Source organism: Wolbachia endosymbiont (group B) of Horisme vitalbata (genome assembly GCF_964028625.1).
Classification (GTDB): Bacteria; Pseudomonadota; Alphaproteobacteria; order Rickettsiales; family Anaplasmataceae; genus Wolbachia.
Map to the genome: position 1 here is coordinate 57672 of NZ_OZ034797.1, position 57671 is coordinate 115342.

General features: G+C 34.5%; 58 protein-coding genes, 7 tRNA genes and 1 pseudogene (2 of these 66 cut by a window edge). 26 read left to right on the top strand and 40 right to left on the bottom strand.

The window, feature by feature from the left end:
* From ABWU56_RS00320 to ABWU56_RS00350, 7 genes are all read right to left on the bottom strand, one after another.
* Positions 1-1177 carry the 5' portion of an MFS transporter gene (locus tag ABWU56_RS00320; protein WP_264376050.1) on the bottom strand. The gene continues 20 nt to the left of window position 1, outside the view, so the window shows 1177 of its 1197 coding nt (coding positions 1-1177); it begins with the start codon at positions 1175-1177; its stop codon lies off the left edge, out of view.
* 307 nt (positions 1178-1484) lie between these two features.
* On the bottom strand, positions 1485-3419 hold the full coding sequence (gene uvrB, locus ABWU56_RS00325; RefSeq protein WP_353281559.1) for an excinuclease ABC subunit UvrB: 1935 nt from the start codon (positions 3417-3419) through the stop codon (positions 1485-1487).
* 85 nt (positions 3420-3504) lie between these two features.
* Positions 3505-4266: a cytochrome c1 gene (locus ABWU56_RS00330; RefSeq protein WP_264376048.1), complete on the bottom strand. Its 762-nt coding sequence runs from the start codon at positions 4264-4266 to the stop codon at positions 3505-3507.
* On the bottom strand, positions 4266-5492 hold the full coding sequence (locus ABWU56_RS00335; RefSeq protein WP_264376047.1) for a cytochrome b: 1227 nt from the start codon (positions 5490-5492) through the stop codon (positions 4266-4268). Before ABWU56_RS00335 ends, ABWU56_RS00330 begins: the two co-directional genes overlap by 1 nt.
* Before the next feature lie 122 nt (positions 5493-5614).
* The gene (locus ABWU56_RS00340; protein ID WP_353281560.1) at positions 5615-6787 is read right to left on the bottom strand and encodes an ankyrin repeat domain-containing protein; all 1173 of its coding nucleotides are present in this window, start codon (positions 6785-6787) and stop codon (positions 5615-5617) included.
* A 269-nt stretch (positions 6788-7056) separates the two neighbouring features.
* Entirely contained in the window at positions 7057-8154 is a 1098-nt protein-coding gene (locus tag ABWU56_RS00345; RefSeq protein ID WP_353281562.1) for an ankyrin repeat domain-containing protein, read from the bottom strand.
* Between the two features lie 91 nt (positions 8155-8245).
* Complete coding sequence (locus ABWU56_RS00350) at positions 8246-8497, bottom strand: DnaJ domain-containing protein (RefSeq protein ID WP_236607909.1); 252 nt, start codon at positions 8495-8497, stop codon at positions 8246-8248.
* Between the two features lie 169 nt (positions 8498-8666).
* Here ABWU56_RS00350 and ABWU56_RS00355 point away from each other — a divergent pair, with 169 nt between their 5' ends.
* Together ABWU56_RS00355 and hisS are read left to right on the top strand one after the other, a co-directional pair.
* Positions 8667-9239 carry a NifU family protein gene (locus ABWU56_RS00355; protein WP_353281976.1) on the top strand — a complete coding sequence of 191 codons (573 nt, stop codon included), beginning with the start codon at positions 8667-8669 and terminating at the stop codon, positions 9237-9239.
* Entirely contained in the window at positions 9236-10459 is a 1224-nt protein-coding gene (gene hisS / locus ABWU56_RS00360; protein WP_064085321.1) for a histidine--tRNA ligase, read from the top strand. The genes ABWU56_RS00355 and hisS overlap by 4 nt, the downstream gene beginning before the upstream one ends.
* Here the strand turns inward: hisS and surE are convergent.
* Both surE and ABWU56_RS00370 read right to left on the bottom strand, forming a co-directional pair.
* Positions 10456-11226, bottom strand: a complete 771-nt coding sequence (gene surE / locus ABWU56_RS00365) for a 5'/3'-nucleotidase SurE (protein WP_264376043.1) — start codon at positions 11224-11226, stop codon at positions 10456-10458. The genes hisS and surE overlap by 4 nt on opposite strands.
* 202 nt (positions 11227-11428) lie before the next feature.
* Entirely contained in the window at positions 11429-12868 is a 1440-nt protein-coding gene (locus ABWU56_RS00370; RefSeq protein ID WP_353281565.1) for a hypothetical protein, read from the bottom strand.
* Between the two features lie 145 nt (positions 12869-13013).
* On the opposite strand from ABWU56_RS00370, the gene ABWU56_RS00375 reads away from it, so the two are divergent.
* Positions 13014-14288, top strand: a complete 1275-nt coding sequence (locus ABWU56_RS00375; RefSeq protein WP_353281567.1) for an APC family permease — start codon at positions 13014-13016, stop codon at positions 14286-14288.
* Positions 14289-14358: 70 nt separating this feature from the next.
* Complete coding sequence (locus ABWU56_RS00380) at positions 14359-15645, top strand: APC family permease (protein ID WP_264377489.1); 1287 nt, start codon at positions 14359-14361, stop codon at positions 15643-15645.
* 28 nt (positions 15646-15673) lie between these two features.
* Here the strand turns inward: ABWU56_RS00380 and ABWU56_RS00385 are convergent, their stop codons facing one another.
* A complete protein-coding gene (locus ABWU56_RS00385) occupies positions 15674-16090 on the bottom strand; it encodes a hypothetical protein (RefSeq protein ID WP_353281568.1) in 417 nt (138 codons plus the stop codon).
* Positions 16091-16228: 138 nt separating this feature from the next.
* On the opposite strand from ABWU56_RS00385, the gene ABWU56_RS00390 reads away from it, so the two are divergent.
* On the top strand, positions 16229-17251 hold the full coding sequence (locus tag ABWU56_RS00390; RefSeq protein WP_353281570.1) for an aspartate-semialdehyde dehydrogenase: 1023 nt from the start codon (positions 16229-16231) through the stop codon (positions 17249-17251).
* Position 17252: 1 nt separating this feature from the next.
* Here ABWU56_RS00390 and ABWU56_RS00395 read toward each other — a convergent pair whose 3' ends face one another.
* Entirely contained in the window at positions 17253-18329 is a 1077-nt protein-coding gene (locus ABWU56_RS00395; RefSeq protein WP_010402894.1) for a 5-(carboxyamino)imidazole ribonucleotide synthase, read from the bottom strand.
* A gap of 106 nt (positions 18330-18435) precedes the next feature.
* On the opposite strand from ABWU56_RS00395, the gene apaG reads away from it, so the two are divergent.
* Positions 18436-18840 carry a Co2+/Mg2+ efflux protein ApaG gene (gene apaG, locus ABWU56_RS00400; protein ID WP_010402892.1) on the top strand — a complete coding sequence of 135 codons (405 nt, stop codon included), beginning with the start codon at positions 18436-18438 and terminating at the stop codon, positions 18838-18840.
* 202 nt (positions 18841-19042) lie between these two features.
* Here apaG and ABWU56_RS00405 read toward each other — a convergent pair whose 3' ends face one another.
* Positions 19043-20641, bottom strand: coding sequence for an ABC transporter permease (locus ABWU56_RS00405; protein WP_254229389.1), 1599 nt, complete (start codon positions 20639-20641; stop codon positions 19043-19045).
* Positions 20642-20771: 130 nt separating this feature from the next.
* On the opposite strand from ABWU56_RS00405, the gene ABWU56_RS00410 reads away from it, so the two are divergent.
* Complete coding sequence (locus tag ABWU56_RS00410; RefSeq protein WP_353281572.1) at positions 20772-21617, top strand: rhodanese-related sulfurtransferase; 846 nt, start codon at positions 20772-20774, stop codon at positions 21615-21617.
* On the opposite strand, the gene ABWU56_RS00415 is transcribed toward ABWU56_RS00410, so the two are convergent.
* Positions 21614-22015 carry a hypothetical protein gene (locus ABWU56_RS00415; protein WP_353281574.1) on the bottom strand — a complete coding sequence of 134 codons (402 nt, stop codon included), beginning with the start codon at positions 22013-22015 and terminating at the stop codon, positions 21614-21616. The two genes, ABWU56_RS00410 and ABWU56_RS00415, sit on opposite strands and share 4 nt — an antisense overlap.
* Positions 22016-22153: 138 nt before the next feature.
* Between ABWU56_RS00415 and ABWU56_RS00420 the strand changes: the two genes are divergently transcribed.
* On the top strand, positions 22154-22312 hold the full coding sequence (locus ABWU56_RS00420; RefSeq protein ID WP_353281576.1) for a type II toxin-antitoxin system RelE family toxin: 159 nt from the start codon (positions 22154-22156) through the stop codon (positions 22310-22312).
* Positions 22313-22606: 294 nt separating this feature from the next.
* Here ABWU56_RS00420 and ABWU56_RS00425 read toward each other — a convergent pair whose 3' ends face one another.
* From ABWU56_RS00425 to ABWU56_RS00435, 3 genes are read right to left on the bottom strand one after another with little or no spacing between them, the layout of a single operon-like run.
* On the bottom strand, positions 22607-22717 hold the full coding sequence (locus ABWU56_RS00425) for a hypothetical protein (RefSeq protein WP_264375108.1): 111 nt from the start codon (positions 22715-22717) through the stop codon (positions 22607-22609).
* Positions 22718-22737: 20 nt separating this feature from the next.
* On the bottom strand, positions 22738-22899 hold the full coding sequence (locus ABWU56_RS00430) for a hypothetical protein (protein ID WP_246038728.1): 162 nt from the start codon (positions 22897-22899) through the stop codon (positions 22738-22740).
* Positions 22883-23116, bottom strand: a complete 234-nt coding sequence (locus ABWU56_RS00435) for a hypothetical protein (protein WP_353281578.1) — start codon at positions 23114-23116, stop codon at positions 22883-22885. The genes ABWU56_RS00430 and ABWU56_RS00435 overlap by 17 nt, the downstream gene beginning before the upstream one ends.
* A 213-nt stretch (positions 23117-23329) precedes the next feature.
* Here ABWU56_RS00435 and ABWU56_RS00440 point away from each other — a divergent pair, with 213 nt between their 5' ends.
* Positions 23330-23746 (top strand): hypothetical protein, encoded by a 417-nt coding sequence (locus ABWU56_RS00440; RefSeq protein ID WP_353281579.1) that lies wholly within the window; start codon positions 23330-23332, stop codon positions 23744-23746.
* Positions 23747-23855: 109 nt separating this feature from the next.
* Here the strand turns inward: ABWU56_RS00440 and ABWU56_RS00445 are convergent, their stop codons facing one another.
* Entirely contained in the window at positions 23856-24131 is a 276-nt protein-coding gene (locus ABWU56_RS00445) for a type II toxin-antitoxin system RelE family toxin (RefSeq protein WP_264682880.1), read from the bottom strand.
* Positions 24132-24493: 362 nt separating this feature from the next.
* Between ABWU56_RS00445 and ABWU56_RS00450 the strand changes: the two genes are divergently transcribed.
* Positions 24494-24658, top strand: a complete 165-nt coding sequence (locus ABWU56_RS00450; RefSeq protein WP_264376034.1) for a hypothetical protein — start codon at positions 24494-24496, stop codon at positions 24656-24658.
* Between the two features lie 341 nt (positions 24659-24999).
* Here the strand turns inward: ABWU56_RS00450 and ABWU56_RS00455 are convergent.
* The 5 genes from ABWU56_RS00455 to ABWU56_RS00475 form a co-directional block, all read right to left on the bottom strand.
* Positions 25000-25086 (bottom strand) — tRNA-Ser (locus ABWU56_RS00455).
* A 31-nt stretch (positions 25087-25117) separates the two neighbouring features.
* Positions 25118-25906: a DUF2163 domain-containing protein gene (locus ABWU56_RS00460; RefSeq protein WP_353281580.1), complete on the bottom strand. Its 789-nt coding sequence runs from the start codon at positions 25904-25906 to the stop codon at positions 25118-25120.
* A gap of 37 nt (positions 25907-25943) precedes the next feature.
* Positions 25944-26186 (bottom strand): type II toxin-antitoxin system RelE/ParE family toxin, encoded by a 243-nt coding sequence (locus tag ABWU56_RS00465; RefSeq protein WP_264682883.1) that lies wholly within the window; start codon positions 26184-26186, stop codon positions 25944-25946.
* 32 nt (positions 26187-26218) lie between these two features.
* Positions 26219-26443, bottom strand: a complete 225-nt coding sequence (locus ABWU56_RS00470) for a ParD-like family protein (protein WP_226079579.1) — start codon at positions 26441-26443, stop codon at positions 26219-26221.
* A 121-nt stretch (positions 26444-26564) separates the two neighbouring features.
* Positions 26565-28628 (bottom strand): hypothetical protein, encoded by a 2064-nt coding sequence (locus tag ABWU56_RS00475; RefSeq protein WP_353281581.1) that lies wholly within the window; start codon positions 28626-28628, stop codon positions 26565-26567.
* Positions 28629-28956: 328 nt separating this feature from the next.
* On the opposite strand from ABWU56_RS00475, the gene ABWU56_RS00480 reads away from it, so the two are divergent.
* Positions 28957-30261, top strand: coding sequence for a lipase family protein (locus tag ABWU56_RS00480; RefSeq protein WP_353281582.1), 1305 nt, complete (start codon positions 28957-28959; stop codon positions 30259-30261).
* Positions 30262-30304: 43 nt separating this feature from the next.
* On the opposite strand, the gene ABWU56_RS00485 is transcribed toward ABWU56_RS00480, so the two are convergent.
* The 4 genes from ABWU56_RS00485 to ABWU56_RS00500 all read right to left on the bottom strand — a co-directional run bounded on the left by ABWU56_RS00485 (position 30305) and on the right by ABWU56_RS00500 (position 32693).
* Positions 30305-31132, bottom strand: coding sequence for a 3'-5' exonuclease (locus ABWU56_RS00485; RefSeq protein ID WP_019236725.1), 828 nt, complete (start codon positions 31130-31132; stop codon positions 30305-30307).
* Entirely contained in the window at positions 31125-32009 is an 885-nt protein-coding gene (gene era, locus ABWU56_RS00490; protein WP_064085366.1) for a GTPase Era, read from the bottom strand. Before era ends, ABWU56_RS00485 begins: the two co-directional genes overlap by 8 nt.
* Before the next feature lie 41 nt (positions 32010-32050).
* Positions 32051-32521, bottom strand: coding sequence for a hypothetical protein (locus ABWU56_RS00495; RefSeq protein WP_353281583.1), 471 nt, complete (start codon positions 32519-32521; stop codon positions 32051-32053).
* 96 nt (positions 32522-32617) lie between these two features.
* A tRNA-Gly gene (locus ABWU56_RS00500) sits at positions 32618-32693 on the bottom strand.
* Positions 32694-32852: 159 nt separating this feature from the next.
* On the opposite strand from ABWU56_RS00500, the gene ABWU56_RS00505 reads away from it, so the two are divergent.
* The 4 genes from ABWU56_RS00505 (at position 32853) to ABWU56_RS00520 (ending at position 34920) form a co-directional block, all read left to right on the top strand.
* Positions 32853-33473, top strand: a complete 621-nt coding sequence (locus ABWU56_RS00505; RefSeq protein ID WP_007302121.1) for a ribonuclease D — start codon at positions 32853-32855, stop codon at positions 33471-33473.
* A gap of 79 nt (positions 33474-33552) precedes the next feature.
* Positions 33553-33879, top strand: a complete 327-nt coding sequence (trxA, locus tag ABWU56_RS00510; RefSeq protein ID WP_007302120.1) for a thioredoxin — start codon at positions 33553-33555, stop codon at positions 33877-33879.
* 39 nt (positions 33880-33918) lie between these two features.
* Positions 33919-33995 (top strand) — tRNA-Ile (locus ABWU56_RS00515).
* A gap of 679 nt (positions 33996-34674) precedes the next feature.
* The gene (locus ABWU56_RS00520) at positions 34675-34920 is read left to right on the top strand and encodes a hypothetical protein (protein WP_264704520.1); all 246 of its coding nucleotides are present in this window, start codon (positions 34675-34677) and stop codon (positions 34918-34920) included.
* Between the two features lie 15 nt (positions 34921-34935).
* On the opposite strand, the gene ABWU56_RS00525 is transcribed toward ABWU56_RS00520, so the two are convergent.
* Positions 34936-36069 (bottom strand): alpha/beta hydrolase, encoded by a 1134-nt coding sequence (locus tag ABWU56_RS00525; protein ID WP_353281584.1) that lies wholly within the window; start codon positions 36067-36069, stop codon positions 34936-34938.
* 180 nt (positions 36070-36249) lie between these two features.
* On the opposite strand from ABWU56_RS00525, the gene ABWU56_RS00530 reads away from it, so the two are divergent.
* Genes ABWU56_RS00530 through ABWU56_RS00545 form a run of 4 tightly spaced genes read left to right on the top strand, consistent with a single transcriptional unit; the run spans position 36250 to position 39044 of the window.
* Complete coding sequence (locus ABWU56_RS00530) at positions 36250-36909, top strand: CADD family putative folate metabolism protein (protein ID WP_353281585.1); 660 nt, start codon at positions 36250-36252, stop codon at positions 36907-36909.
* A gap of 22 nt (positions 36910-36931) precedes the next feature.
* Positions 36932-37318 (top strand): dihydroneopterin aldolase, encoded by a 387-nt coding sequence (locus ABWU56_RS00535; RefSeq protein ID WP_052264775.1) that lies wholly within the window; start codon positions 36932-36934, stop codon positions 37316-37318.
* Positions 37315-38568 carry a dihydropteroate synthase gene (gene folP / locus ABWU56_RS00540; protein WP_353281586.1) on the top strand — a complete coding sequence of 418 codons (1254 nt, stop codon included), beginning with the start codon at positions 37315-37317 and terminating at the stop codon, positions 38566-38568. The genes ABWU56_RS00535 and folP overlap by 4 nt, the downstream gene beginning before the upstream one ends.
* Positions 38565-39044 (top strand): dihydrofolate reductase, encoded by a 480-nt coding sequence (locus ABWU56_RS00545; protein ID WP_353281587.1) that lies wholly within the window; start codon positions 38565-38567, stop codon positions 39042-39044. Before folP ends, ABWU56_RS00545 begins: the two co-directional genes overlap by 4 nt.
* Before the next feature lie 459 nt (positions 39045-39503).
* Here ABWU56_RS00545 and purF read toward each other — a convergent pair whose 3' ends face one another.
* Positions 39504-40889, bottom strand: coding sequence for an amidophosphoribosyltransferase (gene purF / locus ABWU56_RS00550; protein WP_264375095.1), 1386 nt, complete (start codon positions 40887-40889; stop codon positions 39504-39506).
* Between the two features lie 249 nt (positions 40890-41138).
* On the opposite strand from purF, the gene ABWU56_RS00555 reads away from it, so the two are divergent.
* Entirely contained in the window at positions 41139-42371 is a 1233-nt protein-coding gene (locus tag ABWU56_RS00555) for a hypothetical protein (protein ID WP_064085594.1), read from the top strand.
* Between the two features lie 131 nt (positions 42372-42502).
* Here the strand turns inward: ABWU56_RS00555 and ABWU56_RS00560 are convergent, their stop codons facing one another.
* The 3 genes from ABWU56_RS00560 to def all read right to left on the bottom strand — a co-directional run bounded on the left by ABWU56_RS00560 (position 42503) and on the right by def (position 44779).
* Positions 42503-43030 (bottom strand): demethoxyubiquinone hydroxylase family protein, encoded by a 528-nt coding sequence (locus tag ABWU56_RS00560; RefSeq protein ID WP_007302313.1) that lies wholly within the window; start codon positions 43028-43030, stop codon positions 42503-42505.
* A gap of 446 nt (positions 43031-43476) precedes the next feature.
* Positions 43477-44250, bottom strand: a complete 774-nt coding sequence (locus ABWU56_RS00565) for a uracil-DNA glycosylase family protein (protein ID WP_010403847.1) — start codon at positions 44248-44250, stop codon at positions 43477-43479.
* A complete protein-coding gene (gene def, locus ABWU56_RS00570; RefSeq protein ID WP_010403849.1) occupies positions 44240-44779 on the bottom strand; it encodes a peptide deformylase in 540 nt (179 codons plus the stop codon). The genes ABWU56_RS00565 and def overlap by 11 nt, the downstream gene beginning before the upstream one ends.
* Before the next feature lie 137 nt (positions 44780-44916).
* On the opposite strand from def, the gene ftsA reads away from it, so the two are divergent.
* Positions 44917-46155 (top strand): cell division protein FtsA, encoded by a 1239-nt coding sequence (ftsA, locus tag ABWU56_RS00575; RefSeq protein ID WP_010403853.1) that lies wholly within the window; start codon positions 44917-44919, stop codon positions 46153-46155.
* A 296-nt stretch (positions 46156-46451) separates the two neighbouring features.
* Here the strand turns inward: ftsA and ABWU56_RS00580 are convergent.
* The 4 genes and pseudogenes from ABWU56_RS00580 to ABWU56_RS00595 form a co-directional block, all read right to left on the bottom strand.
* A pseudogene (locus ABWU56_RS00580) lies at positions 46452-47261 on the bottom strand (IS630 family transposase).
* 29 nt (positions 47262-47290) lie between these two features.
* Positions 47291-47599, bottom strand: coding sequence for a hypothetical protein (locus tag ABWU56_RS00585; protein WP_264704516.1), 309 nt, complete (start codon positions 47597-47599; stop codon positions 47291-47293).
* Between the two features lie 317 nt (positions 47600-47916).
* A tRNA-Val gene (locus ABWU56_RS00590) sits at positions 47917-47981 on the bottom strand.
* Positions 47982-47998: 17 nt separating this feature from the next.
* A tRNA-Ala gene (locus ABWU56_RS00595) sits at positions 47999-48074 on the bottom strand.
* Positions 48075-48373: 299 nt separating this feature from the next.
* On the opposite strand from ABWU56_RS00595, the gene ABWU56_RS00600 reads away from it, so the two are divergent.
* Positions 48374-48446 (top strand) — tRNA-Lys (locus tag ABWU56_RS00600).
* 17 nt (positions 48447-48463) lie between these two features.
* Entirely contained in the window at positions 48464-49717 is a 1254-nt protein-coding gene (gene nuoF, locus ABWU56_RS00605; protein ID WP_064085745.1) for an NADH-quinone oxidoreductase subunit NuoF, read from the top strand.
* Between the two features lie 22 nt (positions 49718-49739).
* Here nuoF and infC read toward each other — a convergent pair whose 3' ends face one another.
* The 3 genes from infC to nuoI all read right to left on the bottom strand — a co-directional run bounded on the left by infC (position 49740) and on the right by nuoI (position 52840).
* A complete protein-coding gene (gene infC, locus ABWU56_RS00610) occupies positions 49740-50258 on the bottom strand; it encodes a translation initiation factor IF-3 (RefSeq protein ID WP_341810923.1) in 519 nt (172 codons plus the stop codon).
* Positions 50259-50270: 12 nt separating this feature from the next.
* Positions 50271-52172, bottom strand: coding sequence for a threonine--tRNA ligase (gene thrS / locus ABWU56_RS00615; protein ID WP_353281588.1), 1902 nt, complete (start codon positions 52170-52172; stop codon positions 50271-50273).
* 185 nt (positions 52173-52357) lie between these two features.
* Complete coding sequence (gene nuoI, locus ABWU56_RS00620; protein ID WP_264376017.1) at positions 52358-52840, bottom strand: NADH-quinone oxidoreductase subunit NuoI; 483 nt, start codon at positions 52838-52840, stop codon at positions 52358-52360.
* 131 nt (positions 52841-52971) lie between these two features.
* Between nuoI and mnmE the strand changes: the two genes are divergently transcribed.
* From mnmE to ABWU56_RS00635, 3 genes are all read left to right on the top strand, one after another.
* Positions 52972-54300, top strand: coding sequence for a tRNA uridine-5-carboxymethylaminomethyl(34) synthesis GTPase MnmE (mnmE, locus tag ABWU56_RS00625; RefSeq protein ID WP_353281589.1), 1329 nt, complete (start codon positions 52972-52974; stop codon positions 54298-54300).
* A 47-nt stretch (positions 54301-54347) separates the two neighbouring features.
* Positions 54348-54432: transfer RNA gene (locus ABWU56_RS00630), tRNA-Ser, on the top strand.
* 170 nt (positions 54433-54602) lie between these two features.
* Positions 54603-55607, top strand: a complete 1005-nt coding sequence (locus ABWU56_RS00635) for an NAD(P)/FAD-dependent oxidoreductase (protein ID WP_353281590.1) — start codon at positions 54603-54605, stop codon at positions 55605-55607.
* A 795-nt stretch (positions 55608-56402) separates the two neighbouring features.
* On the opposite strand, the gene ABWU56_RS00640 is transcribed toward ABWU56_RS00635, so the two are convergent.
* Positions 56403-57362, bottom strand: a complete 960-nt coding sequence (locus tag ABWU56_RS00640) for an IS5 family transposase (protein WP_341815149.1) — start codon at positions 57360-57362, stop codon at positions 56403-56405.
* 100 nt (positions 57363-57462) lie between these two features.
* Positions 57463-57671: the 3' portion of a TrbC/VirB2 family protein gene (locus ABWU56_RS00645; protein ID WP_353281591.1), read on the bottom strand. 97 nt of this gene lie beyond the right edge of the window; only the last 209 of its 306 coding nucleotides appear in the window; the start codon falls outside the window, past its right edge; the stop codon is at positions 57463-57465.

Consider the following 57671-nt stretch of genomic DNA (forward strand, 5'->3'; position numbering starts at 1 on the left):
TTTTATAGTATGTTTCTTTTGTAGCGTAATTAAAAATACTAGCAAATGTTAACATTGCAAATATTGTGAAAAGCGCCATTTGATGATCTGAAAAAAGTGCTAAAATTGACACTAAAATTCCACTCATAACAAACATAAATCCATTGATAATGGATGATGATGTGCTAATATACTTCTGCTCAACAATCTCACTACCAACAGTAAAATTAAGCATATGTCCTCCTGCAAAAAAACCAAACATTAACATACAAAAGTATATAATATGAACTGTTAAATTACCGCATAGTAAAATAATAGCTGAAATACTTTGCAATGTGGCAAAAGCAGAGATTACGTGCCTTCTATTTTTAAATAGATTTGAGATTAGATCTGCAATTGGAGCACCAACTGCAAGACCAAGCCACAATATTGCAGTTGCCACACCTAACTCCATTGTATTGAGTTCTAAGTTGCTTAGTAACCTTGGTGCCCACAGCATATTAAGCGCTAAAAATGTTCCAAAAGTAATAGCACCCACTATTGAGGTTATCCAGATATCTCTTAATTTTAGCACTGTTAGTACAGAACATATTACTGTTTTTATAGAGCTCTTTATTGTGTATTCCCCCAAATTTTTTTTTGAAAGTCCTTTCGGATAAAAAAACATAAGTACAAATATCGATACGCCAAATAATATTACGCATACAATAAGATTTTTCCAATCTGCACCTTCGGCAAGCAAGCTAGAGAAGCACATTTGAATCATCAAAGCAGAAAGACTTGAAATTGTCTGCACTAGTGAGAACATCAGTCCAAATTGAGTAAGGGGAAAATATGTGCTACTTACATGAGCAGCGCCAATAAAACCAAACGATGCTCCAATTGCGATCAAAAATTGAGATAAAATTAAATGGGCAAAATTGTCACTCTTGATAAGGACAAAAAAACCAAAGAGCATGATTGACAATGAGAAAAAATAAATTTTTTTGCTGGAAAAAACATTAAACATTGCCCCACTAAAAAATTGTGAGATAGCAAAAGTCCAAGTATATGCTGAATTAGCTAGTGCAACTTGCGCGATTGTGAGCCCAAGTTCTTTTTCAAGATTCACGCTTATAAAGGTGTAGATTATCTGCATATTGCTGAATACAACAATCAAGTTACTGATTAGCCAAATGAACCAAGCTTTATTTTCCATAAGATTTTTTATAAATAGTCCATTGATAATAAACCTCTTTTAGGCTCTGATTATTGTTAAAACAGTTGCAATTATAGTATGATATAAAAGCTATGAAACAACAAATTTGTTGTGAGATTTAATTTGTTAGAGTCTGTACATAATCTCAAGAAAGAAATAAGTTCAACAATCATTACCTATAAGATAAAAGGTGAAAATTTGAAATTATCATGAACTGGCTCATTTTTCTGCCACTTAGATGATGTTTTTTCAAATCCTTGGTAAATCAAAGTCAGCTTAACTATTAATTATTTATCTTTTTTTCTAGTTATGTAACGGGTCTGTTATTAAATTTTTCAATAATACCTTTTATTTTCGCCGCCTCTTCAAACTCTAAATTTTCAGCATGCTTCAACATTTGCTTTTTCAAACTATTTAGATCATCCTTGCTAAAATTCTCAACTACCACTTTTTCCTGTAAAGTATTTGATATAGGCTTTATTATAGTTTTTGGTACAATATTATGCAGTGTATTATGCTCTGTCTGTTTCTTTCTTCTCCTTTCAGTTTCTTTCAGTGCACGATCCATAGAATTAGTAATTTTGTCTGCATATAAAATTACTCTGCCTTCAACATTTCGTGCAGCACGACCTATCGTTTGAATGAGCGAAGTCTCTGATCGTAAAAACCCTTCTTTGTCAGCATCTAAAATTGCAACCAATCCACACTCGGGAATATCAAGACCTTCCCGCAACAAGTTAACGCCAACAAGAACATCTATTTCTTTAGATCTTAATTTGCATATAATTTCAATTCTTTCCAGTGCACCAATATCTGAATGTAGGTAAGTTACTTTCATACTGAGCTCACTCATATGCTCAGCTAGCTTTTCAGCCATTTTTTTTGTCAATGTGGTAATTAGAATACAAAATCCTTTCTTTATTGTTACTTGCGCCTCGTGAATCACATCATCAACCTGACTCTCTGTTGGTTTTATGGTGCAGATGGGATCTGTCAGTCCTGTTGGGCGGATAACTTGCTCTATAAATGCGTGATTAGTCTTTTCTAATTCATATTTTCCTGGAGTAGCCGAAACGTAAATAGTCTGTGGCCGTATTGCCTCCCACTCTTCCAATTTTAATGGACGGTTATCAAAAGCAGAAGGTAGCCTAAAACCATAATCTATCAATTTCTTTTTACGTGCTTCATTACCGCTATACATTGCACCTATCTGGGGAACGGTTACATGGCTTTCATCAACAAATAAAATTACATCTTTAGGTAAATACTCAAACAATGTAGGCGGTGGATCTCCGGCTTTCATTCCGTAAAGATAACGCGAATAATTTTCAATACCTTTACACACTCCCGTTGCCATCATCATTTCAATATCAAAATTAGTACGCTGCTCAAGGCGTTTTGCTTCAACAATTTTGTTCTGTGAATAGTAATAATCCAGGCGTTCATGTAGTTCTTTTTTAATCAATTGAACTGCTTGCAAAAGAGTCTCACGTGATGTAGTGTAATAGCTATTTGGAAAAATGGTGACTGTATCTATGCGTCTGATAATATTGCTGTTCATGGCATCAATCTCAGAAATTTCCTCTATTTCATCACCAAACAATGATAAACGCCAAGCTTTATTTTCATAATAGGCAGGAAATATATCAATAATATCGCCGCGCACTCTGAAATATCCTCGCTCAAATCTGACATCAGAACGTTTATATTGGAGATTAACTAAATTATTCAGAAAGTCATTAACATGAATCTTATCTCCAGCACTTAAAGTCAAGGTCATGCTGAGATAGCTCTCAGGCGAACCAAGACCATATATACAAGAAACACTCGCAACTACAATCGTGTCCCTACGCTCCAAAAGAGAGCATATAGCAGAATAGCGTAGCATATCAATTCTTTCATTTATTAAAGAGTCTTTTTCAATATAAGTGTCTGTTTGTGGCGAATAAGCCTCAGGCTGATAATAATCATAATAAGAAATGAAGTATCCAACAGCATTGTGAGGGAAAAATCCTCTCATCTCCTCGTAAAGCTGCGCCGCTAAAGTTTTATTATGTGCCATAATTAATGCAGGCCTGTTTGTTCTTGCAATAACATTTGCCATAGTGAAGGTTTTTCCAGAACCAGTAACTCCAAGCAAAACCTGATCTCTTTTATTACTATTTAACCCTGCAACTAAGTTGTCTATTGCCTGTGGTTGATCTCCAGCTGGCTGAAAATGTGTAACTATTTGAAATTCCATACCTTTATATTTTCATAATGTATTTATTACTATACAATACATTTGCTAGTGTAAATAAGGTATGAAAGAATGAACATAAAAAACTCTATTTTTTCTTTTTATAGAGCCTGCTCCAAATCCTGTTGTTGGTTAATACAAAAAACACCGTCAAAATTATAAAATATGTCACTATTTTTAGCCCAAGTTTATGTCGGCGCTCCAGTTCTGGCTCTGCTGCCCATTGTAAGAAATTTACCACATCATATGCCATATTTTCAACTGTGGCTTGCCTTGTACCATCATATTCTACCATTCCTTCAGAGAGTGGTGGTGCCATAGCTAACCTGCCTGTTGAAAAATATGGATTAAAATATAAACCGTTCTCATCATGTTCACCGTTTTGATAACCAATTAGTAGTGAATAGACATAATTTGCACCATCGTGCCTTGCTTTAACAATGAGTGATAAGTCCGGTGGAATTGCTCCATTGTTGCTTGCTGCAGCTGCTTCTTTTGTATCAAAAGGTGCAATAAAATAATCCGAAGACACTCCCGGCCTATCAAACATTTCACCCAAATCATTCGGACCATCTTTAACTTGGTAAGAGGCTGCAATTTGTTTTACATCCTCTTCAGAAAAACCAACATCTTGCAAATTACGAAACGCTATTCTATTCATTGAATGGCAAGCAGCACAGACTTCCTTGTATACTTTATAGCCACGCTGAATTGACTCTCTATCGAAAGATCCAGTAATTCCATCAAAACTCCAGTCGATTTTCTTATTTGGTAAAGGTTTAAACTCCTCTGCAGACAAAGAATTAGTGAGAAGTAATATACAAAATACAGCAACTTTAACCAACAGCATCACTTCATCTCCGGAACGGAATCGCTTATTGTTTTTGGTAATTTTTTTGGTTTCTCATACTTACTAAGTAAAGGTAAAACTATCACAAAATATGAAAAATAATAAAGAGTTGAGAGCCTACTTAAAGTAATGTAAGGCTCCTTAACTTCTTGTCCCCCAAGCCAGGCAAGAAATGCAAAATTTATTGCAAAAACCCAAAAAAATTTCTTAAATAATGGGCGATAAGCACCACTTTTAACCTTTGATTTATCAAGCCAAGGCAAAAGAAACCACACTAAAATAGATCCAAACATGGTAAGTACACCAATAAGTTTATTTGGAATTGAACGCAGCATCGCATAAAAAGGTAAGAAATACCACTCTGGCACTATATGTACTGGAGTTACCATAGGATCAGCCTCTATATAATTATCAGGATGCCCAAGATAATTAGGGGCATAAAAAACAAATGCAAATAAAATTATAAAAAATAAACCAAAAGTTATGCAGTCCTTTGCTATATAGTAAGGATAAAAAGGAATGGTATCCTTATCTGACCTGACTTCTATTCCACTTGGATTATTAGAGCCAAACCTATGCAGAGCAACAACATGCAACATAGCTAAAGCGATAATAATGAAAGGCATAAGATAATGCAGCGCAAAAAAACGATTGAGCGTTGGATTATCAACAGAGAAACTTCCCCATAGCCATATAACTATTTTATCACCAATTAAAGGTATAGCCGAGAATAAATTAGTTATAACTGTTGCACCCCAAAAACTCATTTGTCCCCATGGAAGAACATATCCCATAAAGGCAGTTGCCATCATTGCAAAAAATATAAATATGCCAATAAACCATACCATTTCTCGCGGTCTCTTATAAGATCCGTAATATAATCCACGCATGATATGAACATAGACCACCATAAAGAAGAGCGACGCCCCAACAGCATGAGTATAACGTATCAGCCATCCATAACTTACGTCACGCATTATACGCTCCACACTATTAAATGCATGATCAACATGCGGAGTGTAGTGCATGGCAAGAAATATACCTGTTATTATTTGTAAAATCAGCGCTATACCAGCTAAAGAACCAAAATTCCAAGCATAATTTAAATTTTTTGGTACTTGATAAGAAGCAGTATGTTTTAGAAAAGAAAATATAGGCAGTCTATACTCTATCCAACCTAATATACCTTTTTCTTCTATTATTTCTTTTTTGCTATCATCTTCCATAACTTAAAGCTTTGTCATCTTAACTCATTGTATTGTAACAATTTAACGCTAATAAACAATAAAAAGTTTAAGTTTAAAGAGTAGATTTCACAAAAACAAGCACTCAAATTTGAGTGCTTGTTTTAAAGGGATTTTTGATGACATACACCTTTAGATATTGTTGAATTGCTTAATAAACTTCGAGGACATTGATCAAGTTTTTCAAACTCACTAATTACCATCTTGATATCCCTTTCTATAGCACTAACCTTTCTTTCTCTAATTTGCTCCAATGTCAAAAGTGAATCATCCAATGGTCTTGAATATTTCCTCCCGATAAACTTTCTGATTACCACGTCAGCTAGCAGAGCTGTTCCATTAAAATCAACTTGCGAAAAATCAATTGGGCTTCCAGTCAAATGTGCAACAGATTGCTGTGCGGGAGGTAAAGCAGGGGCACTCTGAAATAAGCTACTGAGTGCAGCAGTTGTTGAAGTTCCCATCCAACTAAATACACTATTAATAAAAGAAGAAGGCCTTACTGCACTGCTTGGTGCAGGATCTGGATTTACATTGATACTCTCTGCCTCTGCAGCAATTTCTTTTATCGTTTTACCTGGATAAAATAACTTAACATAATCTGATGGTGTCTCGTTCTTTATATCTTTAACATTATCAATATCAGCACCATTACCGTATAACAATTTTATCATTTCAGGGCGTTTTGATCTAATAGCTAAATATATAGGTGTTTGCCCCTGTTCGTTTTTAACATTGACATCAGCACGATATTCAATAAGAAGCTCAACTATTCTTGAGTAGTTTTTTTCAATAGCAGCATGTAGGCATGAATTTTGTGAATAAGCAAGAAGATCAAATTTGCCATTTGGGCTAGCACCATGTTTAAGTAAGACCTCCACTTTTTCCGGACTATTCTTGTCTATAGCCCAACCTACAAGAGTGCGTTTTTCACCAGCATATGAAAAATAGCCACTAATGCTTGCCTTTTTATTGATTAAAAGCTCTATCATTTCTGTAGTGCCCTTTGTAACAGCATAGTATATAGGTGGCATACGAAAATAATCCTCAATATTAACATCTGCACCATTCTCAATTAAAAAATTCATCATTTCTAAATCTCGGTTACTAACAGCAATCGATAAAGGTGAGTTACCATTTCTATCTTTAGAGTTAATAACATTAGTAGTATGTGTCTTTCCTTCTCTAATATACTCCTCAGCTTTTTGAAAATCACGTTCCTTTACTGCAGAACGTAGCCCATCTCTCCATTTTTCAACTTTTGTTTGTGTAACCATAACCCCTCCTAAAGGATAAAACTTTTGCCTTTATACCACATAATTTGGGCATATGCTAGTGAATTTTATATGTAAAATTAAAAAAAAATTTTACAACGTAAGAGATTGTTATTTCATTACGTGCTACATTTAGTTTTTGTACAAAACACCATAAGCCTCCTTAATTTACTTAAATTTCGTAGCAGCTTATTCCCAACATATAAGAGCTTAAACTTAAAGAGGAGTATACGAAAATAAGCACTCAAGCTTGAGTGCTTATTTTAACTGATTTAAAGGGACTTTTGATGCATACCTTTAGATATCGTTAAATTGCTTAATGAACTTTCAGGACATTGATAAAGTTTTTTAAACTTACTAAGTGCTGTCTCGAAGTTTTTTTCTATAGTGTTAAGCTTTCTTTCTCTAATTTCTTCTATTGTGAGAAGTGAATTGTCCAGTGTCCTTGAATATTTTTTTCCTGTGAACTTACTCATTGCTGCAGCAGTTAGTAGAATTATTCCATTACAATCAACTTGTGAAGAACTAATTGGGCTACGATCTAAGTGGTCAACAGATTGCTGTGCAGGAAGTAAAGTAGGAGCACTGCTGAATAAGCCATTGAGTGTGGCAGTGGTTACCCAACTAAATATACTATTAATAAAAGAAAAAGGTTTTACTGCACTGCTTGGTGCAGGATCTGGAGTATCACCAGCTTCCAATCCTATCTTAGTATTTGCCCTGGTGGAGGCTGAGAAAGGGTTCGCTGTACTACTTGCTGCATCTGGAGTATCACCAGCTTCTAATTCTAACTTAGTATTTATTCTAGCAGAAAGTAATAGTTCTGTACAATTATTTTTATGAAATCTTAACACAGCTAAGAATATTTTTTTTATGTCACAGCCATCACTGCAAAGACTTTCATAACCTGGAATAACCTCAAATGCTATTTTGCCATTTGTACTTCTAATGTTAACATCAATATTATGATCAAGCAGAACTTTTGCTATATCTAATCGACACTGATAAAGTGCTAAGTGTAAAGCTGTAAAATTTTGCATTCCTTGAAAGCTAGTGTTGCCGTGAATACAATCAAATACAACTTTCTCCATATCATATGTTACAACAATGGATACGGAAGGAACAATGCACGCATCACTCACAGCATTAACACGAGCACCATTGTTAATCAAAAACTGCAATATCTTTGAGTTAGCTCTGTAAGTAGCAAAATGTATAGGTGCCATGCCATATTGCTTACCATTAATAATATCGTTTTGTACACCTTTAATCTTTGCCTTTCTAACACATCTTTTAACTTTCTCAAAATCAAGTTTGTTTATAGCAATAAACAATTTATTCCTTAACTCTTCTATTCTGTATTTTCGCATCAAATACCTCCTATAAGACAACGCCCTTGGCTTTGTATCACATGATTTAGTATTTACAAGTAAAATTTACAGAGAAAACAATAGTTAAAAATTAGGTCTTTAGCAATCTATCACGTGCTGCGTTTAACTTTTGTGCAAAATATTCCGAGCCTCCCTTGTCTGGATGGACCAGTTTCATTAAATTTTGGTATGCCTTATTGATTTCATTTTGGCTTGCCTCGGAATTCAGCCCCAGTATTTTTAATGCTTCATCTTTGGACATATTATCACCAGTGTAATTTTTGGTGTAACTTTTACTGCTGTTAAATTCGTTCAAAAACTTACTTAATATAGAGTTCATCATAAAACTTATGTTATTTCTCTTTGCCAAAAAGAGAAAAAATACAACAACGCTAGGTAAAACAAACGTGATTATTGTGAATATCAAAAAAAGGAAGAAGATGAATGACATGTATATTTTTTTATCATTTTATGATTAAATAGTAACAATTATAATTGTCATGGTAAATAACATGTTTATCCAGATTGAAGAAACACCAAACCCAAACACGCTGAAATTTCTTCCTGGTTTTGAAATTCTGAGCGAAGGAGAAACAGCTGATTTTTCAAATGCAGATGAAATAAAGAACTCCAAACTAGCAGTAAATCTTTTTCAAATAGAACATGTTGTAAGAGTATTTTTTGGGCATGATTTTATTTCGGTAACAAAATCAGATAGAATGAATTGGGATATAGTAAAGGTGGAAATTTTAACTACAATTATGGATCACTTTACTTCTGGTGGAAAAGCATTTGATAAAGAAGGAGTAAGTGATAATAAAATGCTAGAGGAAGAATTCTTTAATGAAAATGATATAGAAATTGTAAATAGAATAAAAGAATTGATGGAAAGTTATATTAAACCTGCAGTTGCTCAAGATGGTGGTGATATCAAGTTCCGTGGCTATAAAGAAGGAATAGTTTACGTTGAACTGCAAGGAGCTTGCTCTGGGTGCCCAAGTGCTGCAATTACCTTAAAACAAGGAGTGCAGAATATGCTAAGCTATCACATACCAGAAGTTTCAGGTATAGAGACTATGCTATGACTAATCAAACAGTTAGAGGAACAAAAGATCTCCTGTTTGATGAATGGTACAAGTTTAAACACATAGAGCAAACAGCAAGCAGAATCTCAAGTTTATACGGCTTTTTACCTGTTCAAACTCCGATATTTGAATACACAGAAGTCTTTACAAAGACTTTAGGTGATAGCTCAGATATTATCACTAAAGAGATGTATACTTTTATTGATAAAGGGGGAAAGAGCATAACTCTGCGTCCTGAGTTCACTGCAGCTATTGTTAGGTTACTCATTGAAAAAAAACTGCAAACGCCGATAAAATTATTTTCAATAGGGCCTGCATTTCGCTATGAAAGACCGCAAAAGGGAAGACAAAGGCAATTTCATCAGATAAATTTTGAGGTTTTTGGCATAGAAGATCCAAAAGCTGATATTGAATTGATATCACTCGCTCAGCACTTACTAACTGAATTTGGCATCAATAAAAATGTAAAGCTGGAAATCAACTCTCTGGGTGATAGTGAAACAATAACTCAGTATAGAGAAGCTTTGATATCGTATTTAAAAAAGTTTCAAAATGACCTATCAGAAGATAGTCAAAATAGATTGATTAAAAACCCACTCAGAATATTAGACTCTAAGGATAAGACAGATAAAGAAATAATCTCTGACGCACCAAAAATCAGTGATTATTATACAAAAGAATCTTCATATTTCTTTGACCAGGTGTTAAATGGACTGCAAGCTCTTGGCATACCTTACACTGTAAATAGCAAATTAGTTCGAGGTCTAGACTATTATTGTCACACAGTATTTGAATTTGTCACAGAAGATTTAGGTGCACAAGGAGCAGTTTTTGCCGGTGGAAGATACGATAATCTAGTATCTTCAGTAGGTGGAAAACACACTCCAGCAATAGGATTTGCAGGGGGGATTGAGCGTATAATGGAATTAATCAACTATGCTGAAAAAAAAGAGAGGCCTATTTATATAATTCCAATCGGTGGAGAAGCTGAAGAACATGCTCTAACACTTGCAAGTGAATTACGCAGAAATGGTTTATATGTGATTTACGAATATAGTGGAACTCTAAAAACCCGAATGAAAAAAGCAAATCAAGCAAATGCAAAAGTTGTATTAATCTTTGGTGATGAAGAGCTAAGCAGTAAAACTTTAAAAATTAAAAATATGGACACGGGTGAAGAAAAAATGATTGCTCGCGATAAAACCGTAGAAAATATCTAATCAGAAGCAATAGGAGTGTTAGCTATAGAAGAAAATTCCTCTGCACAAGAATTTTTCATAGCATTTAATATATCATAATCTGTAAAATCTAATTTTATCGGTGTAATAGTAATAAAACCTCCTTTTATTTTATCTACACTACCACTGCCTGAGTGTTCCCGAGACCAATTTAAGCTCAAAGAACCATTTAAGTTTTCAGTAAAAGTTAAATCACCATCAATGTTATATTCACCTTGTTCAGCAAATTCGACCCCTTTCACTTTTTCTGTAGCAGGAAAATTTATACTCATCACTATATCTTTAGGCCAACCAACTTTCATTAGCTTGCTGATAACCTTTGGTGCAAAAACTTTTGTATTGTTCCAGTCTATTTTATCATGATAAACTTGGCTCAGCGCAATAGAAGGTATAGATCTTGCAGCACCTTCCATTGCAGCACCGATTGTGCCTGAATAACAAATATCATCTCCGACATTTGATCCAATATTTACTCCAGATAATATTAAGTCTGGTTTCTTATTCATAATTTTATTTAACGCGATAATAACACAATCTGCGGGAGTACCAGACACACTAAACTCCCTTTCACTATGTTGGTTTATTCTAATAGATTGTTTCACTGGGTAATCAAGAGATCTTGCAGATCCACTCCTGTCAGTATCTGGTGCCACTATCCATACTTCCGATGCAAAATTGTGTGCAATTTCTTTAAGTAGTCTTATTCCTTCACTTTCAAAACCATCATCATTTGTTATCAATATTATCATATGCAGCACTCGACTATCAAAGTATACTAATGAGGTTTGAAGTTTCTTTTCATAACCATAACAAAGAATCTGCTACAAATCAATAAGGAAAAATTAGAAGACGGCCAGATTGCCATCGTTTAGTTTGCTGTGAGTTAACTGTAAATACCAATTTTAGCTTCACGCCTAACTCACAATCAAAGCTTAGGCAAGTCTCAGAGCTCTAAGCAGCAGAGAATCTTGTATGCCCTGCAAAAAATGCTTTCATCTTTTCAAGATAAGTAGATGGTTCTGCAGGAACTTCTATCTCATTTATCTGATAAGATATTGCTGCATCTATGACTTCATCTGTTATTAATTCTCTCAGCCTTTGTTTTATTTGCCCTCTTTGAATATGTTCTCCATAGTCATTATAAAACTTCACATATAATTCTTTAAACACAAATTCTTTTATAGCATCTCTCATATGAGAAATTCCTTCCTTTACTTCATCATTTGCATTGCTCAAATCCACTCCAGAACCTAGCGAATATAAGTCGTCAAACTTTTCTTTTAAAATCTTTATTTTAAAGTAGTGCTTATCTACAGATTGCTCAAGAAATTTTTTAGTAGCATTACCTGCCAACTCTCCTATTATCTGAGGTTCTAGTTGAGCTGCAAAATTATTTTCTGCTTCAAGGCCACTTAATGCATAAATGATACGATTAAGCATTCCAGGACCACATTGGCGATTACTTTCCTCAAAACGAACCAGCAATATGGATTTCAACAGCTCTACATCTGCATTTTGCTTTGTTGCTGCAATTAAAACTAAATTTATGGCCTGTGTTAATGTCAGTCCGGTTTTAGAATCTACCCATCTTACCCATTCTCCTTCTCTATAATTATCTACCTTCAAATAAGGCGCTATCAGTTCTTTCTGCTGATTTGTCAAACCGCCTATATAGTTTTTAAACTCTTTATTCAGCTCATTTGACGGAGTCCCATATTTTTCCTTTAATTTTTTGGCACACTCAATAACACTTTGCTCAAAACTTCTAGTATGAACATTCTGATTACCAGTACCTACATCACTTACATTAAACAAAAAGCTCATTTGCTTTACACTTAAACCCAGAGGCGAGAAGAGCTTTATTAATGGATACTTTATTAACTCAAGAAGTGCTACTGGGATCAATAATATAGTATTAATAAGCACTAAACATATTCTAAGACCCAACGCTCTACTATTTGATAATGTTCTGCTAAGCTCTGATATCTTCGATGAACAATACAAAAATGGTAATTGGATACAATATATTGAGTATATAGAAAAAAATAAAATCTTATCTTTCAACCCTATTGTCGGGTCATTATATACTTCAGAAAAAATGTTATCATCACTATTTTCATTTTTGAAAGATTGATAGCTACTTGTAATCTTTTCTGTAAAAATAGAACAGAGCTTATGCAGTCCGTAGCACAAAACACAAGTGGCAAGTAAAACTGCAAGTGTTCCAAAAACAGCTAACACCTCACTTGAAGTTTTTGCAAGAAGGAATGCATAAAGCGCATCAATAAAGATCTCAAGTAAGTAGTCAAATAAAAAAATTGCTCCAATAGCAGCACCAACTAATAGAACATACCCACAAACAACCAAAAATGTTTTTAACCTCGGATTCATAAACCACTTCTTAGTAACCTATTAATATACTTCTCATTATATGCTTAAATTAAAAAAATGCAAATTTTTATACAAAAAAGATCAATTGAAATTTTCGAGCTTCAGCTATATTGTTAATATATTCAGATAAAAATTAAACATTGTCGTGTCAAATAAAATAGGCTTTTTGGCTGTTTTTGCCTTGGTGATTAGTAGCCAAATCGGCTCTGGAATTTTCATGCTCCCAATTAGCCTCGCTTCGTATGGCGCTTATAGCCTTATAAGCTGGGTAATCTCAGGATTTGGTGCTATATCTCTAGCTTTGGTTTTTGCTTCACTCTGCGCAAAATTTCCAGAAACGGGCGGTCCTCATATTTATGTGAAACATGCTTTTGGTTCTACAGCAGCTTTTTTTGTTGGTTGGACATATTGGGTAAGTTCGTGGGTTAGCTCAACTGCTGTAACGATTGCAAGTATCGGTTATTTAGCTCCACTTTTTCATAATGATATACAAGATATACGTTTGCTTTTAGAAATAATATTAATTTTAGCTATTATGCTAATAAACTTAAGAGGAGTAACTACTGCTGGCCGTGTTGAGCTTCTGCTAACCATTGTTAAAATTATCACACTTCTTGCAATACCTATCGCAGGGTTGTTTTTCTTTGATAAAAATAATTTTATTGTAAGCGAGGAAGTATCAAACTTTACAATATCGCAAACTCTTGCTCGTTCTACACTCCTTACTCTATGGTGTTTTATTGGACTTGAATCAGCAACAGCACCTGCAGGATCCGTCAATAATCCAGCTAAGACAATACCAAGAGCTATAGTGCTTGGAACAGTCTGTGTTGCTGTGATATATTTCATCAATAGTCTTTCAATTATGGGATTGATAAGTGGTAATGAACTAGCTAGTTCAAAAGCACCATATGTTGATGCGATAAAAATTATGTTTCCAGGTAATTGGCATTTAATTATTTCTGTTGTTGCCTTTATCGTTTCTGTAAGTAATTTAAATGCTTGGTTTTTAGCTGATGGACAAGTCACCTTAGGCCTTGCAGAAGATAAGTTAATGCCGCAATTTTTTGCCAAAAAAAATAAGCACGATGCTCCTTTTTGGGGAATAATACTCAGTACTTTGGGGGTGCTAGTTTTACTTATTCTAACATCAAACAAAAGTTTTGCTGAGCAAGTGACTTCAATAATTGATATCTCTGTAGTGTCATTTTTATTTATCTACTTAGCATGTAGTCTTGCTTTTCTCAAAGTTAATATAGAAGAGAAAAGCTACTGCAAATTTTTAATTGGAGGTGTGGCTGTATCTTTTTGCTGTTGGATAATATACGAGACTTCTATAAAAACATTGTTAATATCAAGTCTATTCCCTTTAAGCGGAACACTTATTTATCTACTTTGGTATCATAAACTAAAAACTTAACTTAAATTTTTTATTTGCTAAAATTCTTAAGCTATACTACTGGCTTACATTAATAGAATTAAGAGGTATTGTGTCAAATAAAATAGGTTTTTGGGCTGTTTTTGCTTTAGTCATTAGTAGTCAGATCGGCTCTGGGGTTTTTATGCTTCCAATTAGCCTTGCTCCATATGGCGCTTATAGCCTTATAAGCTGGATGATATCAGGAGCTGGTGCTGTGTCTCTTGCGCTAGTTTTTGCTACGCTATGTGCAAAGTTTCCAGAAACAGGAGGTCCTCACGTTTATGTGAAACATACTTTTGGTCCTGCTGCAGCGTTCTTTGTTGGTTGGACATATTGGGTAATCTCATGGGTTAGTACAACAGCTTTAATAGTTGTGGGTGTTGGCTATCTTACACCATTTTTCCATGAAGATATCAAAAGTATGCGTTTATTTTTAGAGCTGTTGTTATTTACAATCATTACATTAATAAATTTAAGGGGAATAGCTACTGCAGGGCACGTTGAGTTTCTGCTCACGGTTGTGAAGGTTGCTGTATTGCTTGCAATACCTGTAGCAGCGTTGTTTTTTTTCGATAGAAATAATTTTATCATAAGTGAAGAAATATTAAGTCTTACAACATCGCAAATTCTTGCCCGCTCTACACTCCTTACTTTATGGTGTTTTATTGGACTTGAATTGGCAACAGCACCTGCAGGGTCAGTTGATAATCCAGCTAAAACTATACCAAAAGCTGTGGTGCTTGGCACAGTTTGTGTTGCTGTTATATATTTTATCAACAATTTTGCAATTATGGGATTGATCAATGGCAACAATTTAGCAAGTTCAAGAGCACCATATGTTGATGCGATAAAAATTATGTTTTCTGGTAATTGGCATTTAATTGTTTCTATAGTTGCATTCATTTTTTGTGTTGGCAGTCTAAACGCTTGGGTTTTATCTAGTGGACAAGTTGCTTTTGGTCTTGCAGAAGATAGACTAATGCCAAAATTCTTTGCTAAAAGGAACAAGCATGGCTCTCCTTTTTGGGGAATAACAGTTAGTTCAATTGGAACTGCAATTTTACTAATTCTCACTTCAAACAACAATTTTGCCCAGCAGATTACGTCGATTATTGACTTTTCTGTAATTTCATTTTTGTTCGTTTATCTTGCGTGCTGTTTTGCCTTTCTAAAGGTTATTATACAGGAGAGGAGTTGTTATAAGCTTTTAATTGGTAGCATAGCAACAACCTTTTGTTGTTGGGTGATATTAGAAACCCCTGTAGGTACTCTGCTGACTTCGAGCCTGTTCACTGCAAGTGGCATACCCATTTATTTATTTTGGTACTGCAAAACTTCTGTGCAACAAATTCAGTAGTGAGAGATACACTTTAAATGGTTAATATTTATGGGCCAAGATTTTTTTTCTCTTTATCTACTTGTTCAATATTACCATTCTCAAGTTTGCTACCTACTTCTTCTGTGCGTTTATTATCTATGTAGATCTCATTTTTTGCTTTATTAGAAAGACCTATTTGCGATTGCAGTTTTTTATACTCTTCTTTTTCAGGCGTGAAAATTTTCACTAAAGATCTTCCTATTATTGGTATTGAACTTAAAAAATCTCTTAATCCAAAAGATTCTTGCTTCTTGTTTGAAAGATGCTGGTCTATCTTAGAAATTTTCACACCATACTTTTTATCATCAAAATTTATCGCTGGCTTGCTTTTTTTCGAAAGAACATTTTGAATCTCTAATCTATTGATTTTTTCAGGCTTTTGAAATGCAGATTTGACCTTAGTGTCATCATGTTTTTTACTCATTTCATTCTACCATGCAATATTACTAGTGTCTTATAATTATAACTAAATTATGGTTAATTGCAAGGTAAAAATATTAAAGTAATTGTAAATTTTATCAGTAAAAATATAATATAGTTTTAAAATCAGAGGTTTATTTATATGGGATGTAAGATTGCAGTTATTGGAGCAACAGGAAGAGTAGGATATGAGGTATTGACCATGCTTGCTGAGTTTCAAAAAGAGGGAAAATTTTCGATAGATTCTGTTGTTGCTTTTGCATCGAAAAAATCAAAGGGAAAAAAGGTGAGTTTTGGTGACAAAGAGTTAACAGTTTTATGCCTTGAGGATTATGACTTCGTTGGAACTAATATAGCCATTTTCTGTGCAGAATCTCATGTTTCTGAGAGATACGTACCAATTGCAACTGAGGCTGGGTGCGTTGTGATAGATAACACTTCCTACTTTAGGATGAAAGAAGGCGTGCCACTAGTTATTCCAGAGATCAACAAAGATAAAATTACGGAATATAAAAACCATAACATAATATCTAATCCAAACTGTACTACAATACAAATGTTGCTGGCATTACATTTATTACACAAAAAAGCAAAAATAAAGAGAATCGTTGCTTCAACTTATCAATCAACTTCTGGTGTAGGTAAAGCAGCAATGGATGAGCTTTACAATCAGACAAAAAAAATCTTTATGAATGAAGCTAAAAAACCTGAAATATTTCCTAAGCAAATAGCATTTAATTGCATTCCTCATATAGGAGAGTTCATGGAAGATGGTTCTACAAAAGAGGAGTGGAAAATGCAAGAGGAGACAAAAAAAATTTTAGAAGAGGATATAAAAGTAACTGCAACTTGTGTACGAGTACCTGTTCTTGTTGGTCATGCTATAGCAGTAAATGTAGAATTTGATCAGCATATAACTGAAGAAGAAGCTCGTGAAATGCTCAGTGAAGACGATGGAGTTTTAGTACAAGATAAGCGCGAAGATGGTGGATATATGACTCAGATTGATGTTGTGCAAGAGGATGCCGTATACATATCGCGTATTAGAAAAGACGATACTGTTAAACACGGATTAAATATGTGGATAGTAGCTGATAATCTACGCAAAGGTGCAGCACTAAATATAGTGCAGATCTTGGAGATCTTGATCAAAGAGCATTTATAGCTCAATAACTTAAATCTATATTGACATGTCCCATTTTACGCTTGTCCCTAACCTCTTTTTTCCCATATATGGTTAAACTAGCTTTTTCGTTGCTCAAATATTTGTGAGAATTATATATATCATTACCTATTATATTTTTTGTCATGCAAGGAAAGCGTAATACTACTTCCTGCATAGGTAATCCGCATATTACCCTCACCAGCTGCTCGAATTGACTAACGTTGCATGCATCCAAGCTCCAGTGGCAAGAATTGTGGGGTCTTGGGGCCAGTTCATTAACTAGTAATTCATGATTTTGAGTGATGAAAAATTCAATAGCTAGAATTCCTACTACATCAAGCGCAGTTGCTATTTTCTTTGCAGTTTTTTGTACCTCTTGGGCTAATTTATTATCTATTTTAGCTGGTGCTATTGAAGTATTAAGTATTCCGTCAACGTGGTGATTCTCTGCTATAGGAAAAAAAGCTACTTTACCGTTTTTATTTCTTGCAACGACTATTGAAACCTCTTTCAGTAAATCAACACTTGCTTCAAGAATGTACTCTTTATTCCAATCGAAGGAAGCAAATTGCTTCAGTTCAGAATCATTTTCAATCACATATTGTCCTTTTCCATCATAACCCATTTCTGTTGTTTTTAGCCTCACTGGATAGCTAAAAGTTTCACTACTTTCTAGTAGCTGATTATAATTTTGTATACTTTTGTAATCAGCAGTTTTTATGCTTAAATCTCTAATAAAATCTTTCTCTCTCAGCCTATTTTGCGAAATGTGTAACGCCTTTTTGCCTGGATAAAAATCTGCGTGCAGCGACACAATATCAATTGCACTACATGGAATATTTTCAGACTCAATAGTGACTAAATCCACACTCTGTGCAAAAGATTCAAGTGCCCTCTTATCACAGAAGTCTGCTATTGTTAAATCATCAGCAACAGAACAAGCTGGATCGTTTTTAGCACTGGCAAAAATATGCGTTTTGTGCCCAAGTTTTATTGCAGCGATAGCAGTCATTTTACCTAATTGCCCACTTCCTATTATTCCTATCACTTTTTTATCCAGTGGATCTGTTTTGTTCATCATGTAGATTAATATTTCCTAGTTAGAGTACGATAATATGCTTGGAAAATCTATGAAAAAAGTGTATAATTGAAGTGTGTTAAATTTTTATCATGAACACTTTACGATGACCATGAAATACACACTTATTACTAATTCTGTTGAAGTTACAGTTTTGCCAATTTACATTGAAGAGCAATCCATTCCTTATGAAAATTGTTACGTATGGATGTATAATGTTAAGATAAAAAATAAAAGCTCATCAACCATTCAATTATTAAGTCGCTATTGGCGAATAATAGATCATAAGGGCAAAATAAATGAAATTGCCGGAGTTGGTGTTATTGGAGAACAACCTGTAATAAAATCTGGAGAGGTATTCAAATATACAAGTGGAACATACTTAAATACACCATCAGGAATAATGCAGGGTAAATATGAATTTCTGAACGAAGAGAGCATAAAAACCTTTGATGTTATGGTACCACCCTTTTCCTTAGATAGTCCATACGTTAACACTAGACCTCATTGATCATCAAGATAGTGTATTTGTTTAAGTGCATCTGAAACCAGTGCTTCTTGTTTTGTCATTTGAGCTTCCATAATGTCATCCGAGTAGCTGATACTGAGATTCAACTAAGTTGATAAACACGAAAGCACTGACCATTTGCTTCTATAGTTGTCTTTTTTCGTCTATCTTATTTTGTTACTCTGCTGAACAGATGCAAAATAGTTTATTTTTGATTCTTATCATCAAGTGTGAATAAGATTATTGTAGAGGTTAAACCTATAATAACTATCATTAACGAAAATGGGGCAGCTTCTCTGTAACGCTCATCGCTGACAAGTTCATATACTCTAGTTGATATAGTTTCAAAATTAAATGGTCTGATAATTAGTGTTGCCGTGAGTTCTTTTACCGTATCCATAAACACGAGCAGAAATCCCGATAGTATGCTTTTCTTGATAAGGGGAATATGAATATTCAGGCACGTGGAAATAGGCCCATGACCCATAGTATATGCAGTCCATTCAATTTCATTTGGTGTTTTTTTGAGTCCCGACTCTATCGCCTTGAAAGATATAGCAAAAAAACGAAATAAATATGAGTAAACTAATGCGCCAATAGTTCCTACCAAGCTAATTTCTACAATATATTGAGTAATTAAAGAAGATATTCTGCTTAAAAACATTATTATGCTAATTGCAATAATTGCATTTGGAATTGCATATCCAAGAGAAATTAGACGTGCTACGTTGCTTATTACCTTGTTTCTACGCGCTGTATATCCAATAATTATCGCAATGCTAATTGAGATTAATGCGGTAATAAATGATAAACCAACACTATTTGCTATTATATTGTAAAATCTTGCTTCGTATATGAAAAAGCCTTTCTCTATGCTCCAATATATAAGTGGAATCATTGGTAAAATAAAGCCTATTAATATCGGCAATAAACACATAAGATAAGAAAAGATCAACGATATAGAACCGTTTATAATACGTTTATTGTGATAATCTGCATTAGTATTGATTGAAGAGTAAGATATTTCTCTTTTTTGTAGTTTTTTCTCGATAACTATTAGTGTTGCAACGAAAATCAGTTCTGCAACTGCCAAAACAGTAGTTGAATATTTGTCATGAAGTAAAAACCAAGTACGGTATATTCCTGTCGTGAAAGTATCGATAGCAAGAAACTGTGGTGTGCCGAAATCTGTAATTACTTCCATTAGTACCAAGGATAACCCAGCTATAATTGATGGACGTATGGAGGGTATGATGACAGAAAACAGACTCTGTAATGAGGAGAACCCAAGTGTTGATGCAATAGTGACTGAGTTACTAACGCTCTTTAGACTTGAGCGGACCAACATATAAACGTATGGATATAGACTAAATCCCATTACTAATATTCCACCACCTAGGGATTTGATCTCGGGAAACCAATAGTCACCTTTGCCCAATTGAAAAGTATCTCTTAACAAGCTCTGAATCGGACCTGAAAACTCTAGCGTATTTACATAAACAAACGATACTATATATCCAGGAATTGATATCGGAAAGAATAAGGCAATCTCAAAAATTCTACTTCCGGGAAACGAAAAAAATGTAGTAAGCCAAGCTGGAATTACTCCAAATATAAAGGATATTAACCCTACTCCTACCATCAAAATTAACGTATTGAGTATATATTCAGGAAAAAGTCTACTAATTACCCATCCAGAGTTTGCTGATTCTGTAAATAGAATCGATATTAACGATAGTATAGGGCAGACAAATAATACACTTACTAAAAACAAGAATATATTTTTAAATACTCTCAGAAACATTAACTTGAATCTATATTTGATATTAAAATGTTATATGCAAAAACTAAAGATATCCAGTAATTAACAGCCGTCCTATTGAATATCTTCATAATTTTATATATTATGTTTTAAATCGATAAACTAATTAATTATGAGTTTTGTCATTGCAACTTTCTATCATTTTGTAAAACTCTCTAATTATTATGACATGAAAGATGAAATAAAAGTTGCATGCGATAATGTCGAATTAAAGGGTACTATACTCCTTGCAGAAGAGGGTATTAATGCAACCGTATCTGGTGAAAGAAACGCGATTGATAAAATATTCGATTTTCTACGTTCTGATTATAGACTAAGGGACCTTACATGGAAAGAGAGTGCAGCAGAATATCAACCATTTAGTAAGATGAAAGTGAGATTAAAAAGAGAAATTGTGAATCTTGGTGTAAGTAATCTCGATACTTCCGTTAGAGGTCAGTACATTGATCCAGATTATTGGGATGATTTTATCTCTCAACCTGATGTTTTAGTGATAGACACACGAAATGATTACGAAGTAAAACTAGGCAAGTTTAAAAATGCAATCAATCCACATACTCAGCGTTTTCGAGATTTTCCTCAGTGGGCAGAGTCTTTCTCTGAGAGTAAAGATCTGAAAGTGGCTATGTACTGCACTGGTGGAATCAGATGTGAGAAATCTACAGCATATATGAAAAGCCTTGGATTTAACGATGTTTATCACCTTAAAGGCGGTATTCTTTCCTACCTTGAAAAAACTCACAATAAAAGTGGTAATTGGGAAGGCGAGTGTTTTGTTTTTGATGATAGAATTGCTGTTGATCACTCACTCGCCCCAAGTGATAAAATAAAATGCATATTCTGCTCAAGTAAAGTTTCAACTGATGAGCTGAAATCAGTTTCACGTGGCCAGGTAGTTTGCTCTGATTGTAAATCTTTAAGTATTGAAAGAAAGCTAGAATTCAATACGAACCTCTAAGAAAATCTGCTTATTGCACACTTACTAACCTCAATTTTATCAAGGCATTTACCTACAACATAGCCCGCTCCAGCTCCAAGTAACGCACCAACTATAGCAAATGCAATCAACACTACACCAGAACCGCCAATAAGAGCTAAAGTTTCTTGCCATAAACAACATGCTGCAACTAGACCAGCAACTAAACCAATTCCTGCACCTCTGCACCTAAGTTTCATATTATTACTAATATTTCTACCTTTCCTATATTGTATACTATGATCAGTATCATCATCTTGAAAAGCAAATTCTTTGATATCGTCTCTTGTTTTTAAACAATCGATAAGCTCACCTATTGTTTTGCTACGCAAATTATGTAAATTTATAACGCCATTTTTTATAGATTGTTCAAATGTCATTTTATTTTTCCATACTATTAGAATATGTTCTTATTACACTGAGCATCTTAACAATTGGTAAATTCCCATACAAGAATAAGTAGATAATCTTACCACTATAGGTGGGACTAAAGCGCTGTAAGATTAAATTCCTGAAAAATGTTAGTAAGAAGAGCTTTTCCAAAAAGAATAAAGTTAAGAGTTGAAGAGATAGTAAAAGAGCGACTTACAGTTAATCCAATTGATTTTGGTGAATCGTTTTGTTACAAACTCAAAGGATACAGAAGACTGAGAACTGGCGATTATCGTATCATATAAATGCTGCAAAGTATGAAGTGTTTCAATAAAACACAGAAAAGACATTTATGAATCCTAGATTAATATCCTTCCAGTATTAACTTACTGTAACCTTTCCGGTTGAGCCACTGCGATTCTTTGCAACGTTTATCTCTAATCCGTTATTAGCATCGATTTTATAGTCTGTAGAATAGTAAAATTATAGGGGTATAGTCAAAAAATGAGTTATTTTTGAGCTGAGCAAAGCCACCTAAGGTGAAGAGGAAGGAGAGGTGTATAATATAATATTTATAATTTACTTACGTAACTTAACGATTATTGAAAAACATAGTTCTTAAGTACCTTCAAAGCTTTCTCGTAAATGGTATCCCTATGTCCTATTGTAATAATAGTTACTTCATGTTTTTTGGTGTCTGCACAATACATAATACGGTAATCGCTGACTCTTAGTCTTCTAAACCCTTTAAAGCTATGGTATAAAGGCTCACCAATGGATCAACTGTAAGGCGTTCCTTTATTGCTTTATTTACTCTTGATTCTATTTTTATTGGTAAAGCTGGAAGATCTTTTTCAGTGACATTCTTCAAAAATTTAATTTTGTAGTTCACTTGATCTCCACTTTACATCTTTGTAATCGACTGTTTCTGCACCTTCAACATCACGCTCATCAGAAATTTTAGACACTAAAAAGTCTTCAATTTCAAGCTCGATTGCTTCTTTAAGTAGTTTTTCTGCTAATGCTTGAGCAGGTTGCTTAGTAAGTTCAGATAATTCAGCAAGATGCTGTAAAGTTTCTTTACTGAAAGCTAAATTAGCGTTTGCCATAAGTTTTACCAAGTTCTACTACTGTATAATTATACAATATTTTCCTAAAATTTTCAATAAAGAATTATATCGGAAGAATGGATCAGGAAGGAAGGGTGTATATTACTTGTTTTAACTTTCGTGAAAACTGTATTGAGAAATAACCATATCATTATTAATATATTAATATTTATATGTTAAAATTGTATTAATTTTTTAATTAAGGAGAATGTTATGCCATCTAATTTACAGAGAGGTATTGTTGCTGAAAATTCAGTAAGGTTGGGAGATAGTCTATTCAAAGCTTCAGAACAGAAGTTGGATAATCAATCAACACAGTATGGAAAAACACTTGTACACCGAAATGAATCAAATTTGAATGATTTGGATCCGGATATAGTAATACAATATACACTAGATGATTGCTATAAAACGTGTGATGAAAGACACCCAAAAGATAATTGGTGGGATAATTCCTTGAGAAAAACGTGTAAGTTTTTTTGTCGTCAATCTAATGAAAGCTGCATGAGCAAATGTGGTCCTGTCGCTGCTCTTGATGATGAATGCTGGAAAAAATGTAAAAATAACAATATGCAATATTATCCACCTATAATGGACGAAATGGACACTTACGATTTAATGTCTGTTTAACAAAAAAGTGTGAGGCTTCTTTATTTTTTCCTAAAATTTTCAATAAAGAATTATATCGGAAGAATGGATCAGGAAGAAGGGCTGTATAATGTATATTTAATGTTTATATTTATTTTTTATAAATATCACATCTATGTCCTATCTCTGTGATAGTTACTATTTGTTCTAATTGATTTACTCTATAAATTATACGATATTCACCAACTCTTAACCTTCTACGTCCTTTTAAGCTGTGGTGTAATGGTTCACCGAGGTTTATTGGATCAACTGTAAGACGTTCTTTTATAGCCTTTTGGATTCTTAGCCTTATTGTTTTTTGAAGGTTTGGTAAATCTCTCTCAACAACACTTTTGAGAGACTTAACTTTATAATGCTCTAATCCCACTTAATATCTTCAAAATCGACTGTTTCTGCACCTTCAACATCACGCTCATCAGAAAATTTTAGACACTAAAAAGTCTTCAATTTCAAGCTCGATTGCTTCTTTAAGTAGTTTTTTCTGCTAATGCTTGAGCAGGTTGCTTAGTAAGTTCAGATAATTCAGCAAGATGCTGTAAGGTTTTCTTTACTGAAAGCTAAATTAGCGTTTGCCATGAGTTTTACCGAGTTCTACTATTCTATAATTATACAACATTTTCCTGAAATTTTCAATAAAGTAAACGAAGTAATTATGCTAATCTAAATATTGGGATAATATTAACATATAAGTACTATCTTAGCGTTAGTTTTTTAATTAAGGAGTATATTATGGTTGAAGACCCTTTTTGTCATATAAATCAGACTTGCCACGAATACTGTGAAATGAAATTCATTGAGGAAAAATCTCAGTGCAATGACCTCTGTGATTTTATCTTTCCAATTTCTGAAACTTGTTCACCATCTGAAGTTGTGGATCAATTAGTATCTATTTAACAAAAAAGTGTCAGTATATTTTTTAATAAAGAATTATATTGACAGATTATGGTAGGTTGAGTATAAACGGGTATTAGCTTTTGCTGAGGTTAGGGAGAAATGACACAGACTAAGTATAGTATTGCAAGATATTGTTAGGAATAGGGAAGGTATGCTGGCTACTGGATGTATTTCTATTACTCTTCGTCATCAAAAATCAAGAAGGATCTGCAACTTGATAACTCTATTCTTTTATTGACGTAGATGACTCTGAAAAATTGCGAAGCTGAAGTGCTAATGCTATATGGTTATTACGTTCAAGAACAAAACGGAAAATCCTATGTTATACTAGAAATAATGTGCGGAAAAGGGGGGATTCGAACCCCCGACATATTTTCATATGTGCACGCTTTCCAAGCGTGTGCTTTAGACCGCTCAGCCACCTTTCCATACTTATTCATAATATTAAAAATTATGCTGCTAAACAACTGGTATATATGGTTCGCCACGGAAATTCACAGTATTGTTAAACTTGTTTTTGCACGTTAAAAACGCTTTATCACAACCTGCAAGTATCGAATATTTATCTCCGGTAGAAATTTGATATGGAGGAGAAGCAAATAATGTAACTACTTTATTTTTGTATTCTTTAACTACAACTTCAAATGTTGCTGAACTAAACACTCCGTGCTTATAATATCCATCGCTTTCGATTAAATTAGTGTCTTCAAATCTTCTTTCATCTATCACTTTAGTAATTGTGCTCATTCTACTAAACTTTTTAGCATCAGCTTTACATCTATCATCGCAAAATTGTGCCCTGCATACAGGAGAATATAGCTCTGTTATGCTTCTCTCAAGCTTTGTCGCAAGACCTCTAATTTCAGCGATAAACCTCCCACTATTTAATGTTACTTTACCAAAAGTTCCTGCATGCAAATTCATAATTCCCTGACTCAAATCTTTATAATTCACAAGAAATATTTCAATATTTGCAAAGTCATGCCTTCCTGATAAAACATCTTTTTCTTTAATATCAGCACTATTTAATATTCCTTCAATTTCTAGATTATCAGTTCTCAAATCGCTATTTAATATTATACTGCTGGCTATAAAACCGCTTGAAGATTTATAGAGTATATTATTGAGATTTAAATCTTTATCATAGTCAGTGAATCCCATTACCTCCCCACTTACAAGTGTTAATTTCCAGCAAGTAGCGATGGTAAGTAATTCTCCAGCTAAATGGTTTTTTAATTTGGTTTGCATAGTTGCCTCTTATAAATAATGGCATACCTGCATTTAGCTACACTTGTTTTTTCAAATCTCTATAAAAGTTCTCGTGTGGAGCAAATGCAAGAAGTGTTAATACGTTATTTTGTTCGTTGTGAATATAGGCTAATAATGTCAGTTGATTAAAAATAGAAAATTTATACACGCGAACACCTGCAAGATCGCCTGACTTTAGCTCTCCAATATATGGGTTACCTTGAATTTGTTTGATAGCTTCTTCAAGTTTGGGTAGTTGATTATTGTGCAGCTTCTTCATTGACCGCTTAAAAGTGTTGGTGAGAAGAATCTTCAAAATTTTGTGGACTTATACTCCTCAACATTACCTGACTTGATATCCTCAATGCCTGAAAGGATTTCTTTGATGATATTATAGCTTAGCTCAGGGTTATCTTCAACAATCTGACCAATCTTAGCCCAATGCTCGATTTGTTGCGGTACAGAACGATTTTGCAATATGGAATGAGACTGCACTATCTTCTCAAATTCCCCATCAAGATTTACTGTTATACTCATTAAATTATTACTTCCTAGTTTAAGCTATTATATCATATATTGGAAATTTTTTCAACATTTTGAAAGTGCATAGTGAAAACACACACCACATTCAAGTTGTGGTGTGTATTACTAGAACAAATTAGAAAGAAAACTTCACACCAGTGAGGAGAAGAATTCCTTGGTTAGAAGGTACATCAGCATTATTTTTATCTTTCAGTGCACCTTTTTCATCAGTCATAAAATAATGTAAGGCTGCATAAGGAACAAATTTGCTCTTATTGCAAGAAGATAGATCATACTGAACACCAAGTGCAACATCATGAAGCATATCTTTGTCGCTCATTCTGCTACCAAAGTATGTCAAGCTTGTGTAGATATTATCATATTGATAACCAGCACCTGCAGTCCAATACATAGTGTTTTTACCGTCCCCATCAAACTGAGCTTTCAGCCCTTTTACTCTTTTGTCATCATCAGTAGTACCGTTACCATCAATTTCTGTATAGGTATCACCGACTAATTTTTTAATACCCTTCGGTTGACCAGATTTGCCTAAATATGCAAAAGAAGCAGCGAATTTTATATTTTGACCTTCATCAATCTTATAATCAGCGCTTGCACCCAAATTAACACCCATCAGGTCATTGTACTCTACAAATTCCTTATAAAGATGCTTATCTTTACTCGGTTGCTTTGAAACCCCATATTCACCAACTACGGAAGTTTTAACTTTTACATTATGTTTACTAAAGTCATATTCATATGATGCACCAGCACTTATTATATGCTGGTAATCTGGTCCAACATGTCTTAACGTTTCCTCATTCTTTACCCCTGTTAGCTTATTACTTGAATCTTTGAGGAAATCTGGAGCTATTTCTTTTACAACGGATAAACCACTATCGTAGCGAGGTGAGTAGCTAAGACCAAATCTTGCACCCATATAATTCGGCGAGTAGTAAGCAGCTCTAAATGGCAATGTGGTCATAACCTCTTTGTTGTATTTTCCTGCCATACGGAAGGAGAGTTTTTCGCTCTCGCTCGAGAAGCTTTCAGTGTAAAGACGTGGTGTTACGTAAAATGGGAAGTTTGCAGCACTTCCTTCTAAGTTTACTTTTCTGAACCAGTCACTATCTGCAGCTCCATCAACAGTTGCAATTCTTGTTGCATCAAGTCTCATCAGAGACTCAGGACCAAACTGATAGCCAAGTTTCAGATCACCATATTTTGAATTCAAAAACACATGTGCACTTCTACCTCTTGCAGCATTCACGCCTTGTGAAGCTCCTTTACCTTCAGTAACTGGAACATGGAATTGTACATCGGCACCATAACGAAGACCAATATCCTCATTTTTATTTTCAGCTCTTAAGTGCAATATTGCATCTGAAATCATGCCCATGTTTTCACTGTAATCACCAATATTCCCTATCCCTTTAGGAAATATTGGATTTGCTCCTTTTATACTATCTGGAGTATTGTTAAAATAATCTGTAGATTTACCTGGCATAACATTATAATGGTTATAGCCACTTAGCCCATGGTTACCATAACCTTGAGAATCAACAACGCCACCGAAAGTTATTCTCAAACCATCCCCTTGATTGGTATTGATAATATCAACCCCACCAACTGAAACAACAGGACTTGCCTTGCCTTTTTCCTCTGTATTGCTGTTAACAACTTTTACATCCTTTTTTATATCTTTAGCTTCAATTTTAGCATTCTTAGTTTTAGAACCCTTAATTTTTGACTTTTCTACATTAGAATTTTTAGTGCTTAGAGCTTTCGCCTTTGAATCCTCTATAAGCTTTGCTTTTTTCTCTTTTGCTAGCCTAATTTCATCTTTTTTCTTTTGTTTTGCTACTAATTTTAACTCTTCTTTTTTCTTCTTTTGTTCAGCTGCTAATTTTAACTCCTCTTTTTTCTTCTGCTCAGCTGCTAATCTTAGTTCTTCTTTTTTCTTAAGCTCCTCAGCTTTTTTTCTTGGATCAGCATTACATATCCTGTCCATTTTTTCTTTTAGTTTCTTATTTGACGTCTTCATCACTTCCATCTTTCCAGAAGTTTTGATTGACTCGTTACTCTCTTGCTTTTTTACTTCCTTCATACTCTCGTCAGAAAAGTCAGCAGCAAAGCCACTGAAAGAACATAAAGTCAATAGAGAAGCTAGAGCAGTTCTAGTATAAATAGATTTTTTCATGAAGTGCCCCCAAAAAATTTTAAAATCATAACATAAATAGTATAAAGGTGTTGAAAATCCAACTTAAAGCAACCTTATAGCGAAAATAAAAGTAAAATGCAATACTTTAAAAGCAACTTTCTTAATACGCTCAACGTGTATATTAACCAAAATTTAGTACAGAGGTTTGCTTGTTAGTGTATTATAACTCTATACTTATTCTATGGAAGTAAAATTTACTCAAGTGAAAGTACATAAAGATTAAAATATTAATATAACTATTGACAATAATATTAGTTTATATTATAATTAGTGAATTATTGTTTTATTTTTAATAATTAAGGTATTTATGGATTTTAGTTTTTTACGAAATTGGTTTAGCACTACAGGTGCTGCTACAGGCTCAGAGCCAGGTAATACTGAACAGCCAGATTCTATTTCAGTAGATGATGGCAAATACGAGATGAAAGAATATGACGATGAATTTGAGATCATTGAAGATTATGAATTTATAAATCGTGCTGATCCAAATGAGCCATGTTCTTTACCTTCTGACTATAAAATAGATGAAAGTATTGTAAAAATTGCAGGATTTGATAGAGAGAAATTATTAGAAATGGGTAATTTCTGCAAGATAAGCTATGGCGATGATGATGATAAATTAAGTAAAAAAAGATGTAATAACCTAGCTCAAGGAGTATACAAAACTGAATTTGAAACTGCAGAAGATTTTGAAATTATTCCATCTACTGAAAAAATGTATAAAACTAGAGCTGAACTTATCAGCGAAGGTTATGAAATCATTCCATTTAGTAATAGTTTTGAGGAAGATGCTGGTCATGTTTTCATAAAAGGTAAAGAAATAACGGTAGCTTACCACGGTACTCGTGGCCTCAATGATGGAATCACTGATGCAAATGTACTTTTTACTACTTCAGAATTTTTACCAGAAGGTGGAAGAATTCATCGTGGTTTTTATAATTCATTTACGGATTCATGGTCTAATCTTTATGGCATTTTGAAATCTTATGCTGAAAAACAAGAATCAGAAATCAAAGATTTTAAAATCAATCTCACAGGTCACAGTATGGGAGGAGCTATTGCTAAGATAGCTGCTTTATGCCTCAATAAAACAGAAGGAGCTGAAGATGTTCATGTTGCAACTTTTGGTGATCCACGAGTTTTTGATCTTACTGCTAGTGAATTTTATAATGATGTTCTTCAAGAAAAAACCATTAGAGTAACTCAACATAGACAAGACCCAGTACCAGCGGTATCACCTGGTATTTGTGGTTATGCTCATGTAGGTGCACAATTGAGAATATCAGTACCTGAAGGATATTTTGTTCATCAAATGGATGGTTATCATGAAGCCATTAAAATAATGGATGAGAATGACTTCCAATCAAACAATAACGTTTCTCTCTTTTATTACCCTTCGAGAATATTAAGTCGAATTAACTGTGCAGTTTTAGGTAATGCTCAATATTATGCTGCTAATTTAGGTGATTATATTCTTGGTGGACAAAATTTTTTCGAGAAAGTAAAAAAGGAATACCAAGATAAAAACTTAGAAAATTTGTCTAAGCTTGAACAAACAGAAGTTAAGCAGATGGCATATCAGAATGCCTTTTCTACTACAAGGAGTTTATAAATATTATTATGGGGCAATTATTAGATTGCTCCATAATATCTATTCATTTAAATTCAATATAAAAATTTTCACCAGAAGTTATTTTCCATTCTTCTTTAAATTTCTTTAGGTGTTCTTTTTTTTCGCATTCTAAAAGCAGTTCTTCTATGCTCTTATTATAGCTTTCTGTAGTAATTCTTCCTTGATGATGCATAAACCTCAAATAAATCAAATAAGTGTTAATCACATCTGTTTCACAATAATCGCGAATCTCTTGTATTTTGCCACTATCATATAAGTCCATAACTTGTGAACCATCAACTCCAATCTTACCGGGAAGATTAAATGCTGCGCAAACTTCGTTCATCTTCATTCTTGCAGAAGCTCCAAAATCAGAGAGAGATTCAAGCAAATCACAATGCCAATCACTACTGTACCTCTGATTGTAACTATTCCACTTATCGCCAGCTTTGTGAAAATATTCTGCTTGAATGCCATGAACCATAGCACGGTACTTCAGTACCGGTATATCAAAAGTGCGTCCATTGAACGAAACTAGTCTTGGCTTTTTCTCTGATATGTAGTTAAAAAATCCCTTTACTAGCTCTTTTTCATTGGAGTTTACTGTGCCTCCAGATCTTATTTCTTGTAGTGTGAACATTTCATAACCGCTCTGGCGTGTTATATTACAAAGTAAAAAACTAATGACTACAACAAGGTGGAAGGGCTGACGCAGAAAAGAGTTTTGCCCGTTTGTTATTTCAAGATGATATTTTGTTAATGCGTTCCTCTTTTCTTCTACACTGCTATCATCACTAATATTTAGTAAATTCTTGCAGGAATTTACATCTGGTATAGTTTCAATATCAAATACTAACAAAGAATTAAGCATTACTTATATATTCCTCAGGGCGATCAGTCCAAGGTCGCACTTTTACGAACAAAAAGAGATGAACTTTACACTCAAATAACTTTTCCAATTCTGTACGTGCCTCGATATTAATTTTTTTTATGCTACTGCCGTCTTTTCCTAGCACTATTTTCTTATGATTATCTTTCAATACAAATATGATCTGTTTTATGACTAAACTCTTATCTTTTTTTTCCTCAAATTGTTCAGTTATAACAGCTGTAGAGTATGGCAATTCTTCACGTAGGTTCAAGAATAACTTTTCTCTCGTAATTTCCGCTGATAAAAAATCAGCTGAGGAATCAGTTATTTGATCTTTTTCATAAAACCAAGGGCCTATCGGTGCAATTTCAGACAAGTAACTAGTCAGATCAGAAAGTCCATCATTCTTCAGTGCCGAGATCGTAAAAATTTTTTCAAACTTATAAAGCAAATTTAGGTGCTCATGTGCCATCTTGAGCTCTGATTTCTTTACTAAATCAGTTTTATTGATAACCAAAATGCATCTGCCTTTTGTGCGCTCCAGTCGTGCAAATATCGTTTTTATTCTTTCTATATTTTTTAGGTAATTGTTTACATCAACAAGCAACAAAGTAATGTCACTATCCTTAACTGCTCCCCATGCAGATTTGACTAAAGCTTTTTCAAGATTTGTTTCTGCTGAAAACACTCCTGGAGAGTCAGTAAAAACAATTTGCGCATTGTTGCATATAGCAACACCCCTTACCTGTGTCCTTGTTGTCTGCACTTTAGGGGTGACAATTGCAATTTTCTTGCCTACGATGCTGTTAATCAGCGTTGACTTTCCAGCATTTGGCAAACCAGCTATCGTTACAAATAAGCATCTTTCTTCTTTCACAAAGGAAATTATAAAGAAAACTAAATGCTAACGTCAATTGATTATTTTGCAGGTAGATTGCACTCTTCCTCTTTTGAAGAAAAACGCTCAACTATAGGTGATATAATATAATCATTCACTTTTTCAGCTATTGGTTCAATAACACAAACTGTAACACAAACTGTTACAAATACCCCTGCGATTACTGCTATGGGTGCTATCACCGCACCTGCTAAAGCTGCTGATCCCATTCCAAGCATTGCACCAGGGAAAACAGCAGTTGCAGCTGCAGCAAGACCAACTCCAATTGCAGTACCTACAGAACAAAAACAAGCAGTCCGAAAAAAGACTTCTTTGGAGAGTCTTCTATTAGAGATTATCCGACATGCAAGTAAGGCTGCCGGAATCGCAGCAATAATTCCACCCATTACCAAAGGTGATAAAGCTGTAAAACTGAGTCCCAAACCTGTAAGTGCTCCTATTGGTATATCTGTACCTAAGATAAATAACATTATTTTAGTATTATCATTCATATAATCTTCTTAATTAATTTTCTAAAAAGCTTTTAGCTACTTTTAGTATAGCTGAATTAGTTGGATAAGCAAAGCAATTTTTTTATGGAATGATCTTGGAGCGGGAGAAGGGGTTCGAACCCTCGACCTCAACCTTGGCAAGGTTGCGCTCTACCAACTGAGCTACTCCCGCAGTTAAATTCTGCTTAGATTCTACTTCTAATTATAGGTACATATTACAATTTGTAAACCCTACATGCATGAAAATCATGAGAGCCAATTTTCTATGATCTTTTCGTATACTTAAAACTCATTTTTGATTATTGTATGTGTCATAAAACATATTAAATTTATGAGAATATTTATATATAAGGACGACCTGCCAGCCAGTGCAATACCGAATGATATAAAATCTATAGCTGTTGATACAGAGGCAATGGGGCTACTGCATAGCAGAGATAGATTATGCCTTGTTCAGCTCTCTTTCAATGATGGCAACGCTCACTTAGTTCAATTCAAAAACGATTATACAGCTCCAAATTTGAGAAAAATATTAGAGGATAAAAATATAACCAAAATATTTCACTTTGCGCGATTTGATGTGAGTATAATACATTACTACCTGCAAACTTGGGCACTGCCTTGCTATTGCACGAAAATAGCCTCACGTTTAGTTCGCACCTACACAGATAATCATAGCTTAAAAGAGTTGTGCTTAGAACTACTTGATATAAAATTAAATAAGCAACAACAATCTTCTGATTGGGGAAATGAAAATTTAACAGACAAGCAAAAAAGTTATGCTGCATCTGATGTTTTATATCTCCATAAAATAAAGGAAAAGCTAGATTTAATGCTAGAACGTGAAAATAGAAAAGAATTAGCCGAAAAGTGCTTTGAATTTCTTCCTACTCGTATTGAGCTAGATTCAATGGGTTGGGGGAGTGTAGATATCTTTAATCATCATATGTAATCACTTCACTTGAATCCAGAAAAATTTAGTTGATCAGCTGTTAATTGATACGCTATATTTATAAAAATTTAGGTATTTTATGAGTGATGATATTAAAGCGGTAAATGATCAAAATTTCGAATCTGAAGTTGCTAACCACAAAGGATTTGTGCTGGTAGATTTTTGGGCAGAATGGTGTGGACCATGCAAAAGTCTGATGCCACGTATCGAGCAATTGGCTGAGGATAGAAAAGGCAAGATCAAGATCTGCAAGTTCGACATAGATGGAGAAACTGAAGTGCCAAGTAAGTATGGAGTTCAATCTATACCTACTTTAATCATATTTCAAGATGGTAAGGAAATTGCACGCAAAATTGGCGCAATAAATGATTTACACAGTTGGGTTGATAGTGAAATAAGCGAGTAGACAAATTTCCTTTTGCGTGTATTATAGGTGTTGATAAAAGGGATTGTAGCTCAGTCGGTTAGAGCAGTTCGCTCATAACGAATTGGTCGTAGGTTCGAGTCCTACCAATCCCACCACTATTAATAAAATGTATCCGTTCAGCAAAGTAGCAAGATAAGGTAGACAGGTAAGAAAACTAAATGGGTGTCATTCCAGCGCGTGACGCTGGAATCTAGAAGAAAAAAAATGGATCCCAGTGTCTGGGCACTGGGATGACAACAAAAGAGCTACTCGAACGACAAAAGAGAGGCTACTCACATGATACCCTTGTTGATGCACAACTTTTGGTGCATCATGCACTGGCAGGACGGTGTCATTCCAGCGTGTGATCAGATTTTCTTATTGGATCCCAGCTGTCTGGTTATGAAAGAAATCTATTGTCAAAAAAAATTACTTCCGCGTATTTTCAATCTAATTATAATTAAAGTTAGAGATATTTTAAGAGCTCAAATTTGTCTGCAGACTTTCAATTAACTTTTCAATAAAAAACGTAGCGTATCTTTTTCAGCGTATACACACGTCTGTCATATGTGCGCTGCATTTTTTTCTAATTTATACAGGAGGATTTTATGTCCAGAATTCCAGATATTTGACCTTTACTTTAGCTAATCACAGGCGCCTGTGATTTTTATAAAGAAAGTGTAGGAAAAACTGTTTCCAGGCATAAATTTGCCATGTATACCTAAAAAGTAATGATATTAACATAATGTTCATATTTGTATGCTAATATTAGAATTATTTGAATTGGAGAATATTATGCAACAACAAGCATCAAACAGAGAGCAAGGGATTAAATTTAGATATAATCAATGTAAGGAGAAATGCCATTCCTACAAAACAAAACGGACAGACCAAGAATGTCTAGATGAATGCTATGAGAAGTACGTTTCTAAACTTTATCCACAAATTAGTGAGAAATTATTAGCTAGTGAAAACAATCTCTATGATGAAAGCACAGAATTATCACTTATGGCAGATACTCTAGATGCAATGTTTTTTTAATCACAAAAGAAACACTTATTTCAATATTTGCAGAGATGTTAGATTTTTAGATATACTCTGACTTATTGAATAATTCTTTAAATTGGTAAAATACTGTTTCTTTTCCTCTATTTCTTTTTCACTATTCTTTCCACATATCGCTTCTGTTTTTATCTCTGGTTGTTTCTCTTGATTGAGAGAGCCCTTCTTTTCAAAATAATTATCTGTGAATTCTAAAAAGAGTGAAATCAGCTCAGGAAGATTGTATTTGTGTTCACTTGATGAGCACAATTCTGTAATCGAAGAAAAGTGAATATCATCTGCCTTAATAGGTAGTAACGATAGAAACTTATTCCAGCATTTTTTCATTATTCCAACTTCAGGTTCAAGGTTTTTTATTTTAGCTAAGTTGGCATGCTCCATAAAAAACTCTTTATATTGCTCAAAACCTTCAAAAGTTTCTTTTTTTTGGTAGTTTTTTTTCCTATGACTTTTTTCTATGTCAGCAATTTTAGTACCTATATTTGCCTGCTTACTAATAAAGCCATCGTTCTCTAAGTTAAAACAAATTGTGTATGGAGTAATGTCGTTTACTATTGTGTGTGGCTTAAAGTGCCAACCAAAGCATTTGAGTATGAATTTTATTATAGGAGGAAATAGCCATTTAGGTTTTGATATGTGTAGTAATTTCACTACAAGTTTTTTGAATGAGCTAAAGGATTTATTGATAATGCATCTTAAATGAATATTGTCATCTTTTTTAAACTTTTTATAAACCTCCGCAGCTATTGGTCCTCCAGCACAGCTTCCATACAGTACTATATTGTCTGGGTGAATGCCTTGCTTTAGAAGATCTGAAATGACTCCAATTCCTGCATTTACTCGATTTCGACCGTTTAAAGAATGGCCTTTGCTTTTTCCAGAACCAGGAAAATTAATAAGGTGAACATCCATACCTGCTTCAGCTGCCCAATTCCATTCACTTTTGTCTTCATCTGGCTCTTTTTCAAAAGTATATGTAAGCCCTGGAAAGTAAACTATATGCTTTTTCTTTCTGCTATCTGCACTGCTCTTCGAGTTTGACATCACGATCTTTTGAATTCGCATTCCATTTTGAACTTCTACGAACTCTTCCCTAATTTTTATTGTATTTTCTTCTGTTACTTTCATTTTGCGTTTTTCACTATATTGATTTAATAATACATGAAATTTTAGAAAAAATCAATTTTACTAAAAAATTAACTTATAGCGTATCTATCTTTATATTTATTGGAATTAAAGTAGTAGTGAGAAATGCCTCTTGACATTTGATAAACCTAAACGTAGCCTAAAACAATTTACTGTTTATTTATGACATTTGTTCAATTACTTAATAATCAATTAGATAGTTTACACTTATTAAAACACCCATTTTACGAGTCATGGAATGAAGGTGGCTTAAGCCTGCAGGCTCTGCAAACCTACGCTAAGGAATATTATCACCATGTTGCTGCTTTTCCTCGTTATATCAGCGGTATACATTCCTTGTGTCCGAATTTGAAAATGCGGCAAGTTTTACTTGGTAATTTAATAGAGGAAGAACAAGGCGACGAGAATCACCCAGAATTATGGCAGCGTTTTGCTGAAGGACTGGGAGTAGCACGTTCAGAACTTTGTGAAAATGCACAAATTAAGGAGACACGAGAATTAGTTGATGGTTATTTTGACATTGTAAAATCAGATTTTGCAGCAGGTCTTGGAGCTCTGTACGCTTATGAACGTCAAACTCCAGAGGTTTCTAAGTCTAAAATTGAAGGTCTGAAAAAACACTATTCAATAAATGATGAGCGTTCTCTCAAATTTTTTACCGTTCATATGGAAGCTGATGAGTGGCATTCTGAAGAATGTGCAAACCTTATTGCAGATTTAAACGAAGAAGAACAAGAGAAAGTTATGCAAGGCGCTGAAAAAGGAGCAAAACTCTTATGGGGTTTTCTTGATGGCATGATGAATGTTGATGTTTGTCATTAATTATAAGTAGATACTAAATTCAGTGGTAGCATGTAATCTTCTTATATCTGATTTACGGCTTTGGGTTCATTTGGGATGTAGTGCAGAAGAGAAGTCTTCTCCCCAATTGGTGAGTATTGACGTTGATTTCACTTTTAAATCTCCTCCTTCAGGGCTTACAACTGATCAACTTAAAGATACTATCTGCTATTTGGAAGTAGTGCAAAATATTCAATCTCTTGTTCAGGGCAAGCAATTTAATTTAATCGAGCATTTAACTCATGAGATATACAGAGCCATTAATAACCTTTTGCTGCGAAAGAAGCATATTATTTCTTCTGTCAGGGTGACTACTCACAAAATCGCACCACCAGTTCCTGGTGTGCATGGGGGCGTTTTTTTTACTTACTGTAATGAATTGCAAGAATGATCTATATTTCTATTGGATCAAATATAGGGAATCGCCTTTCCCATTTACAAAGAGCTACTGAGTTACTAAAGAAGCGCTATTTAAAAGACTTAAAGTCTTCGATCATTCTACAAACTAAGGCTATTTTACCAAATGGTGCTCCACCTGATTGGAACAAGCCATTTCTTAACATGATTGTCTATGGAAGTTGTTCTTCTTCTCCTGAGGAGCTACTAAAAGGCTTAAAACAAATCGAATGTGACATTGGTCGTCCACAAGTCTACGAAAAATGGGCACCTCGTGTTATTGATTTAGATATTTTGTTATGGGATGATCTAACGCTTGATACACCTGACCTTAAAATTCCTCATCCAGAATTGGTACACAGACCATTTTTGCTCCACTTGATGGCAATGGTTAACAAAACTTTTGCTTTCAATGTTCAAGAATGTTTTTCAAAGAGTTTTACGCTTTCACCAAAGCTTATGGGTATCGTCAATATTACCCCTGATTCATTTTCAGATGGTGGTCTTTATTATGATGCGAATCGAGCAACCAAGCAGGCATTGCAGTTGGTATCAGATGGTGCAAGCATAGTTGATCTTGGAGCTCAATCAACAAGGCCTGGAGCTTCAATAAAGACACCAGAGGAAGAGTATGAACGTCTAAAACCAGTACTTGATAATCTTAGCGACTATATGAAAAATGGTGATATTGAAGTCAGCATTGATAGTTTTTGGCCAGACATTATTTTAAACGTTTTGAAGCACTACAATATTGCCTGGGTAAATGATCAGAAGGGAGATCTGAGTAGTAATACCTTAAAAGAAGTTGCTAGCAGTGGGTGTAGTGTCGTTATTATGCATTCACTTTCGATACCACCACATAAGGAAAATATTATTCCACATGATATTGACCCAATTGATATCATAAATAATTGGGCAGAGAAGAGCATTAATAGGTTACTTGACCTTGGTTTTGATGAAAATTCAATAATTATTGATCCTGGTATTGGTTTTGGCAAATCTATGTATCAGAATATTCAGATTTTACGCAGTATAGAAACTTTACAAAATTTTGGCTGCAAGGTTTTAGTTGGCCATTCTAGAAAGTCATTTATTTCTTCTTTTTCCACAGAGCCTGCCTCTAATAGAGATTTAGAAACAATTGCTACATCTGCTATACTGCACAATAAGGTTGATTTCCTTAGAGTGCATAATGTACGTGACCACATGAGATTTTTTGTAGCCCAAGCTGCCTTACAGGGATGAAGATTATTGGAATTATGGCTGTTGACCCTAATGGGGTAATTGGAATAAATGATGATTTGCCCTGGCGTTATCCAAGTGAGTTTAAGCACTTTTGTCAAGTAACCGACAAACAAGTTATTGTGATGGGAAGAAAGACATTTGAAACCGTGCCTCAAAGCATACTAAAGAATCGTACACCTATTGTTTTCTCCCGTAACAAGTGTTTTAATAGAGGTCCAAAATGTACTGTTGTCTCTTCCATGCAAGAATTTCTGTCAATTCAAAGTAGTTCTCAAGTCTTTGTGATTGGTGGGGCACAAATAGCACACCTTTTTTTAGAGCATAACCTAATCTCAGAATTTATTATAACTGAAATTCACAAGCCCTATAAGGGTGATACATACCTCAATTTAGCATTTTTTGATGGATGGAATAAAACTATTCTCGTCAGAACAGAAGACTATACTATATTCAATTGTATCCGTTCAGCAGAGTAGTAAAATTATTAGCATAAAAGTAATCAACGTTTCTAATGAAAGCTGGATCCCAGCATCAAGTGCTAGCCTGAAGCTTTAGCTATAAATATTAAGAAATTTACCAAACGAAGAAAAAAGGCAGAAGAATCCCCGTGTGACGAGTTTTATAATGTAAATTGGCGCTATAATAATGTTCTAACAAGCGCGTTTTGGCTGAATGTAGAAAAAATAAAAAAAGCCGCTATAATTTTTGTGTAATTTGCCAATAAATATTTGAGTTTTTTACTGATTTTGTGATTGAGCCTGCAGGTCAAAAATAAGGATAAATACTCTTAGTATCATAGTAAAGGGAATGACGAAATTTGTAAAGTAGTTTTCACTCAAATGACGCCCAGGCAAAAACTATATGGTTATGCAAAAAATCTATTTTTAAAACTGTTAATATAACATAGAAAAAACCTCACCTTCATTAATAATAGATTACTTACCAATTGGGTAGTCACCAGTGAAACAAGCATCACAATATTGCGGTGTAGCATTGTTACGTTTTTCTGCTTTAACAGCTCTGTATAGCCCATCAATACTCAAAAAGGCTAAGCTATCTACTCCTATACTTTCCTTTATCTCTTCTATAGATTGAGTCGCAGCAATTAAATCTTTGCAATCTGGTGTATCTATTCCATAAAAACAAGAGTGCTTAATTGGTGGACTTGAAATTTTGAGGTGAATCTCTTTTACTTCTGCATCCTTTAGCATAACTATTATATTTCTGAGCGTACTACCACGCACTATACTATCATCTATTAAAATTATGTTTTTGCCTTTCAAAGTGTGCTTATTAGCATTGAATTTTAATTTTATTCTAACTTTACGTACTTCAGCGGTGGGTTGTATAAAAGTTCTTCCTATGTAATGATTACGAATTATCCCCAGTTCCATAGGTAATCCTGAATGCTTTGCATATCCAATAGCTGCAGGTATTCCAGAATCAGGTATTGGTACAACCATATCTACATTGTTTTTTGGTGGGCTCTCTTCTGCAAGTATTCTTCCTATTTCTTTTCTTATATCATATATGGACCTCTTCTCCATTATGCTGTCTGGTCTCGAGAAGTAAACGTATTCAAAAATACAAAAACTTGATTTTTGCTGTGGGAAAGGAAACATTGAGGCTAGCTTACTATCCGAACTGATGGTAACTAATTCGCCTGGTTCTATTTCTCTAATAAACTCTGCATTTATTATATCAAGAGCACAAGTTTCAGATGCAAGAACGTAAGAACCGTTTAACTTTCCTAAAACAAGAGGCCTGATTCCAGATGGATCACGTACTCCAATAACTACTTCTTGATTGATTGCCACAAAAGAATAAGCACCTTGTATTTGCTTTAATGCATATATAAAACTCTCTAAAAAGCTATCTTTTTCACTGCTTGCTGTCAGATGCACTACTACTTCTGTATCAATATCTGACTGAAAAACGCACTCTTGTTTAATTAATTGTTCGCGTATCGGAGAAATATTAATTAAATTACCATTATGTGCTATGGCAAAATCCCCAAATTTGCCACTTTTGCCAAACATGGGCTGCACTCCAAATTTACTACCACTTGTTGAGTATCGAACATGACCTATTGCACAATCTCCAGGTAAGGATTTCTTTATTTCATCTATATCATCAAATACACTGCTCACTTGGCCTTGAAAGTGATAAGAGTGCAGCTTATCGTTGTTACTGGTTACTACGCCAAAAGACTCTTGACCTCTATGCTGCAAAGCGTGGAGAGCAAGTATAGAGTTAAAAGCAGCACTTTGGTTGTAACTTATGCCAAATACCCCGCACTCCTCATGTACTTCATCAAGCATGAAAAATATTAAATAAAGCCTGATTGTACTTTAGTAGAGGCAAAATACAAGAATTTTATTTGTTAATCCCTTTCAAAGTTGGAGCTTTCTACGGTAGTTTTGATGTATACCAGAAAGTAGGTTATATGCAATTAACCAATTTTGAGATTTTTGACAATTTTTTAGCACTGAAGAGAAAAAGATATTTTTATTGACTTATCTATGTATTGAAGTAATCACTAAAAAGTTTTAGTGGTTATGGTATATAATATGTCTAAGCAAGTGGGTAAACAAGGTGAAAGTAATCTTATTTTAGAGCCTGAACAGTTCTCTAACAGCTTCTTCAATAGTCAACAGAGTAGTTCATCAAATCCAAAATTACCGACTATAAGTCGTAAAGATAGGCATATGGATTTAATCAAGAAAAGGTACGCAAAAAACAAAGATGTTGCAGAATATCTAAGAAGTTATGACTTTATTAAAAGAGCAGAAGAATTGTCAATAATTTATCTTTTTGAGCGAGACTCATCTTCTACGAAATTGCAAATACCATTGACTACAGATGAACAAATTCTAGTTAAAAAATTTTGTGATGAGATGATAAAAGGTATAACAGAACACGATGAGCAAGAAAGCGTTTTAAAGTACATGGAACGCATAATAGAGGGTTATTTAAATCAAGGAATAAGATTAAACTCATATTACGGTAAGGATAATAAGACTGTAACAAATTTTATATTTGAAAAAATGGAAGAATTAATTAATCGCTTTCATGCAAATCCACACAATTCAACTACAAAAAATATCATACAAAAGATCACTCGTAATTTAGTGTTAAAAGGTGGGGTAGAAAAAGGATTATCTTTTTATAGCGATATTGAAGGCGGATATTACGGCTCTAATTATTTAAATGATCTTAACGAACAATGTAAGAGTAAGAAAAAAATGCTAGAGGGTCTAGCATATGAAGGTATTGTGAAAGAAAATAACAAGCAAATTGATAAATATGATCTTGAAGTAGAAGTAGATAATAAATATTTTTATATTAAGTATCCACAAGGTAGTATTGTTGAAACTGCGAGAACTTTAAATAATGAAAAAGCTAAGGATTTAGAAGTTGGCATATTTCAGATTGAGGAAAGTATAGTAAAAGTTGAAATTACAGAAGATGGAAAAAGAAATTACACAGATATCTTAAAAGGTGGTATTGAAATATTTTTTACTACTAAAATAGGAGAGATTAGTATTTATCTACGGAAAGATGGTAACAAAATGGTAGTAGAAATTGATGAGAAAAGCAAAATAAGGTTTAGCAAGTTAGAAAACAAATCAAGCTTTGGAGGGAATTGTCTTATACAGGGGAAAAGTGTTTTAGAAGTTATGGGCAAGAGTTTTGAAAATATTCCTGAGGAGTTAACTCAGACTATTAAAAACGTTCCATCTACTAGTCTTATGCAAACATGTTTACAACAACAAGAAAACTCTAATAGGGAATTAAATTAATGTATTTTTAGGATAATAATTAAGAAATTAATTATAAACATTCATACGCATTCGATTGTAGTAGAGGATATGGGGCAGCAATTAGCACAAGAACTAAAGGCAAATGTGGTTGGTTGTCAAATAGTGATTGATTAAATCAATTTAGAGAGGTAAATAGCAGCTTTGCAGCTTGTTTTTATGAACAAAGATAAAACGTTGTAGCCAAGTGCGCTTTCGGCATTGTGCTGAATTGCAATATCTCTGTGCTCTAATTCCTCATCGCGAAATTTACTTATAGTTTCTCTTAATTCCCCATCTTCTAAATGTAAGACTTGCTCCTTGTAGTGCTCTCCGATCACTTCTTCAACTGCAGCAGTGCAAGCCATAGCGGCTTTTTTACCCATCATGGCAGTTACAACACCAAGTGATACCCCTAAAGCACCCCAAACTGGCAACAAAACAGTAGGACGAACTCTTTGCTCCTTGATTTTCTCATTAAAATAGTGGAAATGTTTTTTTTCCTGCTCCTCCATTTCAATTATTTTGTCAATTATGGAAGATTTTTTAAGAATAAATTTTTGACCGGAATAAATGCAAATGGCTCCATATTCGCCAGCATGATTTACTCTAATTGCTTGTTCTAAAAAATTTCCTTTCAATTTTTTTATATTGCTTTCCAATGTCTCCTCCCTTTATTTCTGCATTAGTACTACTATAAACCAACATATTATAGAGTAAATAAAATTCCATGCATGCATTGCACCAACATTGTGATTACAGGAACTCAAGCAGCTATAGCAACGGCAAGAGTTACTTGACGGACTCCGCCATTCTCCTTAAAATAAGGGTGAAGATATATTATTTATCTTCAGTCTGTGCAGATAAAAAGACAAAAAGCTCAATATACTTGATGTTTAATTTTTTGTACTATGTGCACTCTATGTCTTTATAAAACTTTTACCCACATAAGCTAAAATGCGCTTATCAAAGCATTTAATACAATGAAAAACGCCAATTAAAAAAATAGGTAGTAGCTGATAGATTTTCTTTTGCCTTTTTCTCTGTTTAGTAAATTTTTCAATATTTAATGCAATTAGCCGGCACTGGGATGACAACGAGTAGTAAGCTAAACATCCGTGTGGTTATTAGTATTATCAAGATATTCTCTAATCTTCTTTAAATCTTCCCAAGCTAAGCGTTTTTGTGCTGGTTGACGAAGTAGATAGGCTGGATGAAATATAGCGGCTGTGGTAATTGCATGAGATAAATATTGGTTAGTATAAGTATGAAATTTGCCACGCAAGTTCGATATAGTCTTTGTGTTATCAAGAAGGCTATAACATGCGATTCCTCCAACAAAAATCAGAATCTGCGGTAAAACAAGAGCAATATGCTTCTCAACAAATGGTCTGCACATATCAAGCTCTAGATCAGTTGGTTTTCTATTACCTGGTGGACGCCAAAACACGGTGTTGCTTATATATACCTTAGTGCGGTCCAGATTAATTGCACCGAGCATCTTATCGAGCAGCATTCCGCTTGCACCACAAAATGGTATGCCTTTCAGGTCTTCATTTGCTCCTGGTGCTTCACCAACAAGCATGATTTTTGCATTTGGATTACCATCGGAAAAAACAGTATTAGTTGCAGTTTTTTTTATTTCACAACCCTCAAATGACTTAACTGCACTTCTTAGTTCATCTACACTACCACATTCACTTGCAAGCTTCCTTGCTTCAATGATCCAGTCACTTGGGAACATGGCTTTTTTCTGCTCGATGACAGAAGACTGTGCAGCTCTCTCATTTTCCACTTTTTTTTCCTCTTCACCTTCAGTTAGCGTGCAGTCAACACCCACTTCATGATAGAACTTCAACAATTCTAGATCTTCATTGTTCATAGTGCCTCTTAACCTTTTGAGCTTTTTTCATAGCCATATCGTACTTCAATTTAGACAAATGTCTAACGTATAATATACCATTTAAATGATCTAACTCATGCTGAATACACCTTGCAAGCCAACCACTAGCTTTTAGCGTCTGTTCTTCGTTATTTAAATTTTTATATTTCACAGTTAAATATTTTGGACGCTTAATTTCATGGCTTTGCTCTGGAATTGAAAGGCACCCTTCTTTGAGAATTACTTGTTCACCCGATAATTCTGTAATTTCAGGATTAATCATGCAAAATTTGCCAGTTGATTCATATCCTGCTGGCCCATCTTCAGCCTTCTCTGGCTGAACGTCCATGACAAAAACTCTCTTCATCACTCCAATTTGCACTGCAGCAAGGCCAAGACCATCTTCATGGTACATAGTTTCGAACATGTCGTTTACTAATTCTTTAATTTTATCGTTTATATCTGTTACTTCACTGGCACGTGTAGTTAACCTTTCATCAGGGGCAATTACAATTGGCAATTTAGACATAAAATTAAAATTTTATGTTTTATTTTTTCCTTTGTACAGTATTTTGGGTATATTAAAATGTTGCTGTATTTTTAATAGAAATATAAATTATTAAAGGAAGCTACAATTTGAATGGAATTGTGTCATAAGGTCAACTAATGTACTCTGCAGTAATAATAAAACCAAAGCGAAATGTTTTTGCCGTTTTAGACGTAGGTACAACAAAAATTATCTGTCTCATTGTTAAGATCAATAGCAACTTCAGCTATAAAATAATAGGAACGGGTTATAAAAGTGCAGAAGGTATAAGCGGTGGATCAATAACTGATGCAAAGCATGCAAGTTACTCTATTTCATCAACTATAGGTTTAGCTGAGCAAGTATCAGAAGAGACTATAGACCAGATATATGTGAATGTAGCCGGATGTGGAGTCTCATCTTTTAACGTATATAACGAAATTATTGCAGCTAATCACGAAATTTCAGACCGAGATATAAAACGTGTAGTCTTTCAGACGTTTGAGAAATATATCGAAGAAAATGTTATCATTCACAATATACCACTGAAATATCACTTGGATGACATGACTGATATAAAAGAGGTTGGTGGATTGTACGGAAAAAGACTATCTGCTGATGTTAATGTCGTCACTGCTTCGCGTCCAGCGCTTACCAACATTGAAAATTGTATAACTAATAATAGCGGGATAAGTATGGCTGGTTGTATTGCTTCCGCATATTCTGCAGGCCTTGCCTGTCTAAGTGAAGATGAAAAAGAGCTAGGAACTGCCATTGTTGACATAGGGGGTGGGTGTACTGCAATTGGAATTTTTAAGAGAGGAAAGCTTATATACACAAGCAGCATTCCAATTGGTGGCATTCACATCACTCGAGATATAGCTTATGGACTATGCACAAGTATAGAGCATGCTGAACGCATAAAAATACTATACGGTAGCACTGTCGTAACTTCAATAGATGAGAACGAATATATTACACTGCAAAACAGTGAAAATGATGAACCGACTCGAGTACCCAAGTCCGAACTTATTGACATCATAAGACCTAGAGTTGAGGAGATATTTGAACTGGTAAGAGAACAATTTCAAGAACAAAAAGATCCAATCAATAAAGTAGTGCTCACAGGTGGAACCAGTCAACTCACAAGCATGAAAGAGATTGCAAGCTATATATTCAACAAACAAGTCCGCATTGGATGCCCTGAGTCTCTCAGTGGCCTTGATGGCGAGTATGATAAAAATCCCGTATTTTCTGCTGCCATAGGCTCTATCAAGCTAATAGTTGACACTTTTTATAAAAATAACTCTGGAATGCTCGGTCAAGATGGTAAAATGAGTAAATTGTATAATTGGGTTAAATCGAAAGTCACGGTTTGATTTTACCAAATAAAGTTTTGATATCCGTCAAAGGAAGTATAAAGAAAATTATTTCAAGATTGATAAATTGATTCGTGATCATACACCTGAAATTATGCGCTCCCATGGAATGATTGTTTATGATATGGTAATGGAAAAAGATGAATATGCTGAACGTCTCATTCTATGATAAAAGATAAAACAGGCTGGATCCCAGTGGGCTTTGTTGCATCGCTCAAGTGAAAAGAACTGGCAGTTACTGACAAAATTCATTATAAATAGCCATTTATAGCTCTTTTCATAATAGTCCGAAAAGCTTATAGAAAAGCGGAATCAACAGCATGACGAAAAGATGTGAATAGAGGACTAGCTCTGTTTTTTATAGCAAACCAATGATGCTCAATTTTGTTAAAATCGGGAGAATAAGGCGGTAGATATAAAATTTCTGCGCCAACTCCTTTAGCAAATCTTATTAGACTTATGAAAAGTAGCATTATCAAGGATAACAGTTTGTCCAGGTTTCAAAATAGGTGTCAGAAACTGCTCAAACCATTTATTAAAGATATCCATTTACAGTGGCCTTCAAATGTTAACGGAACAACTATTTTTCTGCCGTTTAAGGCTGCAATCATACTGATTCGTTGAATTTTTTTACCAGATTTTAGAGCATAAAACCTCTGTCCCTTCTGGCAATATCCATAACTCGGTGTCCAGACTCATCTATATAAACTAAGTTTTGAGGTTCTTTTGTTGCTATAATTTTCAAAAATTCAGCGCGTTTTTCTTCGTTTCTTTCTTTGTATCCATATGTCTTGTTTTGCGTGTGAGTCCAATTTTTTTAAGAGCTCGATGGATCGTTGGGATACTAACATTGCTCCAAAGCTTAGCCATTTCCGATACCACCATATTTTTTAGCAAATTCAGTAAATTTATTCCAGTCAGTAATTTTGTGATTATAACCTCCATTTCCAAGTTTTTTTGACTGAAAATCTCCTGTTTCTTTTCTTCTTTGCTGCCACTCCCATAACGTAGTTCTTCCAATTTTAAATCTTGCTGCCACCGTTTCCCTGCTTTCTCCTTCTTCTAGTGCTTCCATTGCTTTTTTTATAACTATATGCTGCTGGCATCCTTACCTTCACTACTATAAAACCTTATTTTACCTCGTTTGGACTATTATGAAAAGAGCTATACTTTTAGAGTTTATTTCTTGCTCGTTTACAATATAATGAGTTCTTATAAAATCTATGCATGTTTGATACCCTGACCGAGCATTTCTTCCTTCGTCGCCATCTTTAGGAGCTTCTAATAGACAAAGCAAATTATTGAGTGGAAGTTCTAAAATAATATTCTCATCAATATCACTGCTTTCATAAGCTGAATTAAGACTTGCTCTAGGTTCTGGAAGATTTTGCAGTTCTGATGCTAGAGTTTTTGATGAGTATTTTTCTTGTGTAATCCCTGTCACTACTAGTACCTTAGTGTTATTACAGTATACTGTTAAAAAAAGATTTTTGCAACTTAGCACTAATTTTTCTCAATCTAAAATATTTTTCAAAACAAACCTCTCTCTACTGTCAAATTAAATTCTTTTATTGACTTGTTTACTCTATCTAAATTGTTGAAAAATACCCTATATTGTAGAGAAATAGAGAGTATTCTTAATAGATTATGTAAAATATAGAGTTTTTATGGGTAAATATTGACAGTGAGATACCGTGTTTATTTGATTAGTTTTTAGTGTATTTTTGTATTTTAAATTTTGGCTAAAAACTCTCCATTTAATGGGCGATGACAGTGCCGACCCCCTCGGTGTAAACGAGATGCTCTACCAACTGAGCTAACCGCCCTTTTCTTGTTTGTGGATTGGTGGAGGCAAGCGGGATCGAACCGCTGACCTTCTGCGTGCAAAACAGATGCTCTACCAGCTGAGCTATGCCCCCAACTTTTGCTTAAAGCATAAATCACTCAGGCTGAAATGCAAGAAATATTTATTTGTGAGGCTATTGCTAAATAGTGCACAAATTCTGCATTTATGTATAATTCTCTATCTTTTTAGAGTTGTACGTCAGCTTTACCAAATGAATCTTTGAATTAACAAGAAGTTTTCCTTCAAAAATTTTTAATTAAATTATCACTAATACAGTACATTATATAATTTATTTAACCACACATGAAAATTTTAGTTTGATTAAAATGGATAAAAACTATATTACTGTTTATTATAGCTGAAAAATAAAATGATCCCGTAGCTCAGCCGGTAGAGCAACTGACTTTTAATCAGTGGGTCACGCGTTCGAATCGCGTCGGGATCACTTAGAATCTTAAAAGCATGCTAAAAGAACAGGACAAAATATTCACAAACTTAAATGGTAAAGAAACACCACTACTTGAGGGTGCAAAAAAACGTGGTAGTTGGCAAAAAACAAAGGAATTACTGGATTTAGGATCAGAAAAAATCATTGATGAAGTAAAGAAATCTGGCTTGAGAGGTCGAGGGGGTGCAGGATTTTCTACTGGCCTTAAGTGGAGCTTTATGCCTAAAAATCCTCCAAAAGCATATTTAGTAGTCAATGCAGATGAGTCAGAACCTGGTACATGTAAAGACAGAAACATATTACGATATGAGCCACACAAGCTACTTGAGGGAATTCTTCTGGCTGGCAGAGCGATCAGCGCATCAGCTGCGTATATTTATATCAGGGGTGAATTTTATAATGAACATTTAGTTCTAAAAAAAGCACTTGAGGAAGCCTATAAAGAAAACTTAATTGGAAAAAATGCCTGCAAGTCAGGTTATGATCTTGATGTGTTTATCCATAGGGGTGCAGGAGCTTACATATGTGGGGAAGAAACAGCTCAACTCGAATCCATTGAAGGAAAAAAGGGCTTTCCTCGCATGAAACCTCCATTTCCCGCAGGTGTTGGACTTTTTGGCTGCCCCACTACAATAAACAACGTTGAAACTATATCTATGGTTCCAGATATCCTAAATCGCGGAGGAGAGTGGTTTGCATCTCTTGGTAAACCAAATAATACTGGCACTAAGGTCTTTTGTATTTCAGGGCATGTAAATAATCCATGTAATGTTGAAGAAGAGCTAGGAATTTCACTACGTGAATTAATTGAAAAATATGCAGGTGGAGTGCGAGGAGGTTGGGATAACTTACTTGCTGTAATACCTGGTGGGTCTTCAGTACCATTAATTCCAAAATCTATATGCGATACTATTGAAATGGATTTTGATTCATTGAGAGCTGTACAATCAGGGCTTGGTACTGCTGCTGTAATAGTGATGGATAAATCAACTGACATAATAGCTGCAATAGAAAGATTATCACATTTCTATATGCATGAGTCCTGTGGGCAATGTACACCATGTCGTGAAGGTACTGGATGGATGTGGAGAATTATGAGAAGAATGGTAGCAGGAAATATTAAACCTGGTGAAGTAGATAAGCTACTTGACCTTACAACTCAAATAGAAGGACATACAATTTGTGCGCTTGGCGATGCTGCAGCTTGGCCAGTGCAAGGGCTAATCAGACATTTTCGTCATGTAATTGAAGATAGGGCAGTAACTTAACTTACACTTTTAAGTCGTTTTACTACTTAGCAACCAGAGTTAGAAAATATTGATTTCCTTCCCTTTTAGGTGCTAATTCTACTTTTGCAATATCTTCAGCGTCTCTAATTAGCCGTTCTAATTTTTCCAGTCCAACCTCAGTATTTATAAGCTCTCTACCTCTAAATCTCATTGTGACTTTAATTCTATGTCCATGCACAAGAAAATCCCTTGCTTGACGCAATTTTGTTTCGTAGTCGTGATCACCAATATTAGGACCCAGTTTAATTTCTTTTATAGTTAATGTTTTTTGTTTCTTTTTTGCTTCACTTGCCTTCTTTTTTATATCATACTTTTGTTTGCTATAGTCCAGTATCTTACATACTGGAGGAGTTGAATCAGGTGCGATTTCTACCAAGTCTAAATTAACACTTTGTGCAACTTCCAAAGCTTGTTCTATTGGAACAATTCCGACCATTTCACCACTATGATCAACTAAGCGTACCTCCTTAGCTGTGATGAGTTCATTAATTCTGTTTTTATTGTTCTTTTTGACTTGCAAATTTTAGCTCCATTAATTCAAATTAATAATTTTTAACAGCAATTCAGTAGCCTTTTCCAAAGGAAAAGACTCTTGTTCTTCTGACCCTAAATTTCTCACTGACACAGTTCTATTGATGATCTCATTTTTACCTATAACCCATAATATAGGTACCTTATTTGAACTATGCAAGCGTATCTTATAACTAATTTTTTCATTGGTCAAATCGGTCTTAATTCTAACACCTTGTTCTTTTAAAATATTGCTGATTTCAGTAGCATAACCATCAGCTTCATTTATAATGGTCAGAATAGCAAGTTGCGTTGGAGCAAGCCAAATTGGAAATTTTCCTGCATAATTTTCTATCAAAATCCCAATAAAACGTTCAAAAGTTCCAAGAATTGCTCTATGTAGCATAACAGGGTGGTGCTTTTGTCCGTCTGCTCCTATATAAAAAGCTCCAAGCCGCTCCGGTAAAATAAAATCAACTTGCAACGTTCCACATTGCCAATTTCTACCTATTGCATCTTTCAAAACAAACTCTAACTTTGGACCATAAAATGCACCTTCACCAGGATTAAGTTCATAACTAAGCCCTGCTTCTTTAACTGCTTCAAGCAGTGCTCTTTCAGCTCTATCCCACACTTCATCATTACCTGATCTAGTATCTGGACGGTCTGAAAATTTCACAGAAATTTCATTGAACCCAAGTTCTGAATATACTTCTTTTAAAAGGTCACAAAACTTTACAGTTTCAGAATTCACTTGTTTTTCCATACAAAAAATATGTGCATCGTCTTGCGTAAAACCACGCACTCGCATCATTCCATGCAATGAGCCTGAGCTTTCATTTCTATGGCATGTGCCAAACTCTGCCATACGTATCGGTAAATCACGATAGCTTCTGGTGTGAGAATTAAAAATCTGCACATGACAAGGGCAATTCATGGGTTTTATTGCTAGCTTTTTACTTTCAGATTCATCAATAATGAACATATTTTCACGAAACTTATCCCAATGTCCCGATTTTTCCCACAGCTCTTTGCTTACTAAAATAGGTGTTTTTACCTCAAAGTAGCCATTGTTCATTAACTTTTTTCTGATGTAAGACTCAAGAACATTATATAAAGTATATCCCTGTTCATGCCAAAAAATCTGCCCAACAGCTTCCTCTTGAATGTGAAATAAGTCCATATCCTTAGCAATTTTGCGGTGGTCGCGTTTTTCTGCTTCCTCCAGACGTTTAAGATAAGTATTTAATTCATCCTTATTTCTCCACGCGGTGCCATATATTCTTTGCAACATTGGGCCCTTAGAATCGCCACGCCAGTATGCACCTGCTACTTTCATAAGTTTAAACGCTTTAACTCTGCCAGTTGATGGTGAGTGCGGACCACGACATAGGTCTACAAAGTTGCCTTGTTTATAAACAGTTAGGTTTTCGTTTTCTGGTATTGATGAGACAATATCAACCTTGTATCTTTCACCTATATCACTAAAGAAATCAATTGCCTGCTTACGAGTCCAAACTTCTCGGACGAATCTGTGGTTACTTTTTATAATTTCCTTCATTTTTTTTTCTATTGCAGTAAGATCGTCCGTGGTAAAGGCACGATCTGTAGCAAAATCATAGTAGAAACCATCTTGAATTGTTGGCCCGATAGTAATCTGAGTATTAGGAAAGAGCTCTTTTACTGCCTGCGCCATTATATGAGCAGCATCATGCCTTATTATATCTAAACCCGCTTCGTCACTCAGTTGTATTACCTCTATCTCTGTATCAGATTCAATTTCACGTGAGAGATCATACAACTCACCATTTACCTTAAAGGCAATTGCTTCTCTCAAAGCATCCGGTTGTAATATATCAAAGCCAGTGACTCTACCACTGTATTCTTTTACTTTTTGTTCGGATAAAAAGGTAACTTTTATCATTCATTAGACCTTTTGTCATCCCAGTGCTTGACACTGGGATCCATGTTTCTTTCTTTTCTAGATTCCAGCGTCACGCGCTGGAATGACACCAAAAGGTGAGCTACTGATCTTTCAGTTAAATAACAGTTGTACAAGAGATCTATTACATACTTGCTGTAAGAAATTTTAATTGTTGACATACCTAGTTAATAATACGGCCTGTTCTTTTTTAACCTGAGTGCAATTGCTTCTTCCCAAACTTCACCATTACGCAATAGCTTTTCTTTATTGTACATTAGCTCCTCTCTTGTTTCAGTAGCAAATTCAAAGTTAGGACCCTCCACAATTGCGTCAACTGGACATGCTTCTTGGCAAAGTCCGCAATATATGCATTTTGTCATGTCAATATCATAGCGTGTGGTGCGGCGACTACCGTCTTCTCTTTCCTCTGCTTCAATAACTATTGATTGAGCAGGGCAGATAACTTCGCATAACTTACAAGCTATGCATCGTTCTTCACCATTTGGATACCTACGCAACGCATGCTCACCACGAAACCTTGGACTTAAAGGGCCCTTCTCTATAGGATACCTCAAAGTAACCTTTGGCTTAAACATATATTTTAATGTAATAACAAACCCTTTAATTAACTCTACAAAAGACCAGTACCAAGCTAATTTCTTGAGCATAAAATATTTAAAACTTGTGTCAGTCATTATAAATCATATTATCAGTTTTCAAAATAAATATTTTCACCTGGGTGACTTTTTAGGTATTTTGGTTTCTTAAGTGTAATATTGCTAAGTAGTTTATATCAATAATGACAAACACAAATGAAACTATTTTCGCTTTATCGACCGTATTTGGTAAGTCAGGAGTTGCAGTAGTCAGAATTTCAGGCAACTACGCGCTTAAAGCTTTAAATCATTTTCATATTAAGAAAGAAATTAAACCAAGATTTGCTACTTTAGTTGATCTATATGATGATTCCAGTCAATTGATAGATAATGGAATAATCATCTATTTCCCTGCTCCAAACAGTTTCACTGGCGAGGATGTTATAGAGTTACAAGTGCATGGAAGCAAGGCCGTCATAAAAATCATCTTGGAGGAATTATCAAAAATTTTCGTTATGGCCAGGCCTGGAGAATTCTCACTTAGGGCTTTTCTAAATGGTAAATTTGACTTAACGCAAATAGAAGGGATTGCAGACTTAATTGATGCTGAGACGAAAATGCAAGCTAAACAAGCGATTAAGCAGATATCAGGAGAATTGGAGAGACTATACAGCAATTGGAGGCAAAGATTAATAACGATACAATCCAAAATCGAAGCATATATAGACTTTCCAGAGAACATTTGGGCAGAAAAAAGTGAATTGGAAAAAATTAATAATGAAGTGCAATCTCTCGTGCAGTTGATACAAGAGCATTTAAATGATAATAGACGGGGCGAAAGGTTGCGTGAGGGTTTACATATTGTAATAACTGGTGAACCAAATGTCGGTAAATCAACGCTGTTTAATTTCTTAGCCAAGCGTGATATTGCTATTGTTTCTGAATATGCAGGCACAACAAGAGATATACTTGAAGCTCATATTGACATTGGTGGATACCCAATCATTCTCTCTGATACTGCTGGAATTCGTGAGAGTTCAGATCCAATAGAATCAGAAGGTATAAGTCGAGCGAAAAAAAGGTCTTTTGAAGCTGATTTAAGAATAGAACTATTTCCCTTCAAACAGCGTCATGGAATCGATTGCCGTGTTGAAAATAGTAACACCATTTACGTGCTGAGCAAAGCCGATGATATTATCAATGACCACAGCATAAAAATTAACAGTATAGATTTTTTACCTGTTTCTATTTTAAAAGGAATAGGTACAGAAAGACTAATCTCTGTAATTAAAGAGAAAGTAGAGGAAAAATTTGGGCATGATAGAGACACTCCTGTGATTACTCGGCAAAGACATAGGAATCACATGCAGAAAGCACTGGAACATTTACAGCGTTTTAATATCTATAATCCAATTGAGTTGATATCTGAAGACTTGAGGCTTGCTGCATTTGAACTTGGTGCAGTAATTGGAATTATTAATGTTGAGGAAATATTGGATAGTGTGTTTAGTAGCTTTTGTGTAGGCAAGTAAGATTTTTATAGATTGCTTGAAATTAAATATTGTGGTAGAAAAGAGGTGGACGGATGGCCGAGCGGTTTAAGGCACCAGTCTTGAAAACTGACGTACGGAAACGTACCATGGGTTCGAATCCCATTCCGTCCGCACTTACTTCTCAGATTTAAAATGTTAGTTAATTTTTAGAGCTTATTTAGATGGTTCGTAACGCTGTAAATCTTATCTAATCTAGCCACATCTTTTAAAAATAAATCCCTTTGTAAATTGACCTTGTTAGCAAAGAAAGCTAATATCTATAAATAGATCACCATCTGAATATGGAAACCGATATCGTAATAATAGGTGCAGGGCCTGTTGGAATATTTACTGCTTTTCAAGCGGGAATGTTTGATATGAGATGTCATGTAATAGATGTTTTGGATCAAGCAGGAGGACAATGCACAGCTCTTTACTCAGAAAAGCCAATATATGATATACCTGGTTATCCTGTAATTACTGCCCAAAAATTAATTGAGCGACTAATGGAGCAAGCTTCACCGTTTGAGCCTGTTTACCATTTAAGTCAAAAAGTGGAAAAGATTTCAAATAACGAAGGTGAAAACTTTACTATCATAACGAACATAGGTACAGAGGTAAAATGCAAAGCCGTTATCATTGCTGCAGGTAACGGAATGTTTGAACCTAACCGTCCACCCTTAAGTGGTATATTAGAATATGAAAATAAATCTGTATTTTATAATGTAAATAAAATTTCTGATTTTCAGGACAAAACTATAGTCATTGCAGGGGGGGGGGATTCTGCGGCTGATTGGACTGTAGAACTTTCTAAAGTTGCAAAGAAAATTTATTTGATACATAGGAGAAAGAAATTTCGCTGCACTCCTGAAACTAGAAATAAATTAGAATCACTTGAAAATAATGGAAAGATAGAACTGGTAGTGCCATATCAATTACACGAACTAGCAGGAGGTAATGGGCAGTTGAGAGCAGTGATAGTAAAAAACATTGCCTCTAAGGAAGAAAAAGAAATATCAGCTAATTTTTTGCTGCCATTTTTTGGACTGTCAATGAATCTTGGTCCAATAAACAATTGGGGTATACAGTTAGAACATAGCCGCATAGTTGTTAATTCAGCTACGCTTAGAACTAGTAGAGATAGAATATATGCAATCGGAGATATAGCTACTTATCCAGGCAAACTAAAATTGATACTAAATGGTTTTGCTGAGAGCGCCATGGCTTGTTATCACATATACGAAGTAATTCACAATTCTCCAGTTAATTTTCAACATTCAACTTCAAAGGGAATTCATGGAAATTAAAGAGTAAGGAGATCCATGAACCTACATGGAGTTATCTCAAGCATAAGGGAACACAAACGAAAAAGATTACTTTACAAATTTCTCCAACTCCCTTGCCATGATAATAAGAGTATTTATCCTTGTTTTTGACCTGCAGGCTCAATGACAAAATTCAGTAAAAAAACTCAGGTATTTATTGGCAAATTACATAAAAATTATAGCGGCTTTTTAAATTTTTTCTACATTCAGCCAAAACGCGCTTGTTAGGACATTATTACAACGCCAATTTAAATTATTAAAACTCGTCACACGGGGATTCTTTTGCCTTTTTTCTTCGTTTTGTAAATTTCTTAATATTTGTAACTAAAGTAATTTTCGAGAGGTGTTATGTAAGTAGCTGACACACAGCTGTACGAGCATTCATTTTTGAAAGTAAATTGCGTAGCAAATGGTGTCATTCTAGCGCGTGACGCTGGGATCCATCTCTTAATACAGCCTCATCAAAAATGTTGTGTTTTAACATAAAATTAACTGCTTCTATGCTCATAAACTTAATATCTAATCAAATTTCCTGGATCCCAGTGTCACGCACTGGGATGACAAGGGAGGGACTACTCGAATAACACCTTTATGGTGGCTTAAGTCACAAGTTCGTACAGTCATGGTGCTTCTTTAAGAAGCACCATTTGCTAATGTTTTTCTGAAATTTTAGTGCCTAGCGGCATCTGTTTGATGTTGCATCCCATGTTTGACCACTAGGGCAAGTTCGGGTGGCTTTGTTGCATAGCACTGATAGGCATGTAAATCACAGTGAATTTACGCAGCTAATTTAAATTCAGCCATACCTATATCAGTAAATTTGTTCAATAAGTAGCACTTAATTAACAGCTCTTTTTCACGATTTACCTCTGATTTATTTTTCAAGCCAAACCCAAATATTTGCTTCAACCTATAGAAAAAGACTTCAATATAAGACCGTGCTCCATACTTAACTTTTTTCTTCCATTCATTAATACCATCTTCATAATTCTCATATGACCTAATTCTACTAATATACTTGTTTCTTTCTGATAAGTAGTCAGCTAAACAAATTTTAGTATCCTTCCTAGGGCGAATAATAGGCACAATATTGTATTTTCTGCATTCTTTATACACACTTTTTATATCATAAGCCGCATCTGCTCGAATAGAACAAATGTTATATTTATCACTGACTTCTTCTAACATATCGCAGACCGGCAAATAGTCTACAGCAACACCACTAGTGTAGTTCATGCTTATTGCTTTCTTATCATTTATGTTTAAAACAACATGTAATTTTCTTACTTGACCATAACCACTGTATTTTCTTTTTCGAATATTAAGCTTACTATGCCCACCGTTATTATTGTAGATACTAACTCTAGTGCTATCTACGGCAATTTCAACATTTTCCAGATCATCTTTATTGCTTCTATGGTCATCAATCTTCAAATTAAGCTTTTTAAATCTTCTGGAAGCTTGTGTATAGCTGATAATCTTAAGTTTTTTGCCTATTTGTACCATATAACCTTTTACAAAACCTACAGCTTGTCTCAAGCCAATTCTAAAAAGATGAACTATTATGTGTATTAAAATTACAACTTTATCACTATAAGTGTTATTGCCACCTGCAACTTTTGGACTATTTTCATACCAATTTTCTATGGCTTGATTAACAAAATGAAAAACATTTCCTCTTTTTTTGAGAAACTCGTTATATTCTCTTTGGTTACTTACTCTCATTTTTTGTGGCATAAGTTGTACTTGTTTGAAAAATGCCTATTTTACAACAAAATGCGTTAGTAGCCATATATTAAAAAGCTTTTCTTCTTACAATAACCTCAACCAACACTAGCTATGCAACAAAGCCAGTTCGGGTTGTACTACTAGTTGTACATGCATCTTGTCCTGTTATTGCTTTCACAACTGCAGGAGCACCAAAAAACACAGCAGTAAATGCACCAAGTGCAAAAAGTGCTGGCCACGGCATTCTGCCAAATATTGCAAGCAATGCTGCACCTATTATCACTATCGTGATCATTGGTCCACCCAAACTGTGAGTAT

What these genes read in the sequence shown, in the direction of transcription:
- uvrB (WP_353281559.1), bottom strand. Translation starts at nt 3,419, where the DNA reads ATGGAATTTCAAATAGTTACACATTTTCAGCCAGCTGGAGATCAACCA.
- ABWU56_RS00330 (WP_264376048.1), bottom strand. Translation starts at nt 4,266, where the DNA reads ATGCTGTTGGTTAAAGTTGCTGTATTTTGTATATTACTTCTCACTAAT.
- ABWU56_RS00335 (WP_264376047.1), bottom strand. Translation starts at nt 5,492, where the DNA reads ATGGAAGATGATAGCAAAAAAGAAATAATAGAAGAAAAAGGTATATTA.
- ABWU56_RS00340 (WP_353281560.1), bottom strand. Translation starts at nt 6,787, where the DNA reads ATGGTTACACAAACAAAAGTTGAAAAATGGAGAGATGGGCTACGTTCT.
- ABWU56_RS00345 (WP_353281562.1), bottom strand. Translation starts at nt 8,154, where the DNA reads ATGCGAAAATACAGAATAGAAGAGTTAAGGAATAAATTGTTTATTGCT.
- ABWU56_RS00350 (WP_236607909.1), bottom strand. Translation starts at nt 8,497, where the DNA reads ATGATGAACTCTATATTAAGTAAGTTTTTGAACGAATTTAACAGCAGT.
- ABWU56_RS00355 (WP_353281976.1), top strand. Translation starts at nt 8,667, where the DNA reads ATGTTTATCCAGATTGAAGAAACACCAAACCCAAACACGCTGAAATTT.
- hisS (WP_064085321.1), top strand. Translation starts at nt 9,236, where the DNA reads ATGACTAATCAAACAGTTAGAGGAACAAAAGATCTCCTGTTTGATGAA.
- surE (WP_264376043.1), bottom strand. Translation starts at nt 11,226, where the DNA reads ATGATAATATTGATAACAAATGATGATGGTTTTGAAAGTGAAGGAATA.
- ABWU56_RS00370 (WP_353281565.1), bottom strand. Translation starts at nt 12,868, where the DNA reads ATGAATCCGAGGTTAAAAACATTTTTGGTTGTTTGTGGGTATGTTCTA.
- ABWU56_RS00385 (WP_353281568.1), bottom strand. Translation starts at nt 16,090, where the DNA reads ATGAGTAAAAAACATGATGACACTAAGGTCAAATCTGCATTTCAAAAG.
- ABWU56_RS00390 (WP_353281570.1), top strand. Translation starts at nt 16,229, where the DNA reads ATGGGATGTAAGATTGCAGTTATTGGAGCAACAGGAAGAGTAGGATAT.
- ABWU56_RS00395 (WP_010402894.1), bottom strand. Translation starts at nt 18,329, where the DNA reads ATGAACAAAACAGATCCACTGGATAAAAAAGTGATAGGAATAATAGGA.
- apaG (WP_010402892.1), top strand. Translation starts at nt 18,436, where the DNA reads ATGACCATGAAATACACACTTATTACTAATTCTGTTGAAGTTACAGTT.
- ABWU56_RS00405 (WP_254229389.1), bottom strand. Translation starts at nt 20,641, where the DNA reads ATGTTTCTGAGAGTATTTAAAAATATATTCTTGTTTTTAGTAAGTGTA.
- ABWU56_RS00410 (WP_353281572.1), top strand. Translation starts at nt 20,772, where the DNA reads ATGAGTTTTGTCATTGCAACTTTCTATCATTTTGTAAAACTCTCTAAT.
- ABWU56_RS00415 (WP_353281574.1), bottom strand. Translation starts at nt 22,015, where the DNA reads ATGACATTTGAACAATCTATAAAAAATGGCGTTATAAATTTACATAAT.
- ABWU56_RS00420 (WP_353281576.1), top strand. Translation starts at nt 22,154, where the DNA reads ATGTTAGTAAGAAGAGCTTTTCCAAAAAGAATAAAGTTAAGAGTTGAA.
- ABWU56_RS00425 (WP_264375108.1), bottom strand. Translation starts at nt 22,717, where the DNA reads ATGTATTGTGCAGACACCAAAAAACATGAAGTAACTATTATTACAATA.
- ABWU56_RS00435 (WP_353281578.1), bottom strand. Translation starts at nt 23,116, where the DNA reads ATGGCAAACGCTAATTTAGCTTTCAGTAAAGAAACTTTACAGCATCTT.
- ABWU56_RS00440 (WP_353281579.1), top strand. Translation starts at nt 23,330, where the DNA reads ATGCCATCTAATTTACAGAGAGGTATTGTTGCTGAAAATTCAGTAAGG.
- ABWU56_RS00450 (WP_264376034.1), top strand. Translation starts at nt 24,494, where the DNA reads ATGGTTGAAGACCCTTTTTGTCATATAAATCAGACTTGCCACGAATAC.
- ABWU56_RS00460 (WP_353281580.1), bottom strand. Translation starts at nt 25,906, where the DNA reads ATGCAAACCAAATTAAAAAACCATTTAGCTGGAGAATTACTTACCATC.
- ABWU56_RS00465 (WP_264682883.1), bottom strand. Translation starts at nt 26,186, where the DNA reads ATGAAGAAGCTGCACAATAATCAACTACCCAAACTTGAAGAAGCTATC.
- ABWU56_RS00470 (WP_226079579.1), bottom strand. Translation starts at nt 26,443, where the DNA reads ATGAGTATAACAGTAAATCTTGATGGGGAATTTGAGAAGATAGTGCAG.
- ABWU56_RS00475 (WP_353281581.1), bottom strand. Translation starts at nt 28,628, where the DNA reads ATGAAAAAATCTATTTATACTAGAACTGCTCTAGCTTCTCTATTGACT.
- ABWU56_RS00480 (WP_353281582.1), top strand. Translation starts at nt 28,957, where the DNA reads ATGGATTTTAGTTTTTTACGAAATTGGTTTAGCACTACAGGTGCTGCT.
- ABWU56_RS00485 (WP_019236725.1), bottom strand. Translation starts at nt 31,132, where the DNA reads ATGCTTAATTCTTTGTTAGTATTTGATATTGAAACTATACCAGATGTA.
- ABWU56_RS00495 (WP_353281583.1), bottom strand. Translation starts at nt 32,521, where the DNA reads ATGAATGATAATACTAAAATAATGTTATTTATCTTAGGTACAGATATA.
- ABWU56_RS00505 (WP_007302121.1), top strand. Translation starts at nt 32,853, where the DNA reads ATGAGAATATTTATATATAAGGACGACCTGCCAGCCAGTGCAATACCG.
- trxA (WP_007302120.1), top strand. Translation starts at nt 33,553, where the DNA reads ATGAGTGATGATATTAAAGCGGTAAATGATCAAAATTTCGAATCTGAA.
- ABWU56_RS00520 (WP_264704520.1), top strand. Translation starts at nt 34,675, where the DNA reads ATGCAACAACAAGCATCAAACAGAGAGCAAGGGATTAAATTTAGATAT.
- ABWU56_RS00525 (WP_353281584.1), bottom strand. Translation starts at nt 36,069, where the DNA reads ATGAAAGTAACAGAAGAAAATACAATAAAAATTAGGGAAGAGTTCGTA.
- ABWU56_RS00530 (WP_353281585.1), top strand. Translation starts at nt 36,250, where the DNA reads ATGACATTTGTTCAATTACTTAATAATCAATTAGATAGTTTACACTTA.
- folP (WP_353281586.1), top strand. Translation starts at nt 37,315, where the DNA reads ATGATCTATATTTCTATTGGATCAAATATAGGGAATCGCCTTTCCCAT.
- ABWU56_RS00545 (WP_353281587.1), top strand. Translation starts at nt 38,565, where the DNA reads ATGAAGATTATTGGAATTATGGCTGTTGACCCTAATGGGGTAATTGGA.
- purF (WP_264375095.1), bottom strand. Translation starts at nt 40,889, where the DNA reads ATGCTTGATGAAGTACATGAGGAGTGCGGGGTATTTGGCATAAGTTAC.
- ABWU56_RS00555 (WP_064085594.1), top strand. Translation starts at nt 41,139, where the DNA reads ATGTCTAAGCAAGTGGGTAAACAAGGTGAAAGTAATCTTATTTTAGAG.
- ABWU56_RS00565 (WP_010403847.1), bottom strand. Translation starts at nt 44,250, where the DNA reads ATGAACAATGAAGATCTAGAATTGTTGAAGTTCTATCATGAAGTGGGT.
- def (WP_010403849.1), bottom strand. Translation starts at nt 44,779, where the DNA reads ATGTCTAAATTGCCAATTGTAATTGCCCCTGATGAAAGGTTAACTACA.
- ftsA (WP_010403853.1), top strand. Translation starts at nt 44,917, where the DNA reads ATGTACTCTGCAGTAATAATAAAACCAAAGCGAAATGTTTTTGCCGTT.
- nuoF (WP_064085745.1), top strand. Translation starts at nt 48,464, where the DNA reads ATGCTAAAAGAACAGGACAAAATATTCACAAACTTAAATGGTAAAGAA.
- thrS (WP_353281588.1), bottom strand. Translation starts at nt 52,172, where the DNA reads ATGATAAAAGTTACCTTTTTATCCGAACAAAAAGTAAAAGAATACAGT.
- nuoI (WP_264376017.1), bottom strand. Translation starts at nt 52,840, where the DNA reads ATGCTCAAGAAATTAGCTTGGTACTGGTCTTTTGTAGAGTTAATTAAA.
- mnmE (WP_353281589.1), top strand. Translation starts at nt 52,972, where the DNA reads ATGACAAACACAAATGAAACTATTTTCGCTTTATCGACCGTATTTGGT.
- ABWU56_RS00635 (WP_353281590.1), top strand. Translation starts at nt 54,603, where the DNA reads ATGGAAACCGATATCGTAATAATAGGTGCAGGGCCTGTTGGAATATTT.
- ABWU56_RS00640 (WP_341815149.1), bottom strand. Translation starts at nt 57,362, where the DNA reads ATGCCACAAAAAATGAGAGTAAGTAACCAAAGAGAATATAACGAGTTT.